Annotated in this window: 45 protein-coding genes (2 of these 45 cut by a window edge); 19 read left to right on the top strand and 26 right to left on the bottom strand. The window is 60.7% G+C overall.

Annotated elements, in window-relative coordinates; translation table 11 throughout:
- The 10 genes from AAIS01_RS10000 to AAIS01_RS09955 all read right to left on the bottom strand — a co-directional run.
- Positions 1–352, bottom strand: the 5' end (the start) of a protein-coding gene (locus AAIS01_RS10000) for an MFS transporter (protein WP_343468827.1). Its footprint begins 962 nt before the window's first position; 352 of the gene's 1,314 nt are visible here — the first part of the coding sequence; its start codon is at positions 350–352; its stop codon lies off the left edge, out of view.
- A 39-nt stretch (positions 353–391) separates the two neighbouring features.
- Positions 392–565, bottom strand: coding sequence for a hypothetical protein (locus AAIS01_RS09995; RefSeq protein WP_214918490.1), 174 nt, complete (start codon positions 563–565; stop codon positions 392–394).
- A gap of 136 nt (positions 566–701) precedes the next feature.
- Positions 702–1,262 (bottom strand): YbhB/YbcL family Raf kinase inhibitor-like protein, encoded by a 561-nt coding sequence (locus AAIS01_RS09990; RefSeq protein WP_343468826.1) that lies wholly within the window; start codon positions 1,260–1,262, stop codon positions 702–704.
- A gap of 230 nt (positions 1,263–1,492) precedes the next feature.
- Positions 1,493–1,996: a poly-beta-1,6-N-acetyl-D-glucosamine biosynthesis protein PgaD gene (gene pgaD / locus AAIS01_RS09985; protein WP_343468825.1), complete on the bottom strand. Its 504-nt coding sequence runs from the start codon at positions 1,994–1,996 to the stop codon at positions 1,493–1,495.
- Positions 1,993–3,348, bottom strand: a complete 1,356-nt coding sequence (pgaC, locus tag AAIS01_RS09980; protein ID WP_343468824.1) for a poly-beta-1,6-N-acetyl-D-glucosamine synthase — start codon at positions 3,346–3,348, stop codon at positions 1,993–1,995. The genes pgaD and pgaC overlap by 4 nt, the downstream gene beginning before the upstream one ends.
- A 1-nt stretch (position 3,349) precedes the next feature.
- Positions 3,350–5,347, bottom strand: coding sequence for a poly-beta-1,6-N-acetyl-D-glucosamine N-deacetylase PgaB (gene pgaB / locus AAIS01_RS09975; protein WP_343468823.1), 1,998 nt, complete (start codon positions 5,345–5,347; stop codon positions 3,350–3,352).
- 12 nt (positions 5,348–5,359) lie between these two features.
- On the bottom strand, positions 5,360–7,840 hold the full coding sequence (pgaA, locus tag AAIS01_RS09970) for a poly-beta-1,6 N-acetyl-D-glucosamine export porin PgaA (protein ID WP_343468822.1): 2,481 nt from the start codon (positions 7,838–7,840) through the stop codon (positions 5,360–5,362).
- A gap of 251 nt (positions 7,841–8,091) precedes the next feature.
- A complete protein-coding gene (locus AAIS01_RS09965; protein ID WP_024777879.1) occupies positions 8,092–8,367 on the bottom strand; it encodes an HU family DNA-binding protein in 276 nt (91 codons plus the stop codon).
- 192 nt (positions 8,368–8,559) lie between these two features.
- Complete coding sequence (locus AAIS01_RS09960; RefSeq protein ID WP_343468821.1) at positions 8,560–9,708, bottom strand: NAD(P)/FAD-dependent oxidoreductase; 1,149 nt, start codon at positions 9,706–9,708, stop codon at positions 8,560–8,562.
- A gap of 35 nt (positions 9,709–9,743) precedes the next feature.
- Entirely contained in the window at positions 9,744–9,908 is a 165-nt protein-coding gene (locus AAIS01_RS09955) for a rubredoxin (protein ID WP_186655532.1), read from the bottom strand.
- A 198-nt stretch (positions 9,909–10,106) separates the two neighbouring features.
- On the opposite strand from AAIS01_RS09955, the gene AAIS01_RS09950 reads away from it, so the two are divergent.
- Together AAIS01_RS09950 and ubiA are read left to right on the top strand one after the other, a co-directional pair.
- Complete coding sequence (locus AAIS01_RS09950) at positions 10,107–10,670, top strand: chorismate--pyruvate lyase family protein (RefSeq protein WP_343468820.1); 564 nt, start codon at positions 10,107–10,109, stop codon at positions 10,668–10,670.
- Positions 10,670–11,560 carry a 4-hydroxybenzoate octaprenyltransferase gene (ubiA, locus tag AAIS01_RS09945; protein WP_092457695.1) on the top strand — a complete coding sequence of 297 codons (891 nt, stop codon included), beginning with the start codon at positions 10,670–10,672 and terminating at the stop codon, positions 11,558–11,560. Before AAIS01_RS09950 ends, ubiA begins: the two co-directional genes overlap by 1 nt.
- Positions 11,561–11,730: 170 nt before the next feature.
- On the opposite strand, the gene AAIS01_RS09940 is transcribed toward ubiA, so the two are convergent.
- Complete coding sequence (locus tag AAIS01_RS09940; protein ID WP_343468819.1) at positions 11,731–12,117, bottom strand: COG4315 family predicted lipoprotein; 387 nt, start codon at positions 12,115–12,117, stop codon at positions 11,731–11,733.
- A 152-nt stretch (positions 12,118–12,269) separates the two neighbouring features.
- On the opposite strand from AAIS01_RS09940, the gene phoB reads away from it, so the two are divergent.
- The 3 genes from phoB to AAIS01_RS09925 all read left to right on the top strand — a co-directional run bounded on the left by phoB (position 12,270) and on the right by AAIS01_RS09925 (position 15,791).
- The gene (gene phoB, locus AAIS01_RS09935) at positions 12,270–12,959 is read left to right on the top strand and encodes a phosphate regulon transcriptional regulator PhoB (RefSeq protein ID WP_003177195.1); all 690 of its coding nucleotides are present in this window, start codon (positions 12,270–12,272) and stop codon (positions 12,957–12,959) included.
- An 81-nt stretch (positions 12,960–13,040) separates the two neighbouring features.
- Complete coding sequence (gene phoR, locus AAIS01_RS09930) at positions 13,041–14,327, top strand: phosphate regulon sensor histidine kinase PhoR (protein WP_343468856.1); 1,287 nt, start codon at positions 13,041–13,043, stop codon at positions 14,325–14,327.
- A gap of 123 nt (positions 14,328–14,450) precedes the next feature.
- On the top strand, positions 14,451–15,791 hold the full coding sequence (locus AAIS01_RS09925; RefSeq protein ID WP_256229502.1) for a hemolysin family protein: 1,341 nt from the start codon (positions 14,451–14,453) through the stop codon (positions 15,789–15,791).
- Between the two features lie 144 nt (positions 15,792–15,935).
- On the opposite strand, the gene AAIS01_RS09920 is transcribed toward AAIS01_RS09925, so the two are convergent.
- From AAIS01_RS09920 to AAIS01_RS09885, 8 genes are all read right to left on the bottom strand, one after another.
- Positions 15,936–16,832, bottom strand: coding sequence for a peptidoglycan DD-metalloendopeptidase family protein (locus AAIS01_RS09920; RefSeq protein WP_343468818.1), 897 nt, complete (start codon positions 16,830–16,832; stop codon positions 15,936–15,938).
- A gap of 217 nt (positions 16,833–17,049) precedes the next feature.
- Positions 17,050–17,976 (bottom strand): response regulator, encoded by a 927-nt coding sequence (locus AAIS01_RS09915; RefSeq protein WP_343468817.1) that lies wholly within the window; start codon positions 17,974–17,976, stop codon positions 17,050–17,052.
- A gap of 168 nt (positions 17,977–18,144) precedes the next feature.
- Entirely contained in the window at positions 18,145–18,906 is a 762-nt protein-coding gene (gene phoU / locus AAIS01_RS09910) for a phosphate signaling complex protein PhoU (RefSeq protein WP_214916041.1), read from the bottom strand.
- Between the two features lie 113 nt (positions 18,907–19,019).
- Entirely contained in the window at positions 19,020–19,853 is an 834-nt protein-coding gene (gene pstB / locus AAIS01_RS09905) for a phosphate ABC transporter ATP-binding protein PstB (RefSeq protein ID WP_343468816.1), read from the bottom strand.
- 162 nt (positions 19,854–20,015) lie between these two features.
- On the bottom strand, positions 20,016–21,686 hold the full coding sequence (gene pstA / locus AAIS01_RS09900; RefSeq protein WP_343468815.1) for a phosphate ABC transporter permease PstA: 1,671 nt from the start codon (positions 21,684–21,686) through the stop codon (positions 20,016–20,018).
- Positions 21,687–21,701: 15 nt separating this feature from the next.
- Positions 21,702–23,987, bottom strand: a complete 2,286-nt coding sequence (locus AAIS01_RS09895) for an ABC transporter permease subunit (protein ID WP_343468814.1) — start codon at positions 23,985–23,987, stop codon at positions 21,702–21,704.
- Between the two features lie 216 nt (positions 23,988–24,203).
- Positions 24,204–25,202: a phosphate ABC transporter substrate-binding protein PstS family protein gene (locus tag AAIS01_RS09890; protein WP_343468813.1), complete on the bottom strand. Its 999-nt coding sequence runs from the start codon at positions 25,200–25,202 to the stop codon at positions 24,204–24,206.
- A 219-nt stretch (positions 25,203–25,421) separates the two neighbouring features.
- Positions 25,422–26,720 (bottom strand): MFS transporter, encoded by a 1,299-nt coding sequence (locus AAIS01_RS09885; RefSeq protein ID WP_343468812.1) that lies wholly within the window; start codon positions 26,718–26,720, stop codon positions 25,422–25,424.
- Positions 26,721–27,081: 361 nt separating this feature from the next.
- Between AAIS01_RS09885 and AAIS01_RS09880 the strand changes: the two genes are divergently transcribed.
- Positions 27,082–27,486, top strand: a complete 405-nt coding sequence (locus AAIS01_RS09880) for an acyl-CoA thioesterase (protein ID WP_003177184.1) — start codon at positions 27,082–27,084, stop codon at positions 27,484–27,486.
- A gap of 57 nt (positions 27,487–27,543) precedes the next feature.
- A complete protein-coding gene (locus tag AAIS01_RS09875; protein WP_343468811.1) occupies positions 27,544–28,443 on the top strand; it encodes a D-hexose-6-phosphate mutarotase in 900 nt (299 codons plus the stop codon).
- Between the two features lie 137 nt (positions 28,444–28,580).
- On the opposite strand, the gene AAIS01_RS09870 is transcribed toward AAIS01_RS09875, so the two are convergent.
- The 5 genes from AAIS01_RS09870 to AAIS01_RS09850 form a co-directional block, all read right to left on the bottom strand.
- Positions 28,581–29,117, bottom strand: a complete 537-nt coding sequence (locus AAIS01_RS09870) for a DUF3299 domain-containing protein (protein WP_343468810.1) — start codon at positions 29,115–29,117, stop codon at positions 28,581–28,583.
- An 87-nt stretch (positions 29,118–29,204) separates the two neighbouring features.
- Positions 29,205–29,450, bottom strand: coding sequence for a GlsB/YeaQ/YmgE family stress response membrane protein (locus AAIS01_RS09865; protein WP_256229514.1), 246 nt, complete (start codon positions 29,448–29,450; stop codon positions 29,205–29,207).
- A gap of 103 nt (positions 29,451–29,553) precedes the next feature.
- Positions 29,554–30,639 carry a 5-(carboxyamino)imidazole ribonucleotide synthase gene (locus tag AAIS01_RS09860; RefSeq protein ID WP_092399476.1) on the bottom strand — a complete coding sequence of 362 codons (1,086 nt, stop codon included), beginning with the start codon at positions 30,637–30,639 and terminating at the stop codon, positions 29,554–29,556.
- A 12-nt stretch (positions 30,640–30,651) separates the two neighbouring features.
- Complete coding sequence (purE, locus tag AAIS01_RS09855) at positions 30,652–31,143, bottom strand: 5-(carboxyamino)imidazole ribonucleotide mutase (RefSeq protein WP_003196369.1); 492 nt, start codon at positions 31,141–31,143, stop codon at positions 30,652–30,654.
- Between the two features lie 332 nt (positions 31,144–31,475).
- Positions 31,476–32,393, bottom strand: a complete 918-nt coding sequence (locus tag AAIS01_RS09850; RefSeq protein ID WP_214916051.1) for a LysR substrate-binding domain-containing protein — start codon at positions 32,391–32,393, stop codon at positions 31,476–31,478.
- Between the two features lie 181 nt (positions 32,394–32,574).
- Between AAIS01_RS09850 and aspA the strand changes: the two genes are divergently transcribed.
- From aspA to AAIS01_RS09810, 8 genes are all read left to right on the top strand, one after another.
- Entirely contained in the window at positions 32,575–33,999 is a 1,425-nt protein-coding gene (aspA, locus tag AAIS01_RS09845) for an aspartate ammonia-lyase (RefSeq protein WP_025216214.1), read from the top strand.
- Between the two features lie 520 nt (positions 34,000–34,519).
- Positions 34,520–35,971 carry an alanine/glycine:cation symporter family protein gene (locus AAIS01_RS09840; protein ID WP_343468809.1) on the top strand — a complete coding sequence of 484 codons (1,452 nt, stop codon included), beginning with the start codon at positions 34,520–34,522 and terminating at the stop codon, positions 35,969–35,971.
- 131 nt (positions 35,972–36,102) lie between these two features.
- Positions 36,103–37,107, top strand: a complete 1,005-nt coding sequence (locus AAIS01_RS09835; RefSeq protein ID WP_343468808.1) for an asparaginase — start codon at positions 36,103–36,105, stop codon at positions 37,105–37,107.
- Positions 37,108–37,359: 252 nt separating this feature from the next.
- Entirely contained in the window at positions 37,360–38,352 is a 993-nt protein-coding gene (locus tag AAIS01_RS09830; RefSeq protein WP_343468807.1) for an AraC family transcriptional regulator, read from the top strand.
- A gap of 507 nt (positions 38,353–38,859) precedes the next feature.
- Positions 38,860–39,843 carry a hypothetical protein gene (locus AAIS01_RS09825; protein WP_343468806.1) on the top strand — a complete coding sequence of 328 codons (984 nt, stop codon included), beginning with the start codon at positions 38,860–38,862 and terminating at the stop codon, positions 39,841–39,843.
- A gap of 1,181 nt (positions 39,844–41,024) precedes the next feature.
- A complete protein-coding gene (locus tag AAIS01_RS09820; protein ID WP_343468805.1) occupies positions 41,025–42,056 on the top strand; it encodes a histone deacetylase family protein in 1,032 nt (343 codons plus the stop codon).
- A gap of 11 nt (positions 42,057–42,067) precedes the next feature.
- Positions 42,068–43,168, top strand: coding sequence for a polyamine ABC transporter substrate-binding protein (locus tag AAIS01_RS09815; protein ID WP_343468804.1), 1,101 nt, complete (start codon positions 42,068–42,070; stop codon positions 43,166–43,168).
- Positions 43,169–43,410: 242 nt separating this feature from the next.
- The gene (locus AAIS01_RS09810) at positions 43,411–48,024 is read left to right on the top strand and encodes a dermonecrotic toxin domain-containing protein (protein WP_343468803.1); all 4,614 of its coding nucleotides are present in this window, start codon (positions 43,411–43,413) and stop codon (positions 48,022–48,024) included.
- A 214-nt stretch (positions 48,025–48,238) separates the two neighbouring features.
- On the opposite strand, the gene pdxR is transcribed toward AAIS01_RS09810, so the two are convergent.
- A complete protein-coding gene (gene pdxR, locus AAIS01_RS09805; RefSeq protein ID WP_343468802.1) occupies positions 48,239–49,786 on the bottom strand; it encodes a MocR-like pyridoxine biosynthesis transcription factor PdxR in 1,548 nt (515 codons plus the stop codon).
- Positions 49,787–49,886: 100 nt separating this feature from the next.
- On the opposite strand from pdxR, the gene AAIS01_RS09800 reads away from it, so the two are divergent.
- From AAIS01_RS09800 to AAIS01_RS09790, 3 genes are read left to right on the top strand one after another with little or no spacing between them, the layout of a single operon-like run.
- On the top strand, positions 49,887–50,528 hold the full coding sequence (locus tag AAIS01_RS09800) for an FMN-binding negative transcriptional regulator (protein ID WP_343468801.1): 642 nt from the start codon (positions 49,887–49,889) through the stop codon (positions 50,526–50,528).
- Between the two features lie 2 nt (positions 50,529–50,530).
- Positions 50,531–50,977, top strand: coding sequence for a GNAT family N-acetyltransferase (locus AAIS01_RS09795; RefSeq protein WP_343468800.1), 447 nt, complete (start codon positions 50,531–50,533; stop codon positions 50,975–50,977).
- A gap of 10 nt (positions 50,978–50,987) precedes the next feature.
- On the top strand, positions 50,988–51,665 hold the full coding sequence (locus tag AAIS01_RS09790) for a GNAT family N-acetyltransferase (protein WP_343468799.1): 678 nt from the start codon (positions 50,988–50,990) through the stop codon (positions 51,663–51,665).
- Positions 51,666–51,721: 56 nt separating this feature from the next.
- On the opposite strand, the gene AAIS01_RS09785 is transcribed toward AAIS01_RS09790, so the two are convergent.
- Positions 51,722–56,668 (bottom strand): OTU domain-containing protein, encoded by a 4,947-nt coding sequence (locus AAIS01_RS09785; protein WP_343468798.1) that lies wholly within the window; start codon positions 56,666–56,668, stop codon positions 51,722–51,724.
- Positions 56,669–57,053: 385 nt separating this feature from the next.
- Between AAIS01_RS09785 and AAIS01_RS09780 the strand changes: the two genes are divergently transcribed.
- Positions 57,054–57,671, top strand: partial view of an autotransporter outer membrane beta-barrel domain-containing protein gene (locus AAIS01_RS09780; protein WP_343468797.1) — the 5' portion only. Its footprint extends 1,560 nt past the window's final position; the window shows 618 of its 2,178 coding nt (coding positions 1–618); the start codon lies at positions 57,054–57,056; its stop codon lies beyond the right edge, outside the window.

Below are 57,671 nucleotides of genomic sequence, written 5' to 3'. Positions count from 1 at the left end.
AGCCGATTTGCGCGTAGGTCGGCATTACCCCGATCAGGAGACAGGGCAAGGCCATCATCAGGATGCTCAGGCTGAACACCCGCTTGCGCCCCAGCCGATCGGCAAAGTGCGCCATGAGGATGCCGCCCAGCGGCCGAGCCAGATAGCCGGTGGCGAAAATCCCGAAGCTTTGCAGCAAGCGCAGCCACTCGGGCATTTCCGGAGGAAAGAACAGCTGGCTGAGGATCAGTGCGAAGAAGACGAAAATGATGAAATCATAGATCTCCAGCGCGCCACCCAGGGCGGCCAGGCCCAAGGTCTTGTAGTCGGATCGGCTGAATCGGGCGTCTGGCAGATGAGTGGTGGCAGTCATGGGCAGATCTGGATAGGAAAAGTTGTTGAGAAGGACGGTTCAGGCGTCTTGGCCGTCGTCCATGGGCTGTGCCGGCGGTTGGCCTGGTTCGGCTTCTTCGGCCTCTTCAGCAGGCAGGAAATCCTTGCGGCTCTGGGCGATGGCCCGGCGTATTTCGTCGCCCTTGGTGGGGCAGTTCTTGAGGCGGGCGATGCCGTCGGGTTTCTGCGTCATCGCCATCCTCCGGTTTGAATGAACAGGGGCTCGATAGTGCTCGCTTTTGGCGCGTGATGCCAATGTTGTGGTTGGGGGTTGCTGCGCAACCCAGCGGGAGCAGGCGCCCCCACCACGGAGATTTGTGTTGTCTGGGTCAGCGGTGATAACGGCGCACTACGCTACTGTTGCGCAGCACGTGGCCGTTGATTCTTTCCATCAGTTGAGGCCGTGTGAGCCCGGCTGGCAGGGCATGCGGCGGCAGGTCGAGCGCATATATCTGAATCAGGTAATGGTGAGCGCTGTCGCCGATGGGCGGGCAAGGGCCAATGTAGCCGAGGGTGTTTTTGCTGTTGGTGCCGCTTATGCCTTCCAATGCGGATTTGGCGCCGACACCCGCTGGAATCTGCCGAGTGCTGGCCTTGATGCCGTAATGAACCCAGTGGTCGACACCCTGGCCTTTCTGGCCGTCCGGGTCGTGCATGACAATGGCGTAGCTGAGGGTGCCAGGCGGGCCCGCCGTCCAGCTCAAGGCCGGGGAAATGTTCTTGCCGCCGCATTTGTTGGCGTCACTGGCGGCGGCCGCGGTGAACAGCCGATTATCCGACACACCTGGAATACTGAGGGTGAAACGTTCCTGAGCCTGGGCGGCCCCTTGTGCGCACAGCACGAGGGCGATGGCCGCCAGCCAGGGAGAAAAGAGAGTCGATCGAGTCATACCGGGCACCTTATGCGGATCAGGCCATGGACGGCTTGCGAACTATAGCCGCAGCGCCTGCCGGGTTTCAGTGACAATTACGATGAACTTCGAAGCCGCCACATTTGATCTGCGTTGACCGTGATTCGCGACATCACCCGTCCCCCTGTGGGAGCGAGCGCGGCGTTTTGAAGGAAATCACCGAGGAACTGCAAAACAACAAGATCAACAATCACAGCCTGCGACAGCGCTTACACCGAGTGATCGACCGGCAGGTGAATCACCCGTGGCCGCTCCAACGGTGCCAGGGGCGGCGGCTGCAACTCCTTGCTGAGCAAGTGAAAATGCGGCACCACATGGCTGATATCACCGTCCTGGTTGTTGTGAATAATCTTGGAGCCCGGCTGACGCAACGTGTCGAGGCGCTCATCCGTCAACTTGAAACTGTCGCTCAGACCTTGATCGTCCACCACTGGCGCCGGCAGCCGCCGCTGCGCGAAGCTGCGGCTTTTACGCTGCTGATAGCGCGCCCAGGTAATCAGGATCACTGCGTTGACCACGGCGATCCAGCCGTATATCTGCAGTGTCCCGAGGGTGTCCAGTAACGAACCTCCGAGGCGCGGGCCGGCCTGGCTGTCAAACAGGGGCCAGAGCCCGTTGACCAGCAGATACAACAGCCCGAGCCAAGCCAGGACAGTAAAGAGCGCATCGATGACCACCAGAAAAGGTCGTTGTCGGGTCCTGATAATTTTCATCGGATCACTTCCTCTTCTTCATCATCGAACGGTTTGATGCCGCGATCCGGGCTGATCCAGCGCGCACGTTTCTGATGCTGCCCGAACAGCACTTTCGGAAAACTCACCAGGGTGGTGAACAGGCTGATCAGCCAGAACACCAACGGGTACCACACCACCCAGAACATGATGTGCCACAAGCCTTTTTCGTAACGGCGATCGATCAGGATGCTCACCGCGAACTGCATCAGGCACACCACCGCCAACAGCAACCCGGTGAAGGCCGGTGGCATGAGGTGATCGACCGCGATGGCCGCTGGCATTTCGACGAATTTACCGGCACCCCAGAAGATCACCGACAGCAGGAACGTGAACGCCCAACCGGTAGACAGGCAATATTCGAACAGCAGCGGCCACAGGTAGCGGTGACGGTATTGCCAGATGCCGCGGATGTTCTTGAACAGCACTTCGGCCCCGCCCTGGGCCCAGCGCAGGCGCTGCCGCCATAGGCCGCGCAGGGTTTCGGGCATGAGGATCCAGCACAGGGCACGGGGTTCGTAGAAGATGCTCCAGTGATCCAGTTGTAGTTTCCAGCTGATGTCGATGTCTTCGGTGATCATGTCCGGGCTCCAGTAGCCGACCCGGTGCAGGGCCGTGCGACGGAAGGCGACGATCACGCCAGAGACGGTGAAGATCCGCCCGAAGACGCGCTGGGTACGCTTGATCAAGCCAATGATCGAGGAGAACTCGCCGACCTGCACCCGACCGATCAAGGTAGAACGGGTACGGATGCGCGGGTTGCCGGTCACCGCGCCGAGGCGGGCATTGTCCAGCATCGGTGCCACCAGGTAGGCGCAAGTGTTGGGCGCCAACAGCGCGTCACCGTCGATGCACACGAGGTATTCACTGCGCGCCGCGATGGCGCCCATGCGCAGGGCCACGGCCTTGCCCTGGTTTTCTGCCAGATGCAGCACGCGCAGGCGCGGATCATCAGCCGCCAGTTGGTCGAGCATTTGGGCGGTGTTGTCTTTCGAGCCATCGTTGATGGCGATGACCTCGATGTTCGGGTAGTGCTGGCCCAGCGCGGCGTGAATGGTATCGGCGACGTTGTCGCCCTCGTTGAAGCACGGAATCAGGATGCTGATCAGGGGTTCCCCGGCCAGCGCGGGCGGCAGGGTGTCGTCCTTCCATGGCCAGTGACGCTCCCAGTGCAGCCAGAAATACAGGCCGCCGGCGATCCACAGCCCGGACATGAACAGCGGGTAAAAGAACACGAAGTCCATCAGGAATTGCCCGGTGACCAGGAAGATCAGACCCAGGGGCACCCCAAGGACGATCGCCAGCACCAGCAGGGCGAGCAGTCTGTCGAGCATGTCAAGGATTCCACTTGTTGGAGAGCGCCGGCCGCACGGTTTTCACAGCGGGCTGGTCTTCGATGAAATTGTCCGGGTAGTAGCCGAAACTGGTCACGCCTGAGCGCTTGAGGCGCCCCATCCATTCGGCCAATTGTTCGCCGTCGATGTCGCTGACCGGTTTGCTGTGCCAGTCACGGGCCTGTAATTCGAACACCGTGCGTTTAAGCGCACCGGGGCGGGCCTTGACGGTCTCCACCAAACGCTCAAGCCAGGGGCCGGATTGCTCGCGGGTCTGCTTTTCCATCAACGGCATGGCCATCGGGGCCGTCCAGTCATAGGCGCCGAGGAAGTCGTCCAGGTTCTGGGCGAACCAGGCTTCGCTGTCGGGGTTGAGCATCGGTTCGGCAAAAATATTGCGCGCTGTCAGCACCTGCGGACCGCGAATCGCCCGGACCTTGGCGGTGAGCTCGTGGGTGAAGTCGATCAGGTAGCGGCTCTTGAAACGGGTCCAGCGCTGCATCATCGCCGGGTCGTCCCGCAGGGTGGCGACGGACGTCGGCAAGCCGTTGGCGGCATAGACTTTCAGGGCAGCGGGGCCGGCATCCTCGAAGTCGGAGAACACCGCGTCGTCATGGTAGAGAACGCCGTCCACCGAACTCATCCGTGCCAGGTCTTCGTAGATTTCGCCGATGACCTGTCGCACGCTCGGATCGAAGGGCGACAGACGTACGTACTGATCCGGGTCCACACCCGTACGGCCGGTTTCCGGGTCCCAACGTTGGACGCGGGGCAGCTTCGGATCCAGGCCGAAACTGAGCACGGGCATCCAGGCGAAGACCTTGGCGTTGGCCCGGGTTTTCAGTTGCCACGCGACCCGATCGAACAGATCGGCCCGTACCGGCAGGTGGCGATTGGGGAAGTACAGCGAATGCACCAGGCCATCACCTTTCGGATCGGCAAAGGCTTGCAGGAAAACGGTGTTGGCGCCCAGGTCGTAGATGCGCTGGATCAGCTTGCCGACATTGGCTTCCTGCTGCACAGGGTCCGGGTCGTAGACATAATCCAGGTCGACATGAACCACCCGCAACGGGTCCATCGTCTGCACGCCGACGATGCTCTCGGCGAAGTGGGCACCATCCGGATCGGAGGCCACCAAGAAGCGTGGGCCGTTCATCAGGTTACCGAGGCTGTCGAGGCCGTCCTGCAGGGTCAGGGCCATTTGATAGCCTTCGCTGCCGATCACCTGCAAGGCGGTGCCATCGGCGGCCCCGTAGGGCCAGACCCACACGCGCGGACTGTAGCCGGTGACCTTGCGGATTTTCTCGGAAATGGCCACCACGTCCTTGCGCTGGCGAGCCTGGAAATCAGCTTCGCTTTCATAGCGACCGGTGGCGGGATCGTAGCGCCGGGTCGTCGCCGCCGGTTGCAGGTTGCCTTGCGGGTTGGCCAGTACCCCTTTGTGATTGGCGTCGGTGTGGGCGGCAATCTCCACCAGACCCGATTTCGAAACCTCGCGGATCTGTTCCCAGGTCAAAAACTCGGCGCGCTTGCGCGGCACCCCGGCGAAGTCCACCGACTGGTTCAGCGGCGTGTCGATCCAGCTGCCAACCGGGGCCAGTAATGCCGGCCAGTTGTAAGCGCGGAGAATGGGCATGACGCGGGTGTAGAAGCTTGAATAACCGTCGTCAAAACTCAACAGCACCGCCCGCGGCGGCAGTTCCGGGCCACCGTTGCGAGCGGTGATGATCTGGTCCACGGTGACCGGCTGGTAGTTGTTTTCCCGCAACCAAGCCAATTGTTCGATCAGACGTTCGGTCCGCACGGCCACGAGCGCCTGGTCGGGGTCGCGGTCTTCCACGTCGTGATAGGCGATACCGAGCACGTGGTTTTTCGGCCACGGGGCGTCATTGGCCGGCAGCGGGCGCTGTGAGGGCGGTGTGAACGCCGGGGCTTGCTGGGCACAAGCGCTGATCAGCAAGACCCCCAGCAGAAGGATGAATCGCGAAATGACAGGCATCTTCAAACTCTTCTAGAAGCGGTAGGTGAGGTCGACAAGCAGGCGCAGATCGCTTTCGCGGTCGCCGTCATAGGGGCGGTTGAGCCAACTCAGCGCGGCACCGGCCTCCAGCACGTCGTTCCAGATAAAACGCTGGCCATAGCTGAGCAAACCCATGGCACCGGTGCTGTGGTCGCGCTGACTGTAGGTACCGGCGCCGGCTTGGAACTGCTGGCTCCACGTCGTTTCGTAGCGGCGGTACAACACATGATTGGCGCTGACGGTCGGCATGACGCTCAGATCTGATTTGGGGTTGAAGTAAGGGACTTCGTCAGAACCACTGTTGCGACTGGCCCCCACTTCCAGGCCCAACTCCACCTGCAGCCGTGGAGCGCTGTAAATGCCTTCACGACCGGTGAGCAGGGTTTCGAGACGGTTGTTGCCGTCGCTGAAATGTGACGGGCTGACCACCAGTTGCCACTCTCGACTTTCGTGGGCTCGCCAGCGAACGAAACCACTGCCGCCGTTGGCTCGAATGCCGCTGTTGAGCGCCCGCAGCGGGGTCGCGGCCGAGAGGTAATCCAGGCTGCCACCGTACTGCCAGTGATCGTTGATGTCCCGGGCCACGGCCACGCGTGCCCCCTGCTTGTCACCGGAGCCGTACGAGTGGTTGGAGACTTCCGCTTCCAGGGTCATGTCACGGGTGCGGCGCTCCACACCCAGACGCTGCCAGCGATGGTGGCCAGTACCTTCTTCGAAATCACCGGTGGCGTAACCGACGCCACCAAATAGCCGCCAGTCTTCATTGATGGGAGGGCTGTAGAGCAGCGTTTCAATGCCGAAGTCGCGACTGCCGGTGACGGCACCGGCATCGCCGTTGCCGCCGCCATAACTCTTGCCGGTGTAGGCTTCGATACGCAGTTCAGCCATGTCGTGCACTTCGCGCTGGCGTTGCAGGCGTTTGACATGGGCGTTCTCCGGGTAACGAGCGACCACGTCGTCGGTCAGCGCATCCATCTGCCGCCACTCCTGCAAATCCATGGCGGCGCGGGCCTGGGCGACTTCCAGCTCACGGTTGCGCGGGGTCGTGGTTTCGACTTCCTTGAGCAGGCTTTCAGAACGTCGCGGCCATTGCCGGGCCTGGTACAGATCAGCCTGGGCCAGTCGCAACCCGATGTTGCCGGGCCCGTGATTGACCAGGGTCGCCAGGCGCGTCTCGGCGGTGGGCAGGTCGGCACCATAAGTGCCGGCCTGAGCGGCGAGTTGTTGAGCGTCCATCCACTCATCGTTGGGATTGCCGATGGGCAGCCCCTTGAGTTCGACGCGGGGCTGCTGGGATTTGGCCAGGTCTTCGGCCAGTGCACGGGCCTCTTCGGACTTTTCACTTTCCAGCAGTGCGTAGTAGAGCGCGGTGCTGTCTTCAAAACGGTTCGCAGGATCGGCATCAGGTGCCGTCAGTACCCGGCGGTACAGATCAACGGCAATCTCCGGTTCACGTTGCTCCAGATAGGAGGACGCCACCCAGCGCAAGGCATAAGTGGGGATGGCGACACCTTCGGCGAGCAGCTTCTGGTATTCGCCGATCACTTCAGCTCGTCGAGCCCGGGCGTTGAGAGCGCCCATGCGGTCGATACGCCAGCGCAGTACATCGTCATGAGCCTCGGCCACCGGGGTCCAGGTGGCGAGCAGCTTGTCGTAATCGGCCAAGGCGCGATCTGCGATGACAAAGCGATCCTTTTCGCTGCGGCTCGCCATGTCCGCCAGGCGCACCCGCTCAGCCGCAACATCGCCCTCCAATCGCCGCTGCACGCCCTGATCGATCAACCCCGGTTGTAGACGCGCCAGACGCAGGGCCGGTTCCGGCAGGCGGGCACGTTGCAGCGCAATGATGTATTCGCGGGCGACCTCGAGATTGTTGCCGGCGCGGGTAAAAGCCTGGTCGTATTCGAACAGCGCCTCGTGTGGACGGTTGGCACGGGTCAGGGCATAACCCAAGGCCAGCCGGCGCGTCGGGTCTTCAGGTTTGGCTGCGACCAGGGTCCTGGCCCGACTGACTGCTTCGTCGGGTTTACCGGCGTCGGCCTGGGTCAAGGCCAGGCCCAGTTGCAGATCGGGATTCTGTGGTTCGACGATCAAAGCCTGGCGATAGAGCGCAGTTGCCGAGTCCCAACGCTTGAGGTTGCGATAGGCACGGGCCGTTGCAGTCAGCGCCGGCACTGGCAGGTCGCGATAGCGGCCTCGGGTTTCATAGACGTTCACCACCTCGGCGTCAAAGCCGGCCCAACTGGCGATCTGCAGATGGTCACTGATTTGCGCGGTGCTGGCGTGATCGGCCGGGACCTGGCGCAACGCGGTCAGCGCAGGTGTGTAATGACCGGCGCGAGCGTCATGCACCATCTGGTCATAGGCGGTATCGGCAAACCCCAGCAGCGGCCAGCACAATTGGCTGCACAGCGCGAGGCGAAACAACGGGCGCAAACCACATTGAATAAAGGGACCCACAGTACGCGGCATTCGTCAGCATCCTTACATGGCCAGCCGGGTCGCAGTGCCCCCTTGCCCATCAAACAGGAAGCCGGATCAAAAGGAATCCAGCCAAGCTCTAATGGGCCTAGTCTTGCACTCGGGAGCGGGTCGTCCTCCAAAACGCCATAATTCTTCAGAATCGATACAGATTCTCGCGGCCAAAAAAAAGGGCAGCCGACTCAATCGGCTTGCCCCTTTCTTCTACCGTTTGTTCCCGCTAACCGGGGAACTCGCAGCGATTACGGATTGACGCTGTCCTTCAACATTTTGCCCGGCTTGAACGCCACAGTATTGCTGGCCTTGATCTTCACAGGCTCACCGGTCTGTGGGTTTTTGCCAGTACGGGCGCCGCGGTGGCGCTGCAGGAAGGTGCCAAAGCCGACCAGTGTGACGCTGTCCTTGCGGTGCAGGGCGCCGGTGATTTCTTCGAGAACGGCGTTAAGGACACGGTTGGCTTGCTCTTTAGTGAGGTCGGCCTTTTCCGCGATGGCGGCGGCGAGTTCTGGTTTACGCATGAATGAAGCCCCTTTTGACGGTTTTTTTGTTGTTATGTCTGGGCTGTACTCATGGGAACAGCCCCTAAGGCGCCGCAGGCTCTACTCTGCGGCAGACGGGAATGAGGATGGCACGGGGCCGCAGACGACGCCAGTGTCAGGGCGGCCTTTGTCGCGCCGAAAGCAGGGTATTTACGACAGAAGGACAGGCATTCACGCCAGCAGCGCTGGAAGCTCTTTGTTCAGTGCCAGTTTCTCCATCACCGCCGCGCCTGTCAGGGCATAACCCAGCAGATTGCCGTGAGCGTCGCGGCACAGGGCCTTGATGTCGCTGCCCTGCCCTTCGACGCTCCACACACCTTCGCGACCTCTGGGCGGTGGCGAAACCACCAGTGGGCACACTGGGGTTTTCACGGTAATCGGCATGGCACCGTAGCGCACGGCGGTCGGATTGCCGGCCAGGGTTTGGGCCAGGGCGCGGGCGCAGCTCATCAGCGGCATGACGTACAGCAGGTTCAGGCCATCGACCTCGGCGCAGTCGCCCAAGGCGTAGATGTTGGCGTGAGAGGTTTTCAGGTGGCGGTCGACCACCACGCCGCGATTGACCACCAGGCCGGCAGCGGCGGCCAGGTCGATGCGAGGGCGCAGGCCGATGGCCGAGACCACCAGGTCGCAAGCGATCACCTGGCCGTCGGACAGATGCGCCTCCAGCCCGTCGGCCCCCCGTTGCAGGCGATTGAGCACCGGCCCCAGGTGAAAACGCGCGCCGAGGCTTTCCAGCCCCGCCTGCACCGCAGCGGCGGCCGCCGGGTGCAGCAAGGTCGGCATGACTTGCTCGCACGGCGCCACCAACTCGACTTCGTAACCGCCCAGGATCAGGTCGTTGGCGAATTCGCAACCAATCAGCCCGGCGCCGAGCAAGAGCACCCGGCGCTTGCCGGCGGCCGCTGCGCGAAAGCGTGCGTAGTCTTCCAGGTCATTGATGGGGAAGATCAGATCCGAGGCATCACCTTGCACCGGTACGCGCACGGTTTCAGCGCCCCAGGCCAGGATCAGGTCGCGGTAGTTCACCGTTTCCTCCCCTATCCACAAGCGTTTATGGCCCGGATCGATACCGCTGATGCGGGTGTGGGTGCGCACTTGGGCGTTCAGTTGCTCGGCCATGGCGCCCGGCTCGGCCATGCTCAGGCCGTCGGCGTCTTTGTTTTTACCAAAGCCTGTGGAGAGCATCGGCTTGGAGTAGGAGCGGCCGTCATCGGCGCTGATCAGCAGCAGCGGAGTTTCGCTGTCGAGTTTGCGAAACTCCCGCGCCAGGTTGTATCCGGCAAGGCCGGTACCGACGATGACGACAGGTGCGCTCATGTTGCTCTCCATGTAGCTCTCCATGCAGGGAATGATCAGATAGCGATCATTTCGAAATCCGCTTTACCCACGCCGCAGTCCGGGCAGAGCCAGTCTTCAGGTACATCTTGCCAGGCAGTACCGGGCGCGATGCCATCATCTGGCCAACCAAGGGCTTCATCGTAGATCAGGCCGCAGACAATACATTGCCACTTCTTCATTCAGGTACTTCCTCAGGTGTCAGGCGTTTGCCGGTATGGTTGGGTCGATGTAACGCTGCCCTTTCCGGCTCAGGGCGTTTTGTACTGATCGGTCGCGATAGATGCAAGCATGATCGGCGCTAAGACCGCCTCGCTGAATCAAATTCGCCAACTGACATGGTAAGCTCGCGACCTCATTTGCTGCCATTCAAGACCTCTGTGCCGCATACAAATTCGAAATTTCCTACACTCCAATGGTTGCCCCAGCCCCTGCTGTCGCCTCGCCCTGACGCCTGTGTGCTCGACTGGCTGTTCGACGAAGGGTCCCTGACCCGGCGCCTGACGCGGCTGTCGGATGAGCGTTTCAGCGTGACGCCGCTGTTCGAAGGTTGGCAGCCCTTGCGTGCCGACGAATGTGCCGCGCTGGATCTGGCCGAGGGCAGCGAAGGCTGGGTACGCGAGGTGTACCTGCGCGGCCATGGCGAGCCTTGGGTGTTTGCCCGCAGTGTCGCGGCGCGCAGCGCGTTGCAGGGCGACGGTTTGCAGATGGACGCACTGGGCAGTCGTTCCCTGGGCGAGTTGCTGTTCTGCGACCAAGCGTTCCAACGCCGGGCCATCGAGGTTTGCCATTATCCCGAGCAATGGTTGCCGGCTGAGGTACGCGCCCGTGAACTGTGGGGCCGCCGTTCGCGTTTCGATCGCGGAGCGCTGAGTGTGCTGGTGGCGGAAATTTTTCTGCCGCGCCTCTGGACCGTCGCCCGCGCCTATTCGGAGAACTGCTGATGTACGTGCAACTGCTCAAATCCTTGAACCGCCTGAACCCGCGGGCCTGGGACTTCGTGCAACTGACGCGCCTGGACAAGCCCATCGGCATTTATCTGCTGCTGTGGCCGACGTTGTGGGCCTTGTGGATTGCCGGCGAAGGTTCGCCGTCCCTGGCCAACATCGTGATTTTCGTGCTTGGCGTGATACTGACCCGCGCCGGTGGTTGTGTGATCAACGACTGGGCCGACCGCAAGGTGGACGGCCACGTCAAACGCACCGAACAGCGCCCGCTGGTGAGCGGCAAGATCAGTTCGAAAGAGGCACTGGTGTTCTTCGCGGTGCTGATGAGCGTGAGCTTCCTGCTGGTGCTGTGCACCAATGCACCGACCATTTTGCTGTCCCTCGGCGGGCTGGCGCTGGCGTTCAGTTATCCGTTCATGAAGCGCTACACCTACTATCCGCAAGTGGTGCTGGGGGCCGCGTTCTCCTGGGGCATGCCGATGGCGTTCACCGCCGAAACCGGTCATTTGCCGGCGGCGGCCTGGCTGCTGTACATCGCCAACCTGCTGTGGACGGTGGGCTACGACACGTATTACGCGATGACCGACCGGGACGATGACCTGAGGATCGGCGTCAAGTCCACGGCCATTCTGTTTGGCGATGCCGACCGGGTGATCATCCTGACGCTGCAGGGCCTGGCCCTGGGATGCCTGCTGCTGGCCGGATCAAAATTCCAGCTGGGCGGCTGGTTCCATCTGGGGCTGGTGGCCGCTGCCGGGTGTTTTGCCTGGGAATTCTGGTACACCCGCAGCAAAGACCGGATGCGCTGCTTCAAGGCGTTTTTGCACAACCATTGGGCCGGGTTGGCGATTTTCGTGGGAATTGTGCTGGATTATGCGTTGCGCTGAGGGGGTTTAGCCGAAACGTCGCACCGCCCCGCTGGGTTGCGCAGCAACCCATGCCAGCCCACGAGTGTCTACCTGAACCACCCAAAAGACGACAGATCAGGGCCGCTTCGCGGCCCGACGGGGATAAATCCCCTCGCCACAATAATCTGTCGCTGCCTTGGCGAAAACCATCACTTGGGCTTGGCGACCTTCCAGGCCCCTTCCATCAGGCCGTCACCGGTCATTTCACCAGCTTTGGTGTCCCTCACAAAGGTGTACAACGGCTTGCCGTCATAGGCCCACTGCGACGAACCGTCGTCACGGGTGATCACGGTCCAGTGACCCGAGGGCATGGCGGCGCTTTCAGCCATGAGCGGAGGCCAGTTCTCGGCACATTTGGCATTGCACGCCGACTTGCCGTCTTTGTCTTTCTCAAAGGTGTACAACGTCATGCCCTTGTGGTCGGTCAGCGTGCCATCTTTGACCATCGCCGGCTCGTCAGCCGCAGACGCCAACGCCGGCAGCGCCAAGGCAACCGCCAGGCCCAGGGCCTTGATGGAACGGGTAAGGTAAGTCATGGAAACCCTCTTTTGCAGTTGTCAGGAATCGGACTCAGAAGCTTAGTCCAGGATCCTCTACACTGCCGGTTGCCGAAACAAGTGTCACACGACTGCAATAATTCCGTTATCTAATGCGGCGCAAGACAGTTAAATGACAAGAGGATTACCCCATGGTTGGCAGGAGCATTCTGATCGTCGACGACGAAGCGCCCATCCGCGAGATGATTGCCGTTGCGTTGGAGATGGCCGGCTATGACTGCATGGAAGCAGAAAACTCCCAACAGGCCCACGCCATCATCGTCGATCGCAAGCCCGACCTGATTCTGCTGGACTGGATGCTTCCCGGTACGTCTGGCATCGAACTGGCACGACGCCTCAAGCGCGATGAGCTGACCGGTGATATCCCGATCATCATGCTCACCGCCAAGGGCGAAGAAGACAACAAGATCCAGGGCCTGGAGGTCGGCGCCGACGACTACATCACCAAGCCGTTTTCCCCACGCGAGCTGGTGGCGCGCCTGAAGGCCGTGCTGCGGCGCGCCGGTCCGACCGATGGCGAAGCACCGATTGAAGTCGGCGGTCTGCTGCTGGACCCCATCAGCCACCGCGTGACCATCGATGGCAAACCCGCCGAGATGGGCCCGACCGAATACCGCCTGCTGCAATTTTTCATGACCCACCAGGAGCGCGCCTACACGCGCGGCCAACTGCTGGACCAGGTCTGGGGCGGTAATGTCTATGTCGAGGAACGCACCGTGGACGTGCACATTCGTCGCCTGCGCAAAGCCCTCGGCGATGCCTATGAGAATCTGGTACAAACCGTGCGCGGCACCGGTTATCGTTTTTCGACCAAGGCCTGACCCGAGCCGTTACCGCCCGACAAGCTGACAAGGACGCGCGCTCAATTGAATCAAAACTGGCATGGCACCCTGATTCGCCACATGTTGTTGCTAGTGACCGGCTGTCTGGTCGTGGGCCTGATCACGGGCTTCTACGGCTGGAGCCTGGCTGCGGGCCTGGCGCTGTACCTGGCCTGGACCCTCAAGCAATTGCTGCGCATGCATGAGTGGCTGCGCCTGCACAAACCCGACGAGGCTCCGCCCGACGGCTATGGCCTGTGGGGTGAGGTATTCGACAGCATTTATCACCTGCAGCGGCGCGACCAGCGCGTGCGTGGCCGCCTGCAAGCAGTGATCGACCGGGTCCAGGAGTCCACTGCGGCGCTCAAGGACGCGGTGATCATGCTCGACAGCGATGGCAACCTGGAATGGTGGAACCGCGCCGCCGAGACCCTGCTGGGCCTCAAGACACCTCAGGACAGCGGTCAGCCGGTGACCAACCTGGTGCGCCATCCTCGGTTCAAGGAATACTTCGAACAGGAAAACTACGCCGAGCCGCTGGAGATTCCTTCGCCCACCAATGACCGGCTGCGCATTCAGCTGTACCTCACGCGCTACGGCAACAACGAGCACTTGATGCTGGTGCGTGACGTAACGCGCATCCATCAATTGGAACAGATGCGCAAAGACTTCGTCGCCAACGTCTCCCATGAGTTGCGCACGCCGCTGACAGTGATCTGTGGGTATCTGGAAACCCTGCTGGACAATGTCGAGGAAGTGAACCCGCGCTGGAGCCGGGCCTTGCAGCAGATGCACCAGCAAAGCGGGCGTATGCAGACCCTGCTCAATGACCTGCTGCTGCTGGCCAAACTTGAAGCCACCGATTACCCCTCGGACAACCAGCCGGTGCCTGTCGACGATTTGCTGCAAATCATTGTGGAGGATGCCCAGGAACTGTCCGGGTCCAAGCAGCAGACCATCACCCTGGAGGCCGACCCGACCGTGCAGCTCAAGGGCAGCGAGGCCGAATTACGCAGTGCCTTCTCCAACCTGGTGTTCAACGCCGTCAAGTACACGCCGGAGCAAGGTCGGATTCATGTGCGCTGGTGGGCTGACGGGCAAGGTGCGCACCTGAGCGTGCAGGATTCGGGCATCGGCATCGACAGCAAGCACTTGCCTCGCCTGACCGAACGCTTCTACCGTGTGGATTCCAGCCGCAACTCCAATACCGGAGGCACCGGGCTGGGCCTGGCGATCGTCAAGCACGTTTTACTGCGGCATCGCGGGCGCATGGAAATCAGCAGCGTGCCCGGCCATGGCAGTACGTTTACCTGCCATTTTGCCCCGGCACAGACGGTTCGCTCTCGCCTCACCAGCGCCGCCGATTGATACCGGCCAGCACTCGCCACTAGGCAACGGCCCAGTCAGCCGCTACATTGGCTGACTTGTGCCTGCCTTTTCAGGCGCTCATTTCTAATCCTTTCGAATATACGGAACCCGCAAAACTCCATCATGGACCCTTCCCCTGGCTTGTCCCTGGCAACACTCTTCGCCGAATTCGGCATGATTCTTTTTGCTCTGATCCTGGTTCTGCTCAACGGTTTTTTCGTTGCGGCAGAATTTGCCATGGTCAAACTGCGCTCGACCCGGGTCGAGGCCATCGCTGAGAAAAACGGCTGGCGCGGGCACATCCTGCGTACCGTTCACAGCCAACTCGACGCTTACCTGTCGGCCTGCCAGTTGGGTATCACCCTGGCTTCCCTGGGCCTGGGTTGGGTCGGTGAGCCGGCGTTCGCCCACGTTCTGGAGCCGCTGCTAGGCGCGGTCGGCGTTGAGTCGCCGGAAGTGATCAAGGGCGTATCGTTCTTCACCGCGTTCTTCATCATTTCGTACCTGCACATTGTGGTCGGCGAACTGGCGCCCAAATCCTGGGCGATCCGCAAGCCCGAGCTGCTGTCGCTGTGGACCGCCGTGCCGCTGTACCTGTTCTACTGGGCTATGTACCCGGCGATCTACCTGCTCAATGCCAGCGCCAACGCCATCCTGCGTATCGCCGGCCAAGGCGAACCCGGCCCGCATCACGAGCACCATTACAGCCGTGAAGAACTGAAATTGATCCTGCATTCTAGCCGTGGCCAGGACCCAAGCGACCAAGGCATGCGCGTGCTGGCCTCGGCGGTGGAAATGGGCGAGCTGGAAGTGGTGGACTGGGCCAACTCCCGGGAAGACCTGGTGACGCTGGAGTTCAATGCGCCGCTCAAGGAGATCCTGGCGATGTTCCGTCGCCACAAGTTCAGCCGCTATCCGGTGTACGACAGCGAGCGCCAGGAGTTCGTCGGCCTGCTGCACATCAAGGATCTGCTGCTGGAGCTGGCGGCTCTGGATCACATTCCCGAGTCCTTCAACCTGGCCGAACTCACCCGCCCACTGGAGCGCGTGTCGCGGCACATGCCGCTGTCGCAGTTGCTGGAGCAGTTTCGCAAGGGCGGCTCGCACTTCGCCCTGGTTGAAGAAGCCGACGGCAACATCATCGGCTACCTGACCATGGAAGACGTGCTGGAAGTGCTGGTGGGCGACATCCAGGACGAACACCGCAAGGCTGAGCGCGGTATCCTGGCCTATCAGCCGGGCAAGCTGCTGGTGCGCGGCGACACGCCACTGTTCAAGGTTGAGCGCCTGTTGGGCATCGACCTGGACCACATCGAGGCCGAGACGCTCGCCGGGCTGGTCTATGAAACCCTCAAGCGCGTGCCGGAAGAGGAAGAAGTGCTGGAAGTCGAAGGCCTGCGGATCATCATCAAGAAGATGAAAGGGCCGAAGATTATTCTGGCGAAGGTGTTGATGCTCGGTTGAGCCCCACCTTTCTACAAGGCATGCACAATCTCTGTGGCGAGGGAGCTTGCTCCCGCTCGGCTGCGAAGCAGTCGTCGCTTTTGGGGCCGCTTCGCGACCCAGCGGGAGCAAGCTCCCTCGCCACAGTAGATCGGCGCCAGCCGCTTACTGCTTGCCCAACGCAAAGTTGGGCAAGTCTCCCACCGGTTGATTGAACTGGTAGGGAATCGACACCAGCCCCAGCCCGGTATTGCGCTGCACCACGAAATGCAGGTGCGGGCCTGAGCTGTTGCCGGTATTGCCCGACAACGCCAACGGCGTGCCCACCCCGACCCGCTGCCCTTCCCGTACGCTCACCGAGCCTTTCTGCAGGTGCAGGTACACGCCCATGGTCCCGTCATCGTGCAGCACCCGCACGAAGTTGCCCGCAGGATCGTCCCCGCGGCCAGCCTGATCGTTCTCGGTCTTGATCACCACGCCACCCCGCGCGGCGATGATCGGCGTGCCGACGGGCATGGCGATGTCCATGGCGTAGCGGTTCTTCGGGCCGTAATGGCTGTATTTGCCGTTGGCCCCCTGGCTCAGCCGGAACGGCCCGCCGCGCCAAGGCAGCGGATACCGATAGGCCTCGGCGGCGCCTGCAGGGTCCCCCAGGGAATACTCAAACCTTGGGGTATACACCAGCGGCTTTCCGGGCCGGGTGGCCGTGAGCAGCGCCAGGCGCAGGTTACTGCGCGCCGGCAGCACCCGCCGAATCGGCCGGCTCGGTGCCCCGCTCACATTGCGCAGCCCGGCAAAACTCAGCTCGATCTCCACCGGCGCGTACAGGTCGTTGCGCACGAACACCGCGTCCGCGCCTTTATGTTTCTTGATATCGAGAAATACCTGGCGCTCAAGGCGTTCGACCATACGATCACGGAACACGAACACCTGCGCGCCCTTGCTGGGACGGTCACTGTAGGACACCACGCCATTGGCATCGGTGGATTTGTAGATCGTCATCGCCACGGCCGAAGTGGAGGCCAGGACAAGACCACAGGCAAACAGCAGGGGCAGAAACATGGGCAAAAATTCTGTCGAAATGAAGGCCTGCACAGCAGCCTAGCAGCTGGATGGACCAGCGTAGTCGACGGATGTTTCAAAATTGGATCAACGATCGGTGTTGGATCTTATGGCCCCATCGCGAGCAAGCTCGCTCCCACACTCGATCCAGTGAACACTGAAGATCCCCTGTGGGAGCGAGCTTGCTCGCGATAGCAGACTCAAAGGCGCCGCCGAATCAGGCGCCAGGTACGAAGTGCTTCTGCGCTGTACCACGGGCGATCAGGCGGGAGATGTAGTCGAGTTTCTGGGGGTCTTTATCGACGAAGCGGAAGGTCAGTTGCAGCCATTCGCTGTCAGGGGTTTGCTCGTGAGCAACGATGGCGTGCATGTAGCCGTTGAGGCGAGCGGTTTCGGCGTTGTCGCCCTGCTCCATGTCCAGCACCGCGCTTTCCAGCACCTGTGGCAGGGTGTCGGTGCGCTTGACCACCAGCAGCGCTTCCTTGAGGCTCAGGGCCTTGATCACGCATTGCTGGGTGCCGCTGGAGAGGCGCAACTGGCCCTGACCACGATTGCCACCGGCCGGTGCGGCTGAAGGCGCCTTGACGGGCTGGCTGTTGAGCATGCCGCGGGCCGGCGCAGCGGCGGCTTGGGGAGCGGCTGTGGGAGCGACAGTCGCCGCGACAACCGGCGCCGCCTTGCCGCCGGTCAGCGCGCTGAGCGAATCATTGCCGAACGCCGAGTTCATCTTGGTCGGAGCGCTGTTCATCAGGGTATCGAGCTTGCCAACCTTGTGCAGGGCCTGCTTGACCTTGGTCAGCAGTTGCTCGTTGGTGAACGGCTTGCTGACATAGCCGGAAACGCCGGCCTGAATCGCCTGGACCACGTTTTCCTTGTCACCGCGGCTGGTGACCATCACGAACGGCATGCCCTTGAGGTTGTCCTGCTGACGACACCAGGTCAGCAGCTCCAGGCCAGACATTTCCGGCATTTCCCAGTCGCACAGCACCAGGTCGAACGCCTCACGGGCCAGCAGGGATTGGGCTTTCTTACCGTTCACCGCATCTTCGATGCGGATGCCCGGGAAGTAGTTGCGCAGGCACTTCTTCACCAGGTCACGAATGAACGAAGCATCGTCCACGACCAACACACTGACCTTACTCATCCAGATACACCTCTAAAAAATCCCGGCAAGCATACCGCTTTTACTGATGGCACATTGCCAAAAACCTTCAGTCACGCCGGGACTCTTCGTTCGCGGGGTGCTGCTTTCGATTAAAAAAGCCGCAAAAAAAAGCCCGACCAGAAGGCCGGGCGCTTTTCTTGGGCAATCTTACTTATCGTCAGTTTTGCCCGGAACATTAGCGGTTTCGGACGGGGTGCCTTCCACTTCTTCCTTCATTCGTTTGAGGCCCAGGTGCCTTACGTCAGTACCGCGCACCAGGTAGATCACAAGTTCGGAGATGTTGCGGGCATGATCGCCGATACGCTCCAGCGAACGCAGCACCCAAATAATGCTCAACACCCGGGAGATCGAACGCGGGTCTTCCATCATGTAGGTCGCCAACTCACGCAGGGCGGTCTTGTATTCGCGGTCGATGATCTTGTCGTACTGGGCCACCGACAACGCCAGATCGGCGTCGAAACGGGCAAAGGCGTCCAGTGCGTCACGCACCATGTTGCGCACCTGGTCGCCGATGTGGCGAACCTCGACGTAACCACGCGGCGCTTCACCTTCTTCACACAACTGGATGGCACGACGGGCGATCTTGGTGCTTTCGTCGCCGATGCGTTCCAGGTCGATCACCGACTTGGAGATGCTGATGATCAGGCGCAGGTCGGAAGCGGCCGGTTGGCGACGGGCCAGAATGCGCAGGCACTCTTCGTCGATGTTGCGCTCCATCTGGTTGATCTGGTCGTCGATCTCGCGTACTTGCTGGGCAAGGCCGGAGTCGGCCTCGATCAGCGAGGTCACCGCGTCGTTGACCTGCTTTTCCACCAGCCCGCCCATGGCCAGCAGGTGGCTGCGCACTTCCTCAAGCTCGGCATTGAACTGTGCGGAAATGTGGTGAGTAAGGCCTTCCTTCGAAATCATGGTTTTGCTCCGCAAAAGCTGTGAGCTGCAAGCTTTAAGCTGCAAGCTGATGTATGTCGTTACCCGGATCGCTTTTACTTGCCGCTTGCAGCTTAAAGCTTGCGGCTCTACGGCTAGCCGTAGCGACCCGTGATGTAGTCTTCGGTTTGCTTCATGGCTGGGTTGGTAAACAGGGTGTCGGTGTCGCCGAATTCCACCAGTTTGCCCATGTACATGAAGGCGGTGTAGTCAGAAACCCGCGCCGCCTGCTGCATGTTGTGGGTCACGATGACGATGGTGAATTTGGACTTGAGCTCGTAGATCAGCTCTTCGACTTTCAGGGTCGAGATCGGATCCAGGGCCGAGCAAGGTTCGTCGAGCAACAAGACTTCCGGCTCAACGGCGATGGTACGGGCGATCACCAGACGTTGCTGTTGACCACCGGACAGGCCCAGTGCCGATTCGTGCAGACGATCCTTGACCTCGTCCCACAGCGCCGCGCCCTTGAGCGCCCACTCCACTGCTTCGTCGAGAATGCGCTTCTTGTTGATGCCCTGGATACGCAGGCCGTAGACCACGTTCTCGTAAATGGTTTTGGGGAACGGGTTGGGCTTCTGGAACACCATGCCCACACGACGACGCAACTCAGCCACATCTTCGCCCTTGCGGTAGATGTTATTACCGTAGAGGTTGATTTCACCCTCGACGCGGCAGCCGTCCACCAGGTCGTTCATGCGGTTGAAGGTACGCAACAAGGTCGACTTGCCGCAGCCCGACGGCCCGATGAACGCGGTGACGCGCTGCTTCGGGATGTTCAGGCTGACGTCGTACAGCGCCTGCTTCTGGCCGTAGAACAGGTTCAGGCCGGGCACTTCAATGGCGACGGTTTCCTGAGCCAGGTCCAGGCTCTGCTTGTCGCGGCCCAGGGCCGACATGTTGATGCCGCGTGCTTGTGTCTCGGGTTGCATGGGAGGCTCCCTGTGCTAACAAATTCGGTTCGTTGGCCGCTGAGCGGCAATGCCATTCGGTGTTCCTGTGGGAGCGGGCTTGCTCGCGAAAACGGTGTGTCAGCCTGCATCTCTGCTGAATGTGCCGCCGTCTTCGCGAGCAAGCCCGCTCCCACATGAAAATCAGCTATCCAATGCCTTGTACTTCTCGCGCAGGTGGTTACGGATCCACACCGCCGACAGGTTGAGCGTGGCAATCACCACCACCAGCAACAGCGCCGTGGCGTATACCAGCGGTCGCGCCGCTTCGACGTTCGGGCTCTGGAAGCCTACGTCATAAATGTGAAAGCCCAGGTGCATGATCTTCTGGTCCAGGTGCAGGTACGGGTAGTTGCCGTCCAGCGGCAGCGACGGGGCCAGTTTCACTACGCCTACCAGCATCAATGGCGCCACTTCACCGGCGGCGCGAGCCACCGCGAGGATCATGCCGGTCATCATCGCCGGGCTTGCCATCGGCAGCACGATTTTCCACAGCGTCTCGGCCTTGGTCGCGCCCAGAGCCAGGGAGCCTTCGCGCACGGTACGCGGAATTCGCGCCAGGCCTTCTTCGGTGGCCACGATCACCACCGGCACCGCCAGCAGCGCCAGGGTCAGGGACGCCCAAAGCAGGCCCGGAGTACCGAAGGTCGGCGCCGGCAAGGCTTCGGGGAAGAACAACCGGTCAACCGAACCACCCAACACATACACGAAGAAGCCCAGGCCAAACACGCCGTAAACAATGGCCGGTACACCCGCCAGGTTGTTCACCGCAATGCGGATCAGACGGGTCATCGGGCCTTGACGAGCGTACTCACGCAGGTAAACCGCTGCCAGCACACCGAATGGCGTCACGATCACCGCCATGATCAGGGTCATCATCACCGTACCGAAAATCGCCGGGAAGATCCCGCCTTCGGTGTTGGCTTCACGAGGATCGTCGCTGAGGAACTCCCAAACCTTGCTGAAGTAGAAGCCGATCTTGGTAAACGTGCCCATGCCATTCGGCTGGTAGGCATGAACCACTTTGCCGATTTCGATTTCCAGTTCTTTGCCATTGGCATCGCGGGCGGTCAGGCTGTCGCGGTTGAACTGCGAGTGCAGATCACCCAGACGCGCCTCGATGTCCTTGTAACGGGCATCGAGCTCAGCACGGTCAGCGTCCAGATCCGCTTGCGCCGCGGCGTCCAGTTTGCCATCAAGCTCCAGCTTGCGGCCTTTGAGACGAATGCGCTCAAGCCCTGCGTTGATGGCACCGATGTCGGATTTTTCCAGGGTCTTGAGCTCGGCCGCGAGCTTGTTGACCCGGGCCACGCGAGCTTGCAGTTCCGGCCAGGCCGCTTCGCCTTCGGCGATGACCTTACCGTTTTCTTTGACGTTGACCAGGTAGCCGTAGAAATTGCCCCACTCACGACGCTCGATGGCCATCAGCTCTGGCGGCGTGGTCTGGTTGGTCAGCCAATCGCCGACGATCCAGGTAAAGTCAGTGCCATTGAGATCCCGGTTGCCGACCTTGATCAACTCGCGGGTCATGAACTCGGGGCCTTCGTCCGGCACCGGCAGGCCAGCGCTTTTCAGGCGCTCGCGGGGCACTGACTCTTTCTGCACCACTTCACCAACCACCACATGCGCGGGCATGCCCGGCACGTTGTAGCTGGCGTGGATCAGGTCCGCTGGCCAGAAGTGGCCCAGACCGCGCACGGCAATCACTGCCAGCAGGCCAATGGTCATGATGACCGCGATGGACACCGCGCCACCGCTGATCCAGACGCCGGGGGCGCCGCTCTTGAACCATCCTTTCAGGGAGTTCTGTTTCACAGACTTCTACCTTTCTTAAAGCGACGAATATTTCTTGCGCAGACGCTGACGGATCAGCTCGGCGAGGGTGTTCATGATGAAAGTGAACAACAGCAGGACCAGCGCCGACAGGAACAGCACGCGGTAATGACTGCCGCCAACTTCCGACTCAGGCATTTCCACCGCCACGTTGGCCGCCAAGGTGCGCAGGCCTTCGAACAGGTTCATTTCCATGACCGGCGTGTTACCGGTGGCCATCAGTACGATCATGGTTTCGCCGACCGCACGCCCCATGCCGATCATCAGCGCCGAGAAAATGCCAGGGCTGGCGGTGAGGATCACCACGCGGGTCATGGTCTGCCACGGCGTGGCGCCGAGGGCCAGCGAGCCCAGGGTCAGGCCGCGCGGTACGCTGAACACGGCGTCTTCGGCGATGGAGTAGATGTTCGGGATCACCGCGAAGCCCATCGCCAGACCCACTACCAAGGCGTTGCGCTGGTCGTAGGTAATGCCCAGGTCATGGGAGATCCACATGCGCATGTCGCCGCCGAAGAACCAGGCTTCCATGTACGGGCTCATGTACAGCGAGAGCCAGCCCACGAACAGGATCACCGGGATCAACATCGCGCTTTCCCAGCCTTCAGGCACCTTCAGGCGCACGGACTCAGGCAAGCGGCTGAAAACAAAACCGGCCACCAGGATGCCGATCGGCATCAACATCAGCAGGCTGAAAATACCCGGTAGATGCCCTTCGACGTAAGGCGCCAGGAACAGGCCGGCGAAGAAACCGAGGATCACCGTCGGCATCGCTTCCATCAGCTCGATCACCGGCTTGACCTTGCGGCGCAAGCTTGGGGCCATGAAGTACGCGGTGTAGATCGCGGCGGCAATCGCTAGCGGCGCAGCCAGCAGCATCGCGTAGAACGCCGCTTTCAGGGTGCCGAAGGTCAGCGGCGCAAGGCTCATCTTGGGTTCGAAATCGGTATTGGCGGCGGTCGATTGCCAGACGTATTTAGGCTCGTCGTAGTTTTCGTACCAGACCTTGCCCCACAACGCGCTCCACGAGACTTCCGGGTGCGGGTTCTCCAGCAGCAACGGTTGCAGCTTGCCGCCCTGCTCCACGATCAGACGGTTGGCCCGGGGCGACATGCCGAACAGGCCTTGACCGTCGACCACCTGATCCACCAACAAGGTGCGGTGTGCGGTACTGTGGAACACGCCGAGCTTGCCGGACGCGTCCAGGGCGACGAAGCCCTTGCGACGTTCCTCGGCGGTGATCTCGATGACCGGCGCAGTGCCCATCTGGAACGTACGAATCTGCTTCAGACGCTGTTCGCCGTCCGGGTCACGGGCCATGAACCATTGAGCCAGGCCACCGGTGGAGTCACCAATGATCAGGGAGATCCCGCCCACCAACTGGGTACTGGCAGTGACTTGGGCGTCGCCGTTCTCAAGCAGCTTGTAGCGACCGTTGAGGCTCTTGTCCCGCAGGCTGAACACGTCGGCCTGGGCACGTCCGTTGACGACATACAGCCATTGCTGACGCGGGTCGACGAAGATGTTTTTGACCGGCTCGGTCATCTGCGGCAGCTCGATACGCGTCTGCTCGCTGGTGACTTCACCGGTCATCATGTTTTCTTCACTGGTGATCGACAGCACATGCAGTTGTGCGCCCGAGGAACCGGCGAGCAACAGGGTCGAATCAGTGGCGTTCAGGCTGACATGTTCCAGCGGCGCACCCTGCTCGTTGAGTACAATCGGCGTTTCGCCGTAGGGGTACTCAATGGCGGGCGAGATGGTTTTCTTGCCGTCCGGGTAGCTGACCTTGTAGGTATGACGGAACACCAAGGCCTGACCATTGGACAGGCCGATCACCACCAGCGGATTGCCGGGCTGGTCTTCACCAATGGAGGTCACGCTGGCACCGGCCGGGACCGGCAAGTCGACACGACGCAGCTCTGCACCACTGTCGATGTCGAAAAACAACGCCTGGCCCTTGTCGGAAACCCGCATCGCCACCTGGTTCTGCTCTTCGATGGCGATCATCAGCGGTTTGCCGGCATCCTGCATCCAGGCAGGGGTGATCGAATCCTTGGAGGTCAGGTCCGCGCCTTGGAACAGCGGGAGGACCACGTACGCCAGGAAGAAGAAAATCAAGGTAATGGCCGCCAGCACGGCGAGCCCGCCAACCAGCACATACCAGCGAGTCAAGCGATCCTTGAGCGCGCGGATGCGGCGCTTGCGTTGCAGTTCAGGCGTATTGAAATCAATGCGCTTGGGAGGGGAAGTCGTAGTCATTGTGGAATTGGCCAGATCATTCATGCGCACACCCTAGCGATCCTGTATGACAGAAAGATGACAATGCAGTGACGCAACAAATCCGCCGCACGTGGACACCGGCAGCGGACAGGAAATTGGGTGTGGGAGCGGGCTTGCTCGCGAAAGCGTGGGGCCAGTCAACATCAGTGTTGAATACACTGGCCTCTTCGCGAGCAAGCCCGCTCCCACAAAAGCCCGGGTGCGGCCCGGGCTCAGGTGTTACTTCTTGGCGACGTTGGCGCCTTCGGACAGACCCAGGTCAGCCAGAGCCTTGGCGGCAACCTTGGCTGGCAGTGGGATGTAGCCGTCCTTGACCACAACTTCCTGACCTTGCTTGGACAGGACCAGCTTCAGGAACTCAGCTTCCAGCGGGGCCAGAGGCTTGTTCGGCGCCTTGTTGATGTAGACGTAGAGGAAACGCGACAGTGGGTACTTGCCGTTCAGGGTGTTTTCTTCGGTGTCTTCGATGAACGGCTCGCCTTCTTTCTTGGCAAGGGCCACGGTTTTCACGCTGGCGGTCTTGTAGCCGATGCCCGAGTAGCCAACGCCGTTAAGCGAGCTGCTGATCGACTGCACAACCGAGGCCGAACCTGGTTGTTCGTTGACGTTGGACTTGTAGTCGCCTTTGCACAGGGCTTCTTCTTTGAAGTAACCGTAGGTGCCGGATACCGAGTTACGACCGAACAATTGAACTGGCTTGTTGGCCAGGTCGCCGGTCACGCCCAGGTCACCCCAGGTTTTCACGTCGGTTTTAGCGCCGCACAGACGAGTGGACGAGAAAATTGCATCGACCTGAGCCATGGTCAGGCCTTTGATCGGGTTGTCTTTGTGTACGAACACAGCCAGGGCGTCTACGGCCACTGGGACGGCGGTAGGCTTGTAACCGTATTTGGTTTCGAAGGCCTGCAGCTCGTTGTCCTTCATCTTGCGGCTCATCGGGCCCAGGTTGGAGGTGCCTTCAGTCAGAGCCGGTGGCGCAGTGGAGGAACCTGCAGCCTGAATCTGGATATTTACGTTCGGGTACTCTTTCTTGTAGTTCTCGGCCCACAAGGTCATCAGGTTGGCCAGGGTATCGGAGCCGACGCTGGACAGGTTGCCCGACACACCAGTGGTCTTGGTGTAGCTCGGGATGGCTGGGTCGACAGCGGCAACCGCGTGGGCGGTCGCAACGCCAGCGGCGACAAAGGTCATTGCCGTCATCAAACGCTTCAGTTTCATGCCTTACTCCTAGCAGATAGGTGTGTTAAGTCGGCCAAGTATCGGTAAGCCGTGTGAACACTCTATGGCTGAAATATGACAATTGGATGAAAGGCCATTATTGCGATTGAAAAGACAATCGCGCAGGTCCAATCGCGAGCAAGCTCGCTCCCACAGGGACCGCGTAGATCCTGTGGGAGCGAGCCTGCTCGCGATGAGGTCAATGCAGTCGATTAAGGCCTAACGACCTTTCTTCCAGAGATACGCCCCTACCGCCATCCCGATGCCGCAGATGACGGCCACGTAATAGGCCGGCCCCATCGGGCTTTCCTTGAGCAGCAGGGTAACGATCATCGGGGTCAGGCCACCAAAGATTGCATAGGCCAGGTTGTAGGAGAACGACAGGCCGCTGAAGCGCACCACGGCCGGGAAAGCCTTGACCATGACATAGGGCACCGCGCCGATGGTGCCCACCAGCAGCCCGCTCAGGGCATAGAGCGGAAACAGCCAGTCGGGATGGTTGAACAGGCTGTGGTAGAAGGTCCAGGAGGTGATCAACAGCAACGCGCTGCCGAACACGAACACTCGTCCGGCCCCGAAGCGGTCGGCCAGCACGCCAGAACCGATGCAGCCAAAGCTCAGGAATATGATCGCCAGACTGTTGGCCTGCAACGCGGTGGTCGGGCTGAAGTGATACACCGTTTGCAGCACGGTCGGGGTCATCAGGATGATCACGATGATGCCGGCCGACAGCAGCCAGGTCAGCAGCATCGAAATGACGATGGCGCCACGGTGATCGCGCATCACGGTGCGCAACGGCACTTCTGCGGCCAGGGCCTTGCGCAGTTGCAGCTCGGCGAATATCGGGGTTTCGTGCAGCCAGCGACGCAGGTACACCGAGAACAGGCCGAACACACCTCCCAGCAGGAACGGAATCCGCCAGGCGTAATCCGCCACTTCTACGGGCGTATAGATGCGGTTGATGGCAGTAGCCATCAGCGAACCGAGCAAAATGCCTACCGTCAGGCCGCAGGTCAGCGTGCCGCAGGCATAACCGATGTGGCGCGCCGGGACGTGCTCGGAAACGAATACCCAGGCCCCCGGCACTTCGCCGCCAATGGCCGCGCCCTGGATCACCCGCATCAGCAACAGCAGAATCGGCGCCCACATGCCGATCTGGGCATAGGTCGGCAGCAATCCCATGATGAGGGTCGGCACGGCCATCATGAAAATGCTCAGGGTGAACATTTTCTTGCGTCCCAGCAGGTCACCGAAGTGCGCCATGATGATCCCGCCCAGAGGCCGGGCCAGATAACCGGCGGCAAAAATGCCGAACGTCTGCATCAAGCGCAGCCACTCAGGCATTTCGGCGGGGAAAAACAATTTGCCGACCACGGTGGCGAAGAACACGAAAATGATGAAATCGTAGAACTCCAACGCACCGCCCAAGGCAGAAAGCGACAGGGTCTTGTAATCGTTACGGGTCAACGGACGAGCCGATTGAACGGGTGTCGCCGTGCTCGAAGGCGCAGTGGTCATGGCAAGGGCTTCTCTTATAGTCAGTTCTGCAACCCCGGACAACGGTGGGCAGGCTCGGCACGATAGCAAATTGTTCAAAAAAGCACATAGAGGTGCGTAATTGACAGTCAAAATCGGAACCGGGTGGTCGTCTCGACGTCTATCGCTCGATATACTCGCATCCTTGCAACACTCTGTAAGGGGTTGCTGTGCGAAAACGTCGTTGGTGTCGTAGTAACCTGCCAGCCGGTTTCGCAGAGTTTCCCTTTGGCACGCCTTTACGAAAAACGTGACGAACGCATGTTCGGGCTGAATCGTTTTTTTCAGAGACGGCTATTCACCTGATACATCAGACAGAGTTACGGGTCAGAGGCCCCCCGGCATGATAGAGCTCGAACAGGAAGATCCAATCCCGCAAGGCGACCTGGCCCTGCAAATCACCGCGCTTCCTCGCGAAACCAACGGCTTTGGCGATATTTTCGGCGGCTGGCTGGTTTCCCAGATGGACCTGGCTGGCACGGCCATGGCCAGTAAAGTGGCTGGCGGACGCGTGGCCACGGTGGCGATCGATCGCATGGCGTTTCTGGTGCCGGTGGCCGTGGGTGCCCAGCTGTCTTTTTATACCCAGGCGCTGGAGATCGGCCGCAGTTCTATCCAGATGATGGTCGAGGTCTGGAGTGACGATCCGTTGTCCAGCGAATGGCGCAAGGTCACCGAGGCGGTGTTTGTGTTCGTCGCCATCGATGGCAGTGGCCGTACCCGCTCGGTTCCGCCACGCGCCCGTTAAACACGGGGGCCGTTTTGCGGTCCATTGCAGTTCATGTTCCTGAGCGAGACTTGCAGTATGCCTACGCCCCATGTCGAAGCCGTCAAACTGGATGAACTGAACGGCTGGCGCATCCGCCACGGTCAGGCCGAGTTGCTGGTGGCCCAGCAAGGCGCGCACATCCTCAGCTATCAGGTCGACGGCCAGCCGCCGCTGATCTGGCTCAACGACCAGGCAACGTTCAAGACGGGCAAGAGCATCCGTGCCGGGGTGCCGGTGTGCTGGCCGTGGTTTGGCAACCTGACGCGCAACCCCGACAGCGTGCAGGCCATGCGCGTGAGCAACGAACCGGCCACCGCTCACGGCTTGGTGCGGGCCATGGATTGGGAGCTCAAGGGCATCGAAGCCCAGGGCGAGAGCCTGAACGTGGAATTCGTGCTGCCCTACCCCGAAAACGGGCTCTCCGGCTGGCCCCATCAGGTGGACCTGACGCTGACCATCGTGATGGACGAACAGCTGCACATCCGCCTCACCAGCCATAACCGCGGCAGCGAAAGCGTCAGCCTGAGCCAGGCACTGCACAGCTACTTCGCCGTCAGCGACGTGCGTAACGTGCATGTCGAAGGCGTGAATGGCTTGCGTTACATCGAAACACTGGACGACTGGAAAACCGTCACCCAGGCTGGCGACCTGCACTTTACCGGCGAGACCGATCGCATCTATCTCGATACCCCACCGACGCTGAGCATCGTTGACCCGCAGTGGGAACGACGCATCGAACTGACCAGCAGCGGTTCACGCTCGGCGGTGATCTGGAACCCCTGGACCGAGCGCGCCAAGGCCTTCAGCGACATGGCCGACGAGGGCTGGCAGCGCATGCTCTGCATCGAGACGGCGAACGTGATGGCCGATGTGGTGACGCTGCTGCCGCAGGCCAGCCATACCCTCGGCGTCAGCGTCGGCAGCAAGCCGCTCTAAACCCCACCACAGAAACCACTGTGGGAGCGGGCTTGCTCGCGAAGGCGGCGTGTCAGTTGATACTCATGCTGACTGATACACCGCCTTCGCGAGCAAGCCCGCTCCCACATGTGGATCGGCGCCATATTAGCGACCGGTTACAAATCCGCCTCCTGCACCACCCTTACTTTTTCCGCTTCCAGCGCATACGCCGCGCTGGCCAGGTCGTTGTCGACCTTTTCAATCTTCAGCGTGCCGGTCACCCAGAGCGGTGTGTAGATGTCGTCCAGCTTCAAACCCTTGGGATAGCGCACCAGTACCAGTTGATTGGGCGGTGGTGGCGGGACGTGGATGCAGGCGCCCGGGTAAGGCACCAGGAAGAACAGCGTGCTGTGGCCCTTGGCGTCGGACTCCAGCGGCACCGGGTAGCCGCCCAGGCGAATATGCCTGTTGTTCATCGACGCTACGGTCTTGCTCGAATACATCACCGCCGGCAAGCCCTTGCTTTGCTTCAGGCCACCTTTTTCGGTGAAGGTGCCGCTGGCTTCGGGGGAGTTATGGTCGATCTCGGGCATGGCCTCGAGGGCTTTCTGGTCCGACTTGGGCATCAGTTCGAGCCAGTCGGTTTCTGGCAGTTCGGCGGCGTGGGCCAGGCCGCTGCCCAGCAGAAGGAGGGTCAAGACTAAACGGCGCATGAATGGGCTCGGCAATAAGTAGGAAGTGCGACGCCGGGCATTCTAGCCCTCCCTGCGCGCCAACGCAGAGGGGGCTTTGTCACAGAATCAGTTTCTTTTGATCAGACCGTAGATCACCAGCAACACCACCGCGCCCACCAGGGCACCGAGGAAACCGGCGCCTTCGCCCGCCTGGTAGATGCCCAGGGCCTGGCCGCCGTAAGTGGCTGCCAACGAACCGCCGATACCGAGCAGGATGGTCATGATCCAGCCCATGCTGTCATCGCCCGGTTTCAGGAAGCGCGCCAGCAGGCCCACGATCAAGCCGATAAAGATGGTTCCAATGATTCCCATGGCATTTCCCTCTGAGATAAGTAGCCAGACCAAAGCCCGTTGAGACTTTGGCACCTAGCCATCAGAGAAGTTAGCCGACCAATGGTTCCACCGACGCTTGAGACTATTGCTCGGCGATCAGTGTCTCGACCTTGATGATCTGCTGGGCCAGCGTGGCCCGGTCAGCGCAACGCAGGTTGGCGTGACCGACCTTGCGCCCGGCCTTGAACGCCTTGCCATAGTGGTGCAGATGGCAGTCGGCAATCCTTAGGACTTTTTCGGTGTCCGGCACCTTGCCGATGAAGTTGAGCATCGCGCTTTCGCCGACTTTGGCGGTCGAGCCCAGCGGCAGCCCGGCCACCGCCCGCAGGTGGTTTTCAAACTGGCTGCACTCGGCGCCTTCGGTGGTCCAGTGCCCGGAGTTATGCACGCGCGGGGCGATTTCATTGGCCTTGAGGCCGCCGTCCACTTCAAAGAACTCGAACGCCATCACGCCGACATAGTCCAGTTGCTTGAGTACCCGGCTGGAGTAGTCCTCGGCCAGGGCCTGCAGCGGATGATCGGTGCTGGCCACGGACAGCTTGAGAATGCCGTCCTTGTGGGTGTTGTGCACCAGCGGATAGAAACGGATTTCCCCGTCGCGAGCCCGCACGGCGATCAACGAGACTTCCCCGGTGAACGGTACAAAACCTTCCAGCAGGCAGGCCACGCTGCCCAGCTCGGCGAACGTGCCGGCCACATCCTCAGGAGTGCGCAGGACTTTCTGGCCCTTGCCGTCGTAACCCAGAGTGCGAGTCTTGAGGACGGCAGGCAGGCCGATGGAAGCAACGGCAGCTTCCAGGTCGGCTTGGGATTGGATGTCGGCGAACGCGGGTGTAGGGATGCCCAGGTCCTTGAACATGTTCTTTTCGAACCAGCGGTCGCGGGCGATGCGCAAGGCTTCGGCACTCGGGTAGACCGGGACGAACTGGGACAGGAAGGCAACGGTTTCGGCAGGGACGCTCTCGAACTCGAAGGTCACCAGATCGACTTCATCGGCCAGTTGGCGCAGATGGTCCTGGTCACCGTAGTCGGCCCGCAGGTGTTCACCCAACGCGCTGGCGCAGGCGTCCGGCGCCGGATCCAGGAAAGCGAAGTTCATTCCCAGCGGCGTTCCCGCCAGGGCCAACATGCGACCCAACTGGCCGCCACCGATTACACCGATCTTCATTCGTCAACCACCTCAGGCAATGCGTGGGTCTGGATTGTCCAGGACGCTGTCTGTCTGCTCAGCGCGGAATTTTTTCAGCACGGTATGAAATTGTGGGTGCTTGGCGCCCAGGATGCTCGCCGACAGCAGGGCCGCGTTGATCGCACCGGCCTTGCCGATAGCCAGGGTCGCGACCGGAATACCGGCCGGCATCTGCACGATCGACAGCAGCGAGTCGACGCCCGAGAGCATCGACGACTGCACCGGCACGCCCAGCACCGGCAGGTGGGTCTTGGCCGCACACATGCCTGGCAGGTGGGCCGCGCCACCGGCACCGGCGATGATCACCTCAATGCCACGAGCCTCAGCCTCTTCGGCGTACTGGAACAGCAGATCCGGGGTGCGGTGGGCGGAGACCACTTTCACCTCGTAAGGGATGCCGAGCTTTTCCAGCATATCGGCGGTGTGGCTAAGGGTGGACCAATCGGACTTGGAGCCCATGATCACGCCAACCAGTGCACTCATCGTCGTGCCTCTTCTCTCTGGGCGCCCGCAGGCGCGTCAAAAAACAACAAGCCACGCAGGAAACCGGCGTGGCTTGTTGTACGAATTATGGCCGATCTGGACCGGCCGAAGGCCGCGCAGTATACCTCAATGAAATAGATAAACAGCCCCTGTCGCGACCATCTGTCATTTGTGGTTAAACAGCGGTTTTATTGACTCTCAGGTCAGCGAAAGAACACCTCAATTCCCTGTGGGAGCGGGCTTGCTCGCGAATGCGGTGTGTCAGCTCAGAAGGTGGCAACTGACACATCGCTATCGCGAGCAAGCTCGCTCCCACAGGGGGCATCGTGGTATCAGGTGCCAGTCACGCCCTGCGCCGCGCCACCCTCGAGCTTGCGCCACAACAACCGCACATTGGCCTTGCGCACCAGCGCGCAGCGGTACAGGCGGATTTCCAGGGGCACGTGCCATTGCGCGCCGCCGCAGACCACCAGTTCGCCCCGGGCCAGTTCGGCGCGCACGCTCAGTTGTGGCACCCAGGCAATACCCAAGCCCTCCAGCGCCATGCTTTTGAGGCTGTCGGCCATGGCCGTTTCATACACCGTGGTGAAACGCAGGGCACGCTGACGCAGCAACTGGTTCACCGAGCGACCGAGAAAGGCACCGGCGCTGTAGGCCAGCAAGGGCACACTGGCCTCGCCTTCAAGGTCGAACAACGGTTTGCCGTCAGCATCGGCGGCACACACCGGCAGCATTTCGGTCTGACCCAGGTGCAACGAAGGGAAAATCTCCGGGTCCATCTGCATCGCCGAATCCGGGTCATAGAAGGCCAGCATCAGGTCGCAACCCCCTTCACGCAACGCATGGACGGCGTCGCCGACGTTGGTCGCCACCAACCGCGTGGCGATGTTCAGGCCTTCGTTGCGCAGTTGTGCGATCCAGCGCGGGAAGAAGCCCAGCGCCAGGGAGTGTGCGGCCGCCACTTGCATCACTTCGCCCTGCCCGCCTTCCAGATGGTGCAGGTGACGCAGCACTTCACCCAGTTGCTCGACCACGGTACGCGCCGTCACCAGGAACAACTGCCCCGCTGCTGTCAGTTCGATCGGTGTGCGAGAGCGGTTGACCAGGGTCAGCCCCAGCGCCGCTTCAAGGCTGCGGATGCGTCGGCTGAAGGCCGGTTGCGTCACGAAGCGCCGTTCGGCCGCCTGGGAAAAACTGCGCGTCGCAGCCAGGGCACTGAAGTCCTCGAGCCATTTGCTTTCTAGATTCATCACGTCCTCCCAAGGCACGCACCAAAACAGGTCACACGCTCACCGTACCGTCGGCGTCACACTCCCATTATGCCGAATGTGCATAGGCCAGTGTTTAACAGCATTGGCCCTAATTTTTCTGAAAGCCTAGGATTCACAGCGTTCCGGCTCAGACCGGGTCCTTATCGAGATGATTTCTATCATGTCTTCCGCTGCATCATTCCGCACAGAAAAAGACCTGCTTGGCGTACTTGAAGTACCGGCGCAAGCGTATTACGGCATCCAGACCCTGCGAGCGGTGAACAACTTCCGTCTCTCCGGCGTCCCGATCTCGCATTACCCCAAGCTGGTAGTCGGTCTGGCAATGGTCAAACAGGCCGCCGCTGATGCCAACCGTGAGTTGGGCCAGCTCAGCGAAGCCAAGCATGCCGCTATCAGCGAAGCCTGTGCACGACTGATCCGCGGCGATTTCCACGAAGAGTTCGTGGTGGACATGATCCAAGGCGGCGCTGGCACTTCAACCAACATGAATGCCAACGAAGTCATCGCCAACATTGCGTTGGAGGCCATGGGCCACAACAAAGGCGAATACCAGTACCTGCACCCCAACAACGACGTGAACATGGCGCAGTCCACCAACGACGCCTACCCGACGGCGATTCGCCTGGGTCTGCTGCTGGGTCACGATGCGTTGCTGGCCAGCCTCGACAGCCTGATTCAGGCCTTTGCCGCCAAGGGTGAAGAGTTCAGCCACGTCCTGAAAATGGGCCGCACCCAACTGCAGGACGCGGTGCCGATGACCCTCGGCCAGGAATTCCGTGCCTTCGCCACCACCCTGAGCGAAGACCTGGCACGCCTGAAAACCCTGGCGCCTGAATTGCTCACCGAAGTGAACCTGGGCGGCACCGCCATCGGCACCGGCATCAATGCCGACCCGCGCTACCAGGCCCTGGCCGTGCAGCGCCTGGCAACCATCAGCGGCCAGCCGCTGGTACCGGCCGCCGACCTGATCGAAGCCACCTCCGACATGGGCGCCTTCGTACTGTTCTCCGGCATGCTCAAGCGCACCGCGGTCAAGCTGTCGAAGATTTGCAACGACCTGCGCCTGCTGTCCAGCGGTCCTCGCACCGGCATCAACGAGATCAACCTGCCGGCTCGCCAGCCAGGCAGCTCGATCATGCCAGGCAAGGTCAACCCGGTGATCCCGGAAGCGGTCAACCAAGTCGCGTTCCAGATCATCGGCAACGACTTGGCCCTGACCATCGCCGCCGAAGGCGGGCAACTGCAATTGAACGTGATGGAGCCGTTGATCGCTTTCAAGATCTTCGACTCGATCCGCCTGCTGCAACGGGCCATGGACATGCTGCGCGAACACTGCATCGTCGGCATCACCGCCAACGAAGCGCGCTGCCGCGAACTGGTCGAGCACTCGATCGGTCTGGTCACCGCCCTGAACCCGTACATCGGCTATGAAAATGCCACCCGTATCGCCCGTGTTGCGCTGGAAAGCGGCCGCGGCGTGCTGGAACTGGTGCGCGAAGAAGGCTTGCTCGACGACGCCATGCTCGACGACATCCTGCGCCCGGAAAACATGATTGCTCCGCGTCTGGTCCCGCTGAAGGCGTGATCGAGACGATGACTGCTCACCAGGTCGAGGGACTAGACACCTCTCACCTTTTGAGGGCTTGGGGACTTGTTCCCCAGGCCCTTTTTTTTAACTGACTCGAGGCTGCAAAGAAGTCTGGAAGCTGAACTGTGTGGGAGCGGGCTTGCTCGCGAAGGCGGTGCGTCAGCTTGCCCCCCTACCGGATGGGCCGCCGCTTTCGCGAGCAAGCCCGCTCCCACAGAGAAGCAGCCTCCCACAACCCTGGTCATAAAAAAGCCAGGTGATTCAAGGGTCCGTTTCGTCGCACGCACCACAATCGTGCAGACGGGCGCCGCACTGGTAGGTATAGTGCCGCCCCTCTTCGCGTGAGCGGTCGTCAGAAACGAGACCCCCAACACATGCGAAAACCGAACTAATAACAACCCGCGAAATGGACCAGGACGAAACATCGCCTCACCTGTCGTGCCGCGCGCCGACCGATGTAACAGGATGTTTCCAAATGGCCAGCATTCGCTTAAACAAAAAACAGCGAGGAATACTCATGCTAGAAGTCATCAACGACTTCCTCTCAGGGAAAGTACTGATCGTGCTCATTGTCGGGCTCGGTGGTTACTTCACGATCCGCTCGCGTTTCGTTCAGTTCCGTCATTTCTTTCACATGTTCGCGGTGTTCCGCGACAGCCTCAAAAGCAGCGCTGGTCAGCTCAGTTCCTTCCAGGCCCTGATGCTCAGCCTGGCCGGTCGTGTCGGCGCAGGCAACATCGCCGGTGTCGGCATCGCCGTCACCCTCGGCGGGCCCGGGGCGGTGTTCTGGATGTGGGTGACCGCGCTGGTCGGCATGTCCAGCAGCTTCTTCGAATGTTCCCTCGGCCAGCTCTACAAGCGCTGCGACGCCGAAGGCCAGTTCCGTGGCGGCCCGTCCTATTACATCCAGCACGGCCTGCAGAAGCGCTGGTTGGGCATGATCATGGCGTTCCTGCTGCTGATCACTTTCGGCTTCGCCTTCAACGGCCTGCAGGCCCACGCCGTAACTCACTCGCTGAACAATGCGTTCGGTTTCGACACCACCTACACAGGCATTGCTCTGGCAGTGCTGCTGGGCTTGGTGTTCATCGGCGGGATCAAGCGCATCGCCAAAGTCGCTGACCTGCTGGTGCCAGTCAAAACCCTGGCGTACATCGGTGTAACCCTCTACGTGATCGTGCTGCAGTTCGATCAGGTGCCGGCCATGCTGACCACCATCGTCAAAAGCGCTTTCGGCCTTGACCAGGCCTTTGGCGGCCTGATCGGCAGCGCCATTGTCATGGGCGTCAAACGTGGCGTGTTCGCCAACGAAGCGGGCCTGGGCAGTGCGCCGAACGTCGCCGCCGTGGCCTCGGTCGAGCACCCGGTGGCTCAGGGTGTGATTCAAGCATTCAGCGTGTTCCTCGACACTTTCTTGATCTGCACCTGCACCGCGCTGCTGATCCTGCTGTCGGGCTTCTACACCCCAGGCTTTGAAGGCGACGGCATTGCCCTGACTCAGAACTCCCTCGCCGCCGTGGTCGGTGACTGGGGACGGATATTCATCTCCGTGGCGCTGTCGTTGTTCGTGTTCACCTCGATCCTCTACAACTACTATCTGGGCGAAAACAACCTGCGCTTCATGGTTGGCGAAAACCGCAAGGTGCTGATCGGCTACCGCACACTGGTACTGGTGTTGATCTTCTGGGGTGCCATCGAGAACCTCGGCACCGTGTTTGCCTTCGCCGACATCACCATGACCCTGCTGGCGTTCGTGAACCTGATCGCGCTGTTCCTGCTGTTCAAGGTCGGCATGCGTATCCTGCGCGACTACGATGACCAGCGTTCGGCCGGCATCAAGGTTCCGGTTTTCGACTCCAGCAAGTTCCCCGACCTGGATCTGGACCGCAAGGCCTGGCCAGCGAACCCTTCGGCACCGGTAGCCGCGCCTGGAAAGGCTCCGGCAGGCGTGGCCGCCGCGCAAGGCTGATCGGCAGGCTGATTGGAAAAAACCGGGCGCACTTGCTGCGCCCGGCGTGACACAGCCTGAGGTCGGCGTCATGCTCGGCCTTATGTTGTGGCAGCCCGATGAGCTGCCGTTTTCGTCCTCGGAGAACACCCATGAATGTCTCGACCTACCCTGCCGCCCAGCACGTCATGGTGCTCTACACCGGCGGCACCATCGGCATGCAAGCCAGCGCCCATGGCCTGGCTCCGGCCTCCGGTTTCGAAGCGCGGATGCGCGATTACCTGGACAGCCAGCCCGAACTCGTCATCCCGCAATGGCGTTTCCGGGAAATGTCGCCGCTGATCGACAGCGCCAACATGACCCCGGCCTACTGGCAGCAACTGCGCGAAGCCGTGGTCGATGCCGTGGATGTGCAGGGCTGCGACAGCGTGTTGATCCTGCACGGCACCGATACGCTGGCCTACAGTGCGGCAGCGATGAGCTTCCAACTGCTGGGCCTGCATGCCCGGGTATGTTTCACCGGCTCCATGTTGCCCGCCGGCGTGACCGACAGCGACGCCTGGGAAAACCTCAGTGGCGCGCTGGTCGCCCTCGGCCAGGGGTTGGCGCCAGGTGTGCATTTGTATTTCCACGGCGAGCTGTTGGCCCCGACCCGCTGCGCCAAGGTGCGCAGCTTCGGCCGTCATCCGTTCAAACGCCTGGAGCGTCAGAGCGGTGGTCTCAAGGCAACTTCGCTGCCGGCGCAGTTGAATTACGACCAGCCCAAGCAACTGGCGAACATCGCGGCGCTGCCGCTGTTTCCCGGCATCAGCGCTGAAATTCTCGATGGCCTGCTGGGCAGCGGCATCCAGGGCCTGGTGCTGGAGTGCTACGGCAGCGGCACCGGGCCGAGCGACAACCCGACCTTCCTCGCCAGCCTCGAGCGGGCGCGGGACAGCGGCGTGGTAGTGGTGGCGGTGACTCAATGCCATGAAGGTGGCGTCGAGCTGGATATATACGAGGCCGGCAGCCGTTTGCGCGGCGCTGGCGTGCTGTCCGGCGGCGGCATGACTCGCGAAGCCGCGCTCGGCAAGTTGCAGGCGTTGATCGGCGCCGGGCTGCCAGTGGATGAGGTCCGGCGGCTGGTTGAGCTGGATCTGTGTGGCGAACTCACATAATTCAAGCCGGGCATCAACTTGTGGCGAGGGGATTTATCCCCGCTGGGGTGCGGAGCGCCCCCACTGCCGCAACGCCGCGCTTTATCAGATAGAACTTCGGGGGGCCGCTGCGCGGCCCAACGGGGATAAATCCCCTCGCCACAGATAAATCCCCTCGCCACAGATAAATTCCTTTGCCGCTGTGGTCCATGCTGAAAAACCGGCCGGCACATAACTTGCTCCATTTCCAGCCTCCTCCGGCTGGAAACAAACATGCTGCACTCCCACCTCACCACGCTCAACGCCGTCTCCCTGGTACTCAATACCTTCAAGCACGAAGGCCTGCCCAGTGATGCATTGCTGGCCGGCAGCGGCATCAGCGCGGCGGACTTGAGCCGGGCCGATACACGCATCACCACCAATCAAGAGATGCAGGTTTGCGCCAATGCCGTGGCCCTCAAGCGCGACATCGGCCTGGAACTGGGCTTGCGCATGCACGTGTCGTCCTATGGGATGCTGGGTTATGCCCTGCTCAGCAGTGCCACTTTGGGTGACGCTTTGCGTTTGGCACTGCGCTATCCGGCGCTATTGGGAACACTCTTCGAGCTGCACCTGGAAGAAGGCCATGAAACGGTCTGGCTCAGCGCCAGCGATTATCGGGAGAGCCCGGCCTTGGCAGTGTTCAACGCCGAATTCTGCATGGTGTCGCTAAAAGTCATCTGCAACGACCTGCTCGGCCAGACGCTGCCCCTGCGCGCGGCGCGTTTCGAACATTCGGCGCCCGATTATCAGGCGCGCTACGCAGCGCTCTTCGACTGCCCGGTGCATTTCGACAGCGTCGATAACGCCTTCGCCTTCGACCGCCACTGGCTGGAACAACCGCTGCCACTGGCCGACCCCATCACCCACCACGCCATGGCCGAACGGTGCCGTCGGCAGAATACCGAGTTCACCGGCCGCCAGGCCTGGCTGGGACGGATTCGCCAATTGCTCAGTGCACAATTGAATGCCGCACCCGGCCTGGAAGGCCTGGCAGAACAGATGAACTGCTCGTCACGCACCTTGCGCCGGCACCTCAAGAATATGGGCTGCAGCTATCAGGAACTGCTCGACGAACTGCGCTTCGAACGGGCCAAGCAGATGCTGTGTGAGGACCAATTGCCGATCTATCGGATTGCTGAAATGCTCGGTTTCAGCGAAACGGCCAGTTTTCGCCATGCGTTTGTACGCTGGAGTGGCGTGGCGCCGAGTCAGTTCAGGTCTTGAACCTTCGTTAATCGCCGCTTTCACGCACAACACCTAACTCCTGTGGGAGCAAGGCTTGCCCGCGATGGCGTCCGCTCAGACGCATCCAGCGCCCTAAAAAACTGACGCCAGGTAGACCGCAACAACCGGTCTATAACGGCTACTCCGCCGCGCGGTACACCCCCGTTTGTTGGAAAAATAAAATATGAGTGGGCACCTCAAAATTCTTTTTGCCCGGCTCAGTCGCAGACGATGATTCTATGAGCTATACCAAAGTGCCATCATCGCCACGCAAAGGGAGCCATGCGCCATGAAGGGGACTTTATTAGCTTTAATAATTATGTCTATCGCCGGATGCGCCAACCTAAACAGTATCTATCGGACATTTGATATTTCTGATGGGGAAAGCACCATGAGCGATATTCGACAAAGAGCCATACTGGTAGCCCCCAATGAGACCATAACCAAAAAATACGACCCGACCGGAAAGTACGTTTTGGAAGAGCACATAAAGAAAGGGGCGGTTGTGTGTGTGCAGAACCAAGCCCCGATGCAATGGCCTCCCTTGCTTATGAGTTGGCGGCAAAAGGGGGGTATCCAGGTAAAGCAAGCGGTGAATTGGCTTTCGCCATGCAGGATGGGGCTGCATTCACCGGCATACGCACACAAAGCATCCAGTTGCTCCGCGATTTTGGCTATCGCTTGTGCGAAAGCTACATGTCCGGCTCGATAAGCGCCCCTCAATACGACCTTCTCATGAGGCGCTTCCAAAAAAACACGGTCGCCCTCTTGGCGATTGAGCAACTGACCGGAACAGTCAAAGCCCCTCCGATAGCCCTCACGACAAGTGGCCGGGCTGAAGCGACAAAATCACTTTCCGAGCAAAGAGCCGAAAGAGAGAAGGTCAGCGATAGAATTTCTGCTCTGGAGGCAGAGAAGACGGCCGTAGACAAAAAAATCAGTGACGCAAAAAAAGCGGACGCCAAGGCTGATACGACGGAAATGGATCAAACCGCATCGGGCTTAGCGGAAAAAATTAAAAACCTGAAAGACGATAGAAGCGTTATCGACAGTGCAATAGCCGAAACAAAAGGCGTCATTGCAGATGGAGAGATAAAGGTAAAAATAGAAACCTCTGGCATGGGCAGCCAACGATCAGATGCCCACATACAACAAATAGCAGCGACAGTCGAAGGGATTGTTAATAACGTTGTTCTTGCCGATGACCAACAGCAATTGTGCATGTCGGCTCTTTTGGTGCCAAACCCGAGTGATGAGCAGACAAAATTCGCGGCTTGGTGCCTCAAGGATATGGATACCCAGGCTGACGCCCGAAATGCCTTGATGAAAGACAAAATCTTCCAGTTGGAACAAGAACGGGCAATTTTGCGAAGCGGAGCCAACGCGGCAAAAAAAGAAGAAGCAAACAAGAAGGTTGATGACCTTCAGAAAGCGCTTGAGCAATTGGGAAAAGGCCCAGGAATATACAGTATATCCAGGCCTCTCCGTTGATCGATGATGCAGTTTAAGAGCACTACGTGCCTGTCGATATTTCCCGGTACGCACGGGTAGACAAAGGACAGGGACACAAGACGAAGCGTCGGGCCGAACTGTCTCGACGCTTCTTTATTGATCGCGCTTAGCTATTCCAAAAAATGTGAATTCCTTGCTGGTGAACCGAGTGCCGGATAACGTAGACCCACGATAGTCGCTACACCCCCAACCCCGTGGCGAGGGGATTTATCCCCGCTGGGCTGCGCAGCAGCCCCAAAAAGGCCCGCGCATTCCTACAGAATAACCGCTGCATCACACGCGAGAGCAAGCTCCCTCGCCCCGAATCCTGGGCATTACGAAAGCTTGTTTATTCTCCCAGTGCAACGCTTCCACCAAGCTACGCATCCTTGCGCCATTGCCTACAACTACGCCAGAATCCGCCCGCTTGTGCGCCTTGTCTCCGGGCTCTATCGTTTCCCTGCCACTGCCCATCAGTGGTCGGGCTTGGCGGCCCGTACACGAAAGGCGCAACAGCCCCTCAATAGGATTGCAATGCCTCTGGCATTGGCACTCTCATGTTATGGCGGGTTGCGCAAGGATCCCTTCGGGGATGCCGGGTTCCTTTCGTTCCGGTCCGCCAACCTTGTGTAATCCGTCACCCATCTGCTTGGCGGCAGACGGTGATGGTTCCTCTTACGAAAGGAGCTCCACCATGTTCAAAATCACACCAAATCCCCCCGAAGCAGAGCGCACCTCTGCGTCCAGCAACTGATCGAACTGAGTTCAATGCTGACCAGCCGTGTGCTGGATAACGTCGACCCACGCTAACCGCAGCACCACCAACCCCGTGGCGAGGGAGCTTGCTCCCGCTGGGCTGCGCCTGTAGGAGCTGTCGAGCGAAGCGAGGCTGCGATCTTTTCCCCAGGCACTTGAGTCTCAAGCGAAAGATCAAAAAGATCGCAGGCTTCGCCAGCTCCTACAGAGCCGAACGGGAGCAAGCTCCCTCGCCACGGGGTGCAGGGCAGGCATCCAAGCATCACTCACGCCCCACCCCCGCACACACCTGCGCCACCAAGGGGCGATTTACGGTCAAACCTTTTGGCCATTTCGATCCCCTTTTGGCCTCTCCTGCCGTTCTCTGAAACGCCCCGCGCCGCAAGACTGTGAGCAACCGGATCAGCCTTGCGGAGAACAAAAAAATGCTGACGATCTACTCAGACGATCACCACCTGCACCACGGACGCTGCGAGTTGATGGACGGGCAATTGATGCCCTGCTTCGAAATGCCCTCCCGGGCCGATCATGTGTTGGAGCGGGTCAAGGCGCAGGGGCTGGGGCCGGTGGAGGCGCCGCAGGATTTTGGCTTGGGGCCGATCCAGCGCATCCACAGTGCGGCGTACCTGGAATTTTTCAAAGGTGCCTGGGACCGCTGGGCCAAGTACAACCGCGACGGCGATTTGTTGCCCTACACCTGGCCGGCACGGACCCTGCGCAGGGTCATCCCGACCAGCCTGCACGGCCAGCTCGGTTATTACAGCTTCGACGGCGGCGCGCCGATCACCGCCGGCACTTGGCAAGCGGCCTACAGCGCAGCGCAGGTCGCCCTCACCGCCCAGGCCGAAATTCAGCGCGGCGCCCGCAGTGCCTTTGCGCTGTGTCGCCCACCAGGGCACCACGCTGCCAGTGACTTGATGGGCGGCTATTGCTACCTGAACAACGCGGCCATCGCCGCCCAGGCCTTCCTCGATCAGGGCCATCAGAAAGTCGCGATCCTCGATGTCGATTACCACCACGGCAACGGCACCCAATCGATTTTCTATGAGCGCAGCGACGTGTTGTTCGCCTCGATCCACGGTCACCCAGAGGCGGAGTTTCCGTTCTTTCTGGGGTATGCCGACGAGCATGGCGAGGGCGATGGCGAGGGCTTCAATTTCAACTACCCTTTGCCAGCCGGCTCAGGCTGGGACACCTGGAGCGCGGCGCTGGACCAGGCCTGCGGGCAAATCCGGGGTTACGACGCCGATGTCATCGTCGTGTCCCTGGGCGTAGACACCTTCAAGGACGATCCGATTTCGCAGTTCAAGCTCGACAGCCCGGATTACCTGGCGATGGGCAAACGCATCGCCGCGCTCGGCAAGCCGACCCTGTTCGTGATGGAAGGCGGCTACGCGGTGGCCGAAATCGGCATTAATGCCGTCAACGTTCTCGAAGGTTTCCAAAGCGCCCCATGAGGAATACAAGCATGAACAGACTCAAGCGTTCGATGGCGCCAGCCCTGTGCGCCATGCTGCTTTGCGGTGCCGTCCAGGCCGAGGAGCGGACCCTGCGTGTCTACAACTGGTTCGACTACATCACGCCCAAGGCCCTGGACGACTTCAAGGCGCAAAACAGCCAGGTCAAACTGGTCTACGACATCTTCGACACCAATGAAGCGCTGGAAGCCAAGCTGCTGACCGGCAATTCCGGCTACGACGTGGTGGTGCCGTCCAACGTGTTCCTGGCCAAGCAGATCGAAGCCGGCGTGTTCCAGCCCCTGGACCGCAGCAAACTGCCAAACTGGAACCACCTCGATCCCAAGCTGATGAAGCTGATCGAAGCCAACGACCCCGGCAACAAATTCGCCGTGCCCTACATGTACGGCACCATCCTGATCGGCTTCAACCCGGACAAGATCAAGGCCGCCCTCGGTGACAACGCGCCGGTGGACAGCTGGGACCTGATCTTCAAGGAAGAGAACATCAGCAAGCTCAAGCAGTGCGGCGTGGCGCTGCTCGATTCACCTTCGGAGATCCTGCCCCTGGCCTTGCAGCACCTGGGCCTGGACCCCAACAGCAAGAAGCCGGCGGACTATGCCAAGGCCGAAGCGCTGATGATGAAGATTCGCCCGCACATCACTTATTTCCACTCATCCAAGTACATGGCCGACATCGCCAACGGCGATATCTGCGTAGCGGTCGGTTATTCGGGCAGCTTCTCCCAGGCGGCCAACCGCGCCAAGGAGGCCAAGAACGGCGTGACGGTGGACATGCGCCTGCCCAAGGAAGGCGCGCCGATCTGGTTCGACATGCTCGCCATTCCCAAAGGCGCCGCCAACCCAGGGGACGCCTACACCTTCATCAACTACCTGCTGCAACCGCAGGTGATCGCGCCGGTCAGTGATTTTGTCGGCTATCCGAACCCGAACAAGGACGCCACGGACATGGTCGACCCGGCGATCCGCAACAACCCCAACCTGTACCCGACCGAAGCGGCCATGACCACGCTCTATACCTTGCAGCCCTTGCCGAGGGATGCCGAACGGGCGCGGACGCGGGCCTGGACGCGGATCAAGTCCGGTCAATGAGATCGTCGAGTTAAACACAAACCTGTGGGAGCGAGCTTGCTCGCGAAGACGCCGGCACATTCAACATCACCGGCGCCTGATACACCGCTTTCGCGAGCAAGCCTGCTCCCACAGGCCTTATCCCCGTCACCCCCCACGCCCATACATAGTTACCACCTCCGCCGTTTTGAGCCGCCCTAGCATGGAAAACCCCGAGCGTTTCGCTCCGGGAACGCCATGGATCACAAGACAGGGAGACTCAGATGACATCTACGTCTATCACCAGGCCCAAAGCCGACCCCAAGGAAGCGGTATACAACCAGTTGCTTGCAGGGCCCACCTATCCAGAGGTCGCGTCCCTCCTCCTGCGCGATGGCCTCAAAAGGCTCTACCCCACGCTCAACCTCGATCCGAACAATACCGTGGTCGGCGAGCCGGCCTGGGACATTGTCGATGACGAAATCGTGCGGCGCCCGACCCGCTACGCAACCCTCAACGAGATGCTGGCCGGGCTGGTGAACGAAAAAAGCGACCCCCTGCTGCTGATCGAAGGCTTGCACTTCCTCACCCAGTTGCCGCTCACCGAGCCCGCAGTGCATTTGCCGGTGCGCATCGACCAGATCGGGCGCCTGCTCAACGAACTGGTACCGGCCATGCTGACGGCCTGTCAGGAGCAGCAACTGGCGTATTGGAATGCGCCGCAGGGCGAGTCCGGCCCACTCTGGCATGAACTCTCCAGCACCCTGCGCAAGGCCTGGGACGTCGGGCGCATCAAGGGCTGGACGGCCACTGAATGTGCGATGGCCAGGCAATTGTTCCATTATCCTGATCGCAAGGACCGTCAGAACAACGACCCTTATGACACCCACGCGTACCTGATCGACATCGATAACGTCGATGGCCCCGAGATCAGACGCCTGGGTGACAACTCACTCGTGGTGCTGATCGGCACCGTCGATAAAAAGGAAGTCATCCTGGCCTACTCGCTCAGCAACGGGTATGAGAAGTTCGATTCACGCCAGGCCCTGGGGAAATCCTTGCCGTCCCACTTCATTCCGGCCAGCTACCGGAAACTCCAATGGCGGCTGTACGAGCCAGACGGCAATATTTTCGATCACAAGGCCTGCGGGATCATCGCCGAGCAAGTCACGATCCTCGGGACCTTTCCGCAAACATGGGCCACTTACGAAAACACATCGTCCCCGGGCAACGGCGAAGAAACGGACGACGACGCCCTCGTGGCCTGGTTCCAGAAACAAATGCCTGAATGGTTGCTGGAGGCCTCGCCGTCCGACCAGATCCTGTTTGCCCAGCACATGAAGAGCCTGTCGATCTTGAATCAGGTCCATGCCGGAAAAACCTACCTGGATGAGATTCCTCCTCTCAAGGAATATGCACTCGGCCTGCTGAAAAAGCAGATGGTCTCGGACCACGCCGACGCCTCGAAGCTCGACCTGGACGCCATCGAGATCGAGGTACGCAGCCCCGTGGTCTGGGGCAACTTCGTGGTGCCCGGCAAGATCGAGACCACCCGGTTCAGCCTTGTCGAGCTCGCCTTGCAGAACCTCATCGCGCTTCCCCTTGGCGACAAGATCGTCAAGTTCGTGGACGACACCGAGTTGCCTGATTGGATGACCGTCGATTACGTCAAGAACCTCATCACCCAGGTCGACATCGGCCGTGTTTACCCCGAGCTGATCAAGCAAAAGCTTCTCGACGATCCCGCAGAGTCGAGCCGCCGCGAAAAGCTCTACACCTCCCAGTTACGCATCCAGCTCCCGATGCTCGCGCTGGAATGCAAGATCCGCGGCGTGGGTCACCTGGACGATCGGGGCTACCGCTACGTCGCCGCACTGATGGCGCCCGAAGAGGCCAATCGCAAGGTGGACGGAAAAACCATCGTCCTGCGCAAGCTGGCCTTCGTGCCCGAGCTGCAACTGGGCGACGCGGAGGATGTCGTGGCCAACATGTTCATCATCGGCCCCGAGGACTCGAGCGCCGGGCCCTGTCTGCTGTATCGCCCCATGATGGTGCCGCAGTTGAGCCAGTACCCGGCGTTCAGCAACCTGTTGTACGCGATCAGGCAAACCCCTTCTTTGCGTCAATCGGTGCTGGCGTGGTTGCCCGATGGGGTGCGCGAAGATTACGGCCGGTTCGTCTTTCCCGACGTGCTGCCCTCTCCTTGGAGCATCTTGGCGTTTGTGGCCGCCCCCCTGACCTCATTGGCCAATAGTGGCCCCGTCAGGTTGACCGACCAGACCGTCGGCGTGGATTTCCTGCCCCAGTTGTTCAAGGCCAACGCCAATGCCCTGGTCGAGCTGGCCGATCGGCAAGCGGTGTCCAACCGTGAAAATCGCTGGGAGACCTTCAAACGGGCAGGCTGGCTGATTTTCAACCTGACCTTGCCTTACCTGGGGACCACCGTAGGCACTGCGGCCTGGCTCTGGCAGATCCTGGACGACATCGACAAACTGACGCAGCGCACCGACGAAGCCAATCGTCCGGTCAAGTGGGAGGCGTTCGCCGACCTGCTGCTGAACATCGCACTGGCGATCATCACCCACGCCATCGACCGCGCCAGAGCCGCCAGGCGGCCGCATCGGGCACAGGCATCGAAGGAGGTGCGCGAACTGGAGAGTCTGCCGAAACCCAAGCACGTGCTGGTGATAGAACAGCTCGAAACGCTGTCGAGCACGGCGCTACCGACCGAACACTACGAGACTATCCGTTCCAGTGGCGCCTTGATGGGACGCTCGAGGGAGAGCACCCGGCTCCTGGATGCCTTGGCCGTCGACGAGCCGCAAGAACCCGGGCTACTCCAGGCCGAAGGCGCGCTCAAAGGGCTCTACGAACGAAGCGGGGACTGGTACGCAAAAATGGCGGGGAGCTGGTTCAAAGTAAAAGTCGAAGGCGAATCGGTCTCTATCGTCGACGGGAAAGATCCCACCCGCGAGGGACCGTCCCTGATCAATGATGCCCACGGCACATGGCATATCGATACACGCCTGCGATTACGGGGTATCAGCTCCAAAGGCGTCAGGCAAAAAGTCATCGCCGACGCGCAACGGCGCCGGACCGATCTGCTTGCCTCGCTCAACCGGTTCGAAGAAAAAAAGCCACAGAACCAGAAATTGCTGACCATGCAAGCCAAGGAAATGAACGAGGCTGCGGGGCCAGCCAAGGAAATAAAGCGCGACGAATATGTCGACCTGCTGAAAACACAGCGGGAAAACTACGAGAAGGCGTTGCGGACATTGATGGAATGGCCGCTCTTCCAGTCCAGGCCCGACTACGCTCGCACCCGGCTGGGCTACCTGAACGCGCAGATCGATTTCACCTTTGCCGAAATGGAGGCGCTCCAGGAACGCTTCATCCCGGCCTTGAACAAGGCCAAGGGCATGATCACCTCCGGGGTCGAGGTGCTGGAGCAACAGCATATCGACGCAGCCGAGCGCATGATCAGCGTCGGCGACAACATGATCGAACGCCTGGACTATATGGAAACGCGCTTCACCGAGCTGAAGACTGTGGGCTACGAAGGCTTCGAATTCATCCGCCGGCACCGCAAGAAGATGCCGCTCTACACAGCCGCCGACCTTCGTATGATCAAGCTGGATATGTATCGCCATCTCTGCCTGTCGCTTGAGAGCGTCGAGTCGATGCCCGAAGGCTGGGAGGCGCTCAATCAGGTCGTCGATAACGCCACGGTGGCGTTCCAGAGCCTGCGTGACGCGATCGATGAGCGAAGCGTGATCCGGCTGGACGAGCGAATCGACGCATTCGGCAGCCTGGCCGAGCAGTTCGCGGCCATCGGCGAACACCTCCAATACCTGGGTAACGAATACAAGGGCAGCGCGCAGCCGTTACAACTGGCTCGACTGCGCTCGGGGATCGCCACGCTGGAGCAATGGACGCTGCGTCACCTGGGGACGGCCCTGGATGAACGGAAGGATCGGCGCAGTTCGGGCTCGCTTTATGAGCAACGGCCCAGGCCCAGGAAGAAATTCATCCGGGCGCGTTTTTGGGGCCTGGTCAGTGGCGAGCCGCGCTTATCCAAGTACATGGAGGAAACGGACTGGGTCGATGTGAAAAAACCATTCTCGGGGGAGATCATCGTCACGTTCCACCGTAAGGAAACCGGCGAATGGATTCCTCACATGAAGCCCGATGCCGCATCGGCCGCTGCCCCGGCATTGAACATCAGCGTCGCCAAGGGCAATGACCTGATCAACGGCCTGGCGGCGTTCAAGGCGCAGATCGCAGAAACCGCCAAGACACCCAACCAAACACCCACCGGGCTCGGGATGATTCTCAACGCCCACGCCGGCAGGATGGAGAAAATCAGCGCGGCAATCAAAAAAGCACTCGACCAGGCGCAAGGCGTGGCCTCCAACGAAACGTTCGAACTTCCGGCAGAACAACGGCGCGCGGCCGAAACCTTGCGCGGGCAACTCGAAAGGGAATCGAGCGCCCTTTACATCCTGGGCTTCGACACGGTCTTGAATCTCATCAAGCAACGCCCGCCGACCATGAGTGGCATCCTGTGGCTCAAGAGCCGGAACCAGATTTCAATCACCAAACAAAAGAGCCGTCAACGCATCAAGACCCCGCCCTACGGCTATCTCGACCGGTACGAGATCAAGGACGTGAAGACCAATAAAACCCTCTGGTTCGCGGATTTTCGTTACTCGACAAGCTGGGTGCCCGCCTACACGTTCCTGTCTGCACGCTTGAAAACCGTCGAACAAGCCAATCTAGCAGCCGTCGATGTCGAAGACATCCAGTCCCTCAACCAGCGCCAACTGGTGGACCATTACCGCAGCGAAATTGCCGTGGACCAGGCCAAGGAAGTGTTCTTTCAAAAAGCCCGCTCATAAACCTAATGCAATTCATTTAAGAAAACGATGAACTTGTGGCGAGGGAGCTTGCTCCCGCTCGGCTGCGAAGCAGTCGTAAACCGGCGGGTGCGGTGTGTCTGATACTGCGCATTGGCAGGTTTTGGGGCCGCTTCGCGGCCCAGCGGGAGCAAGCTCCCTCGCCACGGTTTGTCGATTGCCTTAAGTGAACAGCATTACGGTCATGAACCGGGTGTCAGGGCCTCCAGGCTTGGGCCAGGCTCGCCAGTGCGGCAGCGATCGCCGCTGGCGGCACGGCCGCGAAGCCCAGCACCAGCCCGGCGCGCACCTGTGTCGAGGCCGTGGTCGGCAACCAATAACTGCTCAAGCCATTGACTTCGACCCCCGCCGCCGTTGCCTGGGCAATCAGTTCGCGTTCCCGGGCGAGGCTGTCCACCAGCACCGTGACATGCAGCCCGGCCACGACGGTCGGCAAGGTGCCAACCCCCGCTATGTTTTTGGGCCAACCCGCCAGTAGCGCGTCTCGACGCACCAGCGCGGCCCGCCGCATGCGCCGGATGTGCCGTTGGAAATGCCCGGCGGCCATAAACTCGGCCATTACGGCCTGGGTGCTGACTTCGGAATGGCGCACGTCCACCGCGCGACGCCGGGCGAAGGCGTTGACCAGGCCCGACGGCAGCACCAGGTAGCCCAGGCGCAAGGCCGGGAACGCCACTTTGCCGAACGTACCGACGTAGAGCACCCTCCCCTGGCGATCCAATGCCGCCAAGGGCGCCAGGGGCGCGCCGCTGTAGCGGTACTCGCCATCGTAGTCGTCCTCGACGATCCAGCCGTCGTTGCGTTCGGCCCAGGCCAGCAATTCCAGGCGCCGTGGCAGGCTCATGACAACCCCGGTCGGGTATTGATGGGACGGGGTGACGTAGGCCAGCCGGCAATGGCTCAACCCAGCGAGTGCCGTGCAATCCAGACCCTCACCATCGACCGGCACACCTCTGACGTCGGCACCGGCGACGGCGAACGCATGCCCGGCCGCTCGATAGCCGGGGTTTTCCACCGCCACGACGTCGCCCGGGTCCACCAGCAGCTGTGCACAAAGGCTGATGCCCTGCTGGGCGCCACTGGTGATCACAATTTGTTCAGCCGTGCAGTGCAGCCCCCGGGAGCTGCGCAAGTAAGCGGCGATCAGCCCGCGCAAGCGCGCATCCCCTTGGGGATCGCCATAACACAGCTGCTGCAAATCCGGCTTGCGCCAAAAAGCCGCGCTCAGCTTGGCCCAGACGTCGAAAGGAAACAGGTCGAAAGCCGGCACACCGACCCTGAATGCTCGCGGAGGACCACTGGGCGGCTGGGGTAAATGGTGGTTTTCGACACGACTCAACCCATCGCTGTGGATAACTTTACTGGATGGAACCACAGGAAGATCGAGCCAATTTGTGGATAAGGCTGTGGGTAAGCCTGTTGAAAACCCTGTGGATACTTTTGTGGATATGTTTTTCAGCGGCAGGCTCATCGAGGACAGTTTCGCCACATAGGTGCCGTCCCCTACCCGCCCTTCGATGAAGCCCTCGGCGTAGAGCTGATCGTAGGCCCGCACCACACTGTTGCGCGAGATCGACAAGGCCGCCGCCAGGTCACGGCTGGCCGGCAGGCGCGTGCCGCTGGCCAGGCGGCCGTCCAGCACCCGGGCGCGCAACGCCTGGTAAAGCTGGCGGCTGAGCCCCTGGCGGCGGTCCAGCTCGATGCCGGCAGGGTTGAATGACAGTGGCGGCGCAACGTCGTGCATGACAGCCCTCGCGAATGGACCTATCGAATTGGCCGGAAGTGGCTCTTACAACAGACCAATAGCCTGCCTAGGATGCTCACATTCGCCAAGGAAAATCATCATGTATAACCCCAAAGCCTTTGCCGTCGAGGACCTGTCCCAATTGCACCAGATGATGGGCGATTGCCGCCTGGCCGTGTTGGTCACCCACGGTGAACACGGTTTGCAGGCCAGCCATCTGCCGCTGTTGCTGGACACGCAACAGGGGCCGAACGGCACCCTTTACGGGCACATGGCCCGGGCCAATCCACAATGGCGCGACTTGGAAGCCGGCGCCGAGGCCCTGGTGATATTCGCCGGTGCCGAGGCCTACGTCAGCCCGGGTTTCTACCCGAGCAAGGCCGAACACGGCAAAGTCGTGCCGACTTGGAACTACGTGGCCGTACACGCCTACGGCAGCGCGGAGGTGTTCAGCGACGCGCAGCGCCTGCGCAACCTGGTCGGCGCCCTCACCGCCCGCCACGAAACCACTCGCGAACAGCCCTGGAAAATCGACGATGCACCGCCGGAGTACATCGACAGCATGCTCAAGGCCATCGTCGGCTTCGCCCTGCCCGTCAAGCGCCTGGAAGGCAAGCGCAAGCTCAGCCAGAACCGCAGCCCCGCAGACGCCGCCGGGGTGCGCAACGGCCTTGCCGCCAGCTCCGACCCGCAGGACCGGGCCCTCGCCCACCTGATGCCTGAACCATCGTCCCAGGAGTGAACATGAGCCAACTCGACATCCGCCGCGTCAGCGCCGACGACCACGCCGCCTGGCTGCCGTTGTGGCAAGCCTACCTGCGCTTCTACAACACCGAACTGCCGGAAGCGGTCAGCCAAAGCACCTGGCAGCGCTTGCTTGACGAGCGTGAACCGACCCATGCTGCCCTGGCCTGGAAGGGCAACACGGCGGTGGGCCTGGTGCACTTTATCTATCACCGCTCGAACTGGAGCATCGAAAACTCCTGCTACCTGCAAGATTTGCTGGTGACACAACAGAACCGTGGCAACGGTGTGGGTCGCCAGCTCATCGAATTCGTCTACGCCACCGCCAAGGCCGAAGGCTGCTGCAAGGTGCACTGGTTGACCCACGAAACCAACGCCACCGCGATCCAGCTGTACGAGCGCATCGCCGAGCGCCCAGGCTTCATTCAATTTCGCAAAGCCCTTTAAGGAGCGCCCCATGTCGTCTTCACTCGCTGATTGGAAAGGTGTCCCGGCGCCGTCTGCGCAGTTGCTCGAAGGGCGTTTCATCCGCCTGGAAAAGCTCGATCCGGCGCGGCATGCCGACGGCCTGTGGCAAGCCCTCGAAGGCCCCGGGGCCGACCCGAAGCTCTGGGACTACTTGCCCTATGGCCCGTTCAAGGATCGCGACACGTTCGATGCCTGGCTGAACAACCACGCCGCCAACACCGACCCCTATTTCTTCAGCGTGATCGACCGCGCCAGCGGCCAGGTGCAGGGCATCCTCAGCCTCATGTCCATCGTCCCGGCCCAGGGCCGCATCGAGATCGGCCACGTGACCTTCGGCGCACCGATGCAGCGTTCGCCGAAAAGCACCGAGGCGGTCTACCTGCTGGCAAAGGAGTCTTTCGCCATGGGTTATCGCCGGCTGGAGTGGAAGTGCAACAACGGCAACGCTCGCTCCAAATATGCTGCCGAACGGCTGGGGTTCACCTTCGAAGGCGTATTCCGCCAGCACATGGTGGTCAAAGGACAGAACCGCGACACCGCCTGGTACTCGATACTGGACGCGGAGTGGCCGGCGATCGGCGCGGGGTTCGAGCGGTGGTTGAGCGAGGAAAATCAAAGCGCGGGCGGCCAGGTGCGCAGCCTGGCGGAATGTCGCTCGGCGTGTTGAACGAGGATGATCGCCACCGCGCATCCATGCGCGGCGGCGATCGTTCAGAACAGCTATCAAGGTTTAGGCGGTTTCCTCGTGTCCAGGAATGGCTTGATCAATTCGGGCGTCACCCTTCTTCGGGCATATTGCCAGGCCCATTGCGGAATGGTCCCATGGGCACTCACGTAACTGGCGAAGTTCAGTCGGTTGTGCTCCGGCGGCGCTTGTGAAAAATCGAAATTGTGGAGCAGGTACTGGGCTTGCCTTGGGCTCATGGTGTAGGCATCGAGGATCAGCCGGTGCGCCCGGGCTTCATCGTTCACCAGGCTGTCGATCAATGCGTCCATGAAAGCTGACTCGGTATTCAGCGAGCCCGGTCGTCCCAGCGCGAACCGAATGTTGTGATCGCTGAACTGCGGCCCGATCAAATCGCCCCACATTGTCCTGGCGCGCTCAGCCGTGATTCCACGTATGCCTTGAATGCTGCTCCAGAGATTTGGCTTGTTGAACAGGATCGCCATCCTGCTATTGGAAGGAGCGTGTCCAGACATGCTGAATAGCCTGGCGATCGTAGGCAGGTCAGTGTCCTTGACGTATCGCGTACCTTCAAGAAAGTTGAAGAAACGCATCAGGACCTGCCGATGGTTGAACAGGCTCCGCAGGTTCCAGTCATCGAACGGCTGCATCCAACGGATATCGACGCTGCCGTACGTCGCCACCTCGTCATACTGGCCACTGATGTATTCGGCCATGAGTAGAAGTCGCGCGTCGGACACCTTCGGGTCGCGTATCCATTGAGCAAGTATATTCAAAGGAAACAACCCCCCCAGGTTGGAAGCGACCACCGGAGATCTGAGGATGATATTGGCCCTTTCGAGCAAGTCAGGGAAACGCTCGAGGGCTACGGTGAGCAGGTCCACCAAGTCCTCGGCCCTGTCGTAATAGATGAATTGGTCCAGCAGATCCGACTCCTCATCCATGACATGGCCGGTTTCCTGCTCGTACCTTCTTTTCACCTTCTTCAAGTCGTCGGACTCTACCAGGAGGGCACCATTGAGCAGGTCTTCGAGCTGCGTTTCATTGAGATGAGCATGCACGGCCTGTTCGTAGCGGACATACGCCAGGTTATTCTTGGGGTGGTGATCGGTCAGCTCTCGCGCCTTGATGCCGTACTCGAGCATGATATGAACCACGTCCTGAGAGAGCATGAGGTACTCATTATTGAGCAACTCAGAAATTTCACTTTCCTGGACAGGCCCCAACAGTGTGTCCTCGAAAAATGCCCGCAGCGATTGGTTGTTTTGCGTGTAGTACGGAACGCTGCTCAGCATCGGGCGACCCGGCATCCGGGGTGACAGGTAGCTACCGATGTGTCGCAGTATCTCCGGTGGCAGGGCAGCGTCCTGTGCTTGATTCAATACCCTGCGGCCCATGTCCCTGGCGTACAGGTTCAAGTAGTTCAAGAGCGGTTGAAACAGGTTATGGGGGTTAGGCGCGCCATAGACTATCTGGGTCAGATCGAGCACCGCCGCCTCTTCCAACAGATGCTCCAGCGTATGCACGTTATCGGCCAGCGCTTGCTGCAACCCGGTGGGCTGCGTCACCAGGTAATTGCTTAGCTCCGGGTGTTGATCGATGTAGGCGGCGGCTTCATTGCGCAGTCCCTGCATCGAAAATCTCGGCTGCGCCTGCCCGTTGTTCAAGCCCCGCGCGATGGCATTGAAGAAGCAATCGCCGTCGGCCGCGAGCGTGACGTCCGTATTGTCAGCCAGCCTTAATGTGTAATGGTTTTCCCCCGTGCGTATCAGCACGACGTCCGTGCTTGACCTGAGCGGATGCGCGCCCGATGGGTAGCTGCTTTCGTGCTGACCTGGGGTGAAACGCACGGTCCAATCCCGGTGCCCATGGCGTCGATCGATGATCAGCAAGCTGCGATTTTGCGGCCAACTCGGAATGCGGGTGACGAATGAAGGCACCAGTTCCATGATCTGGACATCCCATACCCCCGGCGTACGGATCAGGTCGGAAACGGCACGAAGCGAAGGCGCTGATCGCTTGGGGTCTGAGGGGCCCGGTTGGGGAGAGCCTTCCGGCGACCGCTTGCCTCCGCCCAGGCCAGACCCTACGGCGCGCCACTCGCCATCGGGCCCACGGGCCACCGTGCTCCTCATCACCCCACTTGAGCGGATGCTCAACCCGGTGGCAGGGTTGACGATGGTGGCTTCGGTGGCCTTGAACGGCGTATGGTCATGCACTCGGAACACCGTCCCGTCGGGTTGCCGCACATACACTTGGCGCGTAACGCTGCCGGTGGTGCCATCGGTGATGGTGGGGCGGTAGAAACCCTGGGCATCCGCTGGCACCTCACGTAACAGCGAGGTATCCGTCACGGCATAACGGCGATAAAGCGCGTCCTCCAAGGGCAATCCAAACCGTGCTTCAGTCTGGCTCTGCCGAGCCGCTACCGGCAGGAAAGTCCCCTGGCCGCGCACCTTGACCGGCACGCTAGCGAGGCCTGGCGAGCGTCGGGTGTTTGCCACCGTATGCACAAACCTCAACGTGTCCAGGTGCGTGGGCACGGCACCAGTCCTGAGCACCAGCACGCCGGTTTTAACGGCCCGCGTCAGCATCTGGAAACCGGGAATAAGCAGCAGGCCAGCCAGGTCCATGACCAACTCCACCACCATCATCGCCAACCTCATGGCGGTTTGATTGCTGATATCGCGGTTGCTGTTGGAGCGGTGATCGGCATGGGCACTGTGGAAATTGACGTGGGCCCGGTGAAAGTTCTCGAGGAAATTGCCAGCGATCAAAAAGCCACGGACCAAGGGACGCCCGCGATATTGCCCCAATGCACGCTTTATCTCCTCAGGATCGAAGGTGGACATGCGCGAGCGGAAATACTTGCGCCATTCTTCTTGTTGCAGCAATCCTGTGACGCCGTCGCTCAGGTCCGAAAACTCATGGAAATCATCGCCATGGGGGCTGTCCGGAAAATAGACGCCCACCGTCCCCTCGATCTGGGGCCCCGGCTGGTCTGAAAGAATCAGCACGCCATCGATACTGATCGCGTTGCCCAGCGTGCCGTGCTGCGCACCGACAGTACCGCCCAAGAGCAGACCATAAAGGCGCACGCCTCGCCCGCCGACCGTCTTGCGCTTGGCGGCGGTGGGCGATTGCAGCACAGCCTCCAGCCAACCGGCGACCAGCTTCTGCGGCTTGGGCGAGCTGGAATCGGGGTCCACCACGACCGCCTTGAACACTTCGTCGCCCCTGAGCCCGGCCACATAGCCTTTGAATTCCAGACTGGCCAGGTATGCCGCCTGCCAGGCCACTTTGTATTGCGGTGTGTTCATTTGCTCACGAAGCAGGATTTCATAACGGCCACCGGCATCAATGCTCGACGCCATCCTGGCCAGTTCGGCCCCTGTCACTGTGATTAGAAAACCGCTTGTGGGGTGCCGGACACGTTGACCATGCCGATCGACAAGGTTGACGGCCGGCACTTCTCTCATCGCGTTCGGGTACTGCGGCGCACGCAGATTATCGAGCATCAGTTGCGTCATGCTGCAGATCCTGGACTGCCTTGGATTGGCCCGATCGCCGAAGAAAAGCCTGACCATGGTCCGGTCCGGATCGGGCTCTATGCGCGGGTGAATGGTTTTCTGGAGGTATTGCTTGACCTTCTGGTGAGTGAACTGCACCAGCGTCGGGACACCGCTTCCCAATGTGTAGGCGGCCTGGAGCGCCTGTTCTTCGAGACGGCGATAGCGGGCCTGTTCGGCCCGCGTCGCGGCTTTATAGAAACCCGGACGACGATTTTCCACCAAGGTTTCCTGGCGGGCCGCCAGTGGCCCGGCCAGTGACAACATGGGCAAGCCAAGGGCCTCTTCCGCCCGTTGGGCAAAGACATCCACGGACACCGTTGCGTTGCCCGGCGCAGCCAACACCGCCTCCAGGGCAGCACTTTGCATCTGCAGCAAATCCGCTGCCGCCACCTCGAACACATGCCCGGCCAGTTCAGTGGAAATATCCCGGATCGAGCGTTCCTGGCCCGCGTGGAGCGGACGGACGTTGTCGACCAGATCCTGAAAAGAATGAAACCGCTGCAGCCCGCGTTCCAGGGAATACAGGAACAACGAGGGCCGATCAGTGAACTTGATCACCATTGCCGCAGGCCATTTCTGCGGCGAGGCCGTGCCCTGGTCGAGCAGGACGGCATAGACATGCGGAATGGGCGCCCGTAACAGTCGGCTTCTGTCCGCCTGGGAAGGATGGGTGGTGATGATGTCCAGCAGGCGATCGTCATCGGCCTGCTGGATTCGCGCGGCTTGGGTGAGCGGAGCGGCAGGATCCCGATCCGCTTTATACAAATCGAACAGGTGCAGGAATCGTTGGGCAAGCAATTGGGCGAGAACCGCCTCAGCCGTGGACGGTGTGCTCGCCTCGCTGTCGTCACCACGGCGCTTGCCAAGGCGAAAGCGCGCCAGTTCGTCACGGAACTGACCTTTCACGCGGTCGTTCGTCGTGGGCCGAGAAATATGGAACACCGACGCCAAGGTCCGTAACGTCTGCGCGTCCGGTTGCCGGGCAAATACGCTGTCGGCCTCCTCCAGCGAGTCCGCACGGGTGAAAAAGCCGACGTCGCCCTTCGTGAAGTCAGGTGCCGCGTCGCTCAGCAAACCGTTGCGCAGGACATCGGTGAAACGCTCCGAAGACGTCAGGGAGCGGCCACCGGCCTGGTCCGTGGTAAAGCGGTTCACGTAGCAGTTATCCGGATCGATATCCGCAAGCAGCGATGCCCGGAATGTGTCGGCGGGAATCTTCGCCTTGAGCAGGCTGACCAGCAGGTTCCCAAGCACTCCATCGAAAGTGGGAAGGCCTGCAAACAACTGGGTGAGTTGAATCTGGTTGTCGTCCAGCAACTCCAGTTGCCTGAGTTGTACCCTTGCCTGGGCACTGAGCGGTTCGCTCTGGGGGACGACGGCGTTGGCCCGGTCGCCTTTGGAGAAAGTAGACATCTGAATGGTCCGGTTCTGATTGAAGAATCCGGACCCTATCGCGCCGTCGCAGCCAAAACGGCATACATATGTATAGCGTGGCTACACAGCGTGGCGAAAAACGTAATCCAACGTGTCGCCCTCTATCGATGCGGTGCTGATTCAGGCGCGGATGGAGCGGCATGATGGGAGGGCGTATCTCAAGCGCAGTTGACAGGACAGTTCCGAGGATCTTGTAGGCCATCGCTTCAGGCCATGGCAGCCAACGCGACGATGTCTGGATCGCAACCCGACCAGCCTACAGATTTCATCTGCTGTGTCTTGCCCAAGGCGAGGCGTTAGCCGGCATCGTGGTCAAGGTGGAATTTTTAAAGTGCGGACTCCTTCCAAAGAGAGGCCGCATTCGATGTCTATCCAACATTTACACCCACCCCAACAGCTTGCCCTGGCAATTGCCTGGGTGCTCGGTTGCGCCGACGTTTCAGCGGCTCAGTCACCAGCCGATATCCTCACAACCGCCGAGCAACAAGAGCACCTCAGAGCCTTCGCCGAAGCCCCGGACACCAAGCAACAGAATGCCATCGCCCCCCGTAAAGGCAACGCGAAATGGACTGGCAAGAATGACTTGGTCATCATCAGCGCAAATGCAAAATTCCCCGGGATCATTGATGGCGGCGGTGGAAAAAACGTTCTGCAACTGGACGCCGCCCAGCATCCAGTATTGGCTGAAACCCGCAATTTCATGGCTTTGCACGTTTCGAAAGGCGAATGGCAGCACACCGCAAGCTTCGCTGGCTGGGGCGTGATCGAGCCGGACACCACGTTGATCAACACTGGCCGAATTGACGGGCAGGTAGGCGTTCTCGGCAAGCTGGACAACACGGGAGTGATCGCCAATCGCGTGACTGTCGAGCCAGGTGCCCACATGACAAACGCTGGCGTGGTCAATGGGCAGGTTTATGTACAAGAGAAAGCCCGCTTCAGCGGCAATGGAACTGTGGATTTCTTGAGTATCGCGGGCCAG

The organism is Pseudomonas halotolerans, from assembly GCF_039581215.1.
Classification (GTDB): Bacteria; Pseudomonadota; Gammaproteobacteria; order Pseudomonadales; family Pseudomonadaceae; genus Aquipseudomonas; species Aquipseudomonas tehranensis.
This window is presented reverse-complemented; position numbering and strand designations above follow the sequence as displayed.

What these genes read in the sequence shown, in the direction of transcription:
- AAIS01_RS09995 (WP_214918490.1), bottom strand. Translation starts at nt 565, where the DNA reads ATGACGCAGAAACCCGACGGCATCGCCCGCCTCAAGAACTGCCCCACC.
- AAIS01_RS09990 (WP_343468826.1), bottom strand. Translation starts at nt 1,262, where the DNA reads ATGACTCGATCGACTCTCTTTTCTCCCTGGCTGGCGGCCATCGCCCTC.
- pgaD (WP_343468825.1), bottom strand. Translation starts at nt 1,996, where the DNA reads ATGAAAATTATCAGGACCCGACAACGACCTTTTCTGGTGGTCATCGAT.
- pgaC (WP_343468824.1), bottom strand. Translation starts at nt 3,348, where the DNA reads ATGCTCGACAGACTGCTCGCCCTGCTGGTGCTGGCGATCGTCCTTGGG.
- pgaB (WP_343468823.1), bottom strand. Translation starts at nt 5,347, where the DNA reads ATGCCTGTCATTTCGCGATTCATCCTTCTGCTGGGGGTCTTGCTGATC.
- pgaA (WP_343468822.1), bottom strand. Translation starts at nt 7,840, where the DNA reads ATGCCGCGTACTGTGGGTCCCTTTATTCAATGTGGTTTGCGCCCGTTG.
- AAIS01_RS09965 (WP_024777879.1), bottom strand. Translation starts at nt 8,367, where the DNA reads ATGCGTAAACCAGAACTCGCCGCCGCCATCGCGGAAAAGGCCGACCTC.
- AAIS01_RS09960 (WP_343468821.1), bottom strand. Translation starts at nt 9,708, where the DNA reads ATGAGCGCACCTGTCGTCATCGTCGGTACCGGCCTTGCCGGATACAAC.
- AAIS01_RS09955 (WP_186655532.1), bottom strand. Translation starts at nt 9,908, where the DNA reads ATGAAGAAGTGGCAATGTATTGTCTGCGGCCTGATCTACGATGAAGCC.
- ubiA (WP_092457695.1), top strand. Translation starts at nt 10,670, where the DNA reads ATGTACGTGCAACTGCTCAAATCCTTGAACCGCCTGAACCCGCGGGCC.
- AAIS01_RS09940 (WP_343468819.1), bottom strand. Translation starts at nt 12,117, where the DNA reads ATGACTTACCTTACCCGTTCCATCAAGGCCCTGGGCCTGGCGGTTGCC.
- phoB (WP_003177195.1), top strand. Translation starts at nt 12,270, where the DNA reads ATGGTTGGCAGGAGCATTCTGATCGTCGACGACGAAGCGCCCATCCGC.
- phoR (WP_343468856.1), top strand. Translation starts at nt 13,041, where the DNA reads ATGTTGTTGCTAGTGACCGGCTGTCTGGTCGTGGGCCTGATCACGGGC.
- AAIS01_RS09925 (WP_256229502.1), top strand. Translation starts at nt 14,451, where the DNA reads ATGGACCCTTCCCCTGGCTTGTCCCTGGCAACACTCTTCGCCGAATTC.
- AAIS01_RS09920 (WP_343468818.1), bottom strand. Translation starts at nt 16,832, where the DNA reads ATGTTTCTGCCCCTGCTGTTTGCCTGTGGTCTTGTCCTGGCCTCCACT.
- AAIS01_RS09915 (WP_343468817.1), bottom strand. Translation starts at nt 17,976, where the DNA reads ATGAGTAAGGTCAGTGTGTTGGTCGTGGACGATGCTTCGTTCATTCGT.
- phoU (WP_214916041.1), bottom strand. Translation starts at nt 18,906, where the DNA reads ATGATTTCGAAGGAAGGCCTTACTCACCACATTTCCGCACAGTTCAAT.
- pstB (WP_343468816.1), bottom strand. Translation starts at nt 19,853, where the DNA reads ATGCAACCCGAGACACAAGCACGCGGCATCAACATGTCGGCCCTGGGC.
- AAIS01_RS09895 (WP_343468814.1), bottom strand. Translation starts at nt 23,987, where the DNA reads ATGAATGATCTGGCCAATTCCACAATGACTACGACTTCCCCTCCCAAG.
- AAIS01_RS09890 (WP_343468813.1), bottom strand. Translation starts at nt 25,202, where the DNA reads ATGAAACTGAAGCGTTTGATGACGGCAATGACCTTTGTCGCCGCTGGC.
- AAIS01_RS09885 (WP_343468812.1), bottom strand. Translation starts at nt 26,720, where the DNA reads ATGACCACTGCGCCTTCGAGCACGGCGACACCCGTTCAATCGGCTCGT.
- AAIS01_RS09880 (WP_003177184.1), top strand. Translation starts at nt 27,082, where the DNA reads ATGATAGAGCTCGAACAGGAAGATCCAATCCCGCAAGGCGACCTGGCC.
- AAIS01_RS09875 (WP_343468811.1), top strand. Translation starts at nt 27,544, where the DNA reads ATGCCTACGCCCCATGTCGAAGCCGTCAAACTGGATGAACTGAACGGC.
- AAIS01_RS09870 (WP_343468810.1), bottom strand. Translation starts at nt 29,117, where the DNA reads ATGCGCCGTTTAGTCTTGACCCTCCTTCTGCTGGGCAGCGGCCTGGCC.
- AAIS01_RS09865 (WP_256229514.1), bottom strand. Translation starts at nt 29,450, where the DNA reads ATGGGAATCATTGGAACCATCTTTATCGGCTTGATCGTGGGCCTGCTG.
- AAIS01_RS09860 (WP_092399476.1), bottom strand. Translation starts at nt 30,639, where the DNA reads ATGAAGATCGGTGTAATCGGTGGCGGCCAGTTGGGTCGCATGTTGGCC.
- purE (WP_003196369.1), bottom strand. Translation starts at nt 31,143, where the DNA reads ATGAGTGCACTGGTTGGCGTGATCATGGGCTCCAAGTCCGATTGGTCC.
- AAIS01_RS09850 (WP_214916051.1), bottom strand. Translation starts at nt 32,393, where the DNA reads ATGAATCTAGAAAGCAAATGGCTCGAGGACTTCAGTGCCCTGGCTGCG.
- aspA (WP_025216214.1), top strand. Translation starts at nt 32,575, where the DNA reads ATGTCTTCCGCTGCATCATTCCGCACAGAAAAAGACCTGCTTGGCGTA.
- AAIS01_RS09840 (WP_343468809.1), top strand. Translation starts at nt 34,520, where the DNA reads ATGCTAGAAGTCATCAACGACTTCCTCTCAGGGAAAGTACTGATCGTG.
- AAIS01_RS09835 (WP_343468808.1), top strand. Translation starts at nt 36,103, where the DNA reads ATGAATGTCTCGACCTACCCTGCCGCCCAGCACGTCATGGTGCTCTAC.
- AAIS01_RS09830 (WP_343468807.1), top strand. Translation starts at nt 37,360, where the DNA reads ATGCTGCACTCCCACCTCACCACGCTCAACGCCGTCTCCCTGGTACTC.
- AAIS01_RS09820 (WP_343468805.1), top strand. Translation starts at nt 41,025, where the DNA reads ATGCTGACGATCTACTCAGACGATCACCACCTGCACCACGGACGCTGC.
- AAIS01_RS09815 (WP_343468804.1), top strand. Translation starts at nt 42,068, where the DNA reads ATGAACAGACTCAAGCGTTCGATGGCGCCAGCCCTGTGCGCCATGCTG.
- AAIS01_RS09810 (WP_343468803.1), top strand. Translation starts at nt 43,411, where the DNA reads ATGACATCTACGTCTATCACCAGGCCCAAAGCCGACCCCAAGGAAGCG.
- pdxR (WP_343468802.1), bottom strand. Translation starts at nt 49,786, where the DNA reads ATGCACGACGTTGCGCCGCCACTGTCATTCAACCCTGCCGGCATCGAG.
- AAIS01_RS09800 (WP_343468801.1), top strand. Translation starts at nt 49,887, where the DNA reads ATGTATAACCCCAAAGCCTTTGCCGTCGAGGACCTGTCCCAATTGCAC.
- AAIS01_RS09795 (WP_343468800.1), top strand. Translation starts at nt 50,531, where the DNA reads ATGAGCCAACTCGACATCCGCCGCGTCAGCGCCGACGACCACGCCGCC.
- AAIS01_RS09790 (WP_343468799.1), top strand. Translation starts at nt 50,988, where the DNA reads ATGTCGTCTTCACTCGCTGATTGGAAAGGTGTCCCGGCGCCGTCTGCG.
- AAIS01_RS09785 (WP_343468798.1), bottom strand. Translation starts at nt 56,668, where the DNA reads ATGTCTACTTTCTCCAAAGGCGACCGGGCCAACGCCGTCGTCCCCCAG.